The 51,237-nt window shown below is 74.0% G+C and carries 38 protein-coding genes; 27 read left to right on the forward strand and 11 right to left on the reverse strand.

What is annotated here, in order from left to right; translation table 11 throughout:
- The coding region (locus NH342_RS04510) for a tetratricopeptide repeat protein (protein ID WP_253011810.1) at window positions 1-835 on the forward strand (835 nt) is incomplete at its 5' end.
- Window positions 836-845: 10 nt separating this feature from the next.
- Here NH342_RS04510 and NH342_RS04515 read toward each other — a convergent pair.
- The 5 genes from NH342_RS04515 to NH342_RS04535 form a co-directional block, all read right to left on the reverse strand.
- Window positions 846-2,249 carry a neutral zinc metallopeptidase gene (locus NH342_RS04515; RefSeq protein WP_253011813.1) on the reverse strand — a complete coding sequence of 468 codons (1,404 nt, stop codon included), beginning with the start codon at window positions 2,247-2,249 and terminating at the stop codon, window positions 846-848.
- Between the two features lie 127 nt (window positions 2,250-2,376).
- Window positions 2,377-5,040: a 1,4-alpha-glucan branching protein GlgB gene (gene glgB / locus NH342_RS04520; RefSeq protein ID WP_253011816.1), complete on the reverse strand. Its 2,664-nt coding sequence runs from the start codon at window positions 5,038-5,040 to the stop codon at window positions 2,377-2,379.
- Between the two features lie 28 nt (window positions 5,041-5,068).
- Entirely contained in the window at window positions 5,069-6,418 is a 1,350-nt protein-coding gene (locus NH342_RS04525) for a hypothetical protein (RefSeq protein WP_253011820.1), read from the reverse strand.
- Complete coding sequence (gene treS, locus NH342_RS04530) at window positions 6,415-8,253, reverse strand: maltose alpha-D-glucosyltransferase (protein ID WP_253011823.1); 1,839 nt, start codon at window positions 8,251-8,253, stop codon at window positions 6,415-6,417. Before treS ends, NH342_RS04525 begins: the two co-directional genes overlap by 4 nt.
- Window positions 8,254-8,291: 38 nt before the next feature.
- Window positions 8,292-10,295, reverse strand: coding sequence for an alpha-1,4-glucan--maltose-1-phosphate maltosyltransferase (locus NH342_RS04535; protein ID WP_253011826.1), 2,004 nt, complete (start codon window positions 10,293-10,295; stop codon window positions 8,292-8,294).
- Window positions 10,296-10,391: 96 nt separating this feature from the next.
- On the opposite strand from NH342_RS04535, the gene glgP reads away from it, so the two are divergent.
- Together glgP and NH342_RS04545 are read left to right on the forward strand one after the other, a co-directional pair.
- A complete protein-coding gene (gene glgP, locus NH342_RS04540) occupies window positions 10,392-12,941 on the forward strand; it encodes an alpha-glucan family phosphorylase (RefSeq protein WP_253011828.1) in 2,550 nt (849 codons plus the stop codon).
- Window positions 12,942-13,138: 197 nt separating this feature from the next.
- Window positions 13,139-14,125 (forward strand): FHA domain-containing protein, encoded by a 987-nt coding sequence (locus tag NH342_RS04545; protein ID WP_253011831.1) that lies wholly within the window; start codon window positions 13,139-13,141, stop codon window positions 14,123-14,125.
- 132 nt (window positions 14,126-14,257) lie between these two features.
- Here the strand turns inward: NH342_RS04545 and glgX are convergent, their stop codons facing one another.
- Entirely contained in the window at window positions 14,258-16,402 is a 2,145-nt protein-coding gene (gene glgX / locus NH342_RS04550; protein WP_253011834.1) for a glycogen debranching protein GlgX, read from the reverse strand.
- A gap of 68 nt (window positions 16,403-16,470) precedes the next feature.
- Between glgX and NH342_RS04555 the strand changes: the two genes are divergently transcribed.
- From NH342_RS04555 to ligA, 12 genes are all read left to right on the forward strand, one after another.
- On the forward strand, window positions 16,471-17,265 hold the full coding sequence (locus tag NH342_RS04555) for an ABC transporter ATP-binding protein (RefSeq protein ID WP_253011837.1): 795 nt from the start codon (window positions 16,471-16,473) through the stop codon (window positions 17,263-17,265).
- A gap of 112 nt (window positions 17,266-17,377) precedes the next feature.
- Window positions 17,378-18,163 (forward strand): enoyl-CoA hydratase/isomerase family protein, encoded by a 786-nt coding sequence (locus NH342_RS04560; protein WP_253011840.1) that lies wholly within the window; start codon window positions 17,378-17,380, stop codon window positions 18,161-18,163.
- Window positions 18,160-19,272, forward strand: a complete 1,113-nt coding sequence (locus tag NH342_RS04565; RefSeq protein WP_253011843.1) for a PLP-dependent cysteine synthase family protein — start codon at window positions 18,160-18,162, stop codon at window positions 19,270-19,272. The genes NH342_RS04560 and NH342_RS04565 overlap by 4 nt, the downstream gene beginning before the upstream one ends.
- A gap of 86 nt (window positions 19,273-19,358) precedes the next feature.
- Window positions 19,359-20,138, forward strand: coding sequence for an electron transfer flavoprotein subunit beta/FixA family protein (locus tag NH342_RS04570; RefSeq protein ID WP_253011845.1), 780 nt, complete (start codon window positions 19,359-19,361; stop codon window positions 20,136-20,138).
- 27 nt (window positions 20,139-20,165) lie between these two features.
- Entirely contained in the window at window positions 20,166-21,128 is a 963-nt protein-coding gene (locus NH342_RS04575) for an electron transfer flavoprotein subunit alpha/FixB family protein (RefSeq protein ID WP_253011847.1), read from the forward strand.
- 118 nt (window positions 21,129-21,246) lie between these two features.
- Entirely contained in the window at window positions 21,247-22,782 is a 1,536-nt protein-coding gene (locus NH342_RS04580; RefSeq protein WP_253011851.1) for an ATP-dependent DNA ligase, read from the forward strand.
- Complete coding sequence (locus tag NH342_RS04585) at window positions 22,779-24,155, forward strand: MFS transporter (RefSeq protein ID WP_253011854.1); 1,377 nt, start codon at window positions 22,779-22,781, stop codon at window positions 24,153-24,155. The genes NH342_RS04580 and NH342_RS04585 overlap by 4 nt, the downstream gene beginning before the upstream one ends.
- The gene (locus NH342_RS04590) at window positions 24,152-25,348 is read left to right on the forward strand and encodes a cysteine desulfurase family protein (RefSeq protein ID WP_253011856.1); all 1,197 of its coding nucleotides are present in this window, start codon (window positions 24,152-24,154) and stop codon (window positions 25,346-25,348) included. Before NH342_RS04585 ends, NH342_RS04590 begins: the two co-directional genes overlap by 4 nt.
- A complete protein-coding gene (mnmA, locus tag NH342_RS04595) occupies window positions 25,345-26,433 on the forward strand; it encodes a tRNA 2-thiouridine(34) synthase MnmA (RefSeq protein WP_253011859.1) in 1,089 nt (362 codons plus the stop codon). Before NH342_RS04590 ends, mnmA begins: the two co-directional genes overlap by 4 nt.
- Before the next feature lie 345 nt (window positions 26,434-26,778).
- On the forward strand, window positions 26,779-28,986 hold the full coding sequence (locus NH342_RS04600; protein ID WP_253011862.1) for a bifunctional UDP-sugar hydrolase/5'-nucleotidase: 2,208 nt from the start codon (window positions 26,779-26,781) through the stop codon (window positions 28,984-28,986).
- A complete protein-coding gene (locus NH342_RS04605) occupies window positions 28,967-30,010 on the forward strand; it encodes a methionine synthase (protein WP_253011865.1) in 1,044 nt (347 codons plus the stop codon). Before NH342_RS04600 ends, NH342_RS04605 begins: the two co-directional genes overlap by 20 nt.
- A 36-nt stretch (window positions 30,011-30,046) precedes the next feature.
- A complete protein-coding gene (gene ligA, locus NH342_RS04610; RefSeq protein WP_253011868.1) occupies window positions 30,047-32,344 on the forward strand; it encodes an NAD-dependent DNA ligase LigA in 2,298 nt (765 codons plus the stop codon).
- Here the strand turns inward: ligA and NH342_RS04615 are convergent.
- A complete protein-coding gene (locus tag NH342_RS04615; protein ID WP_253011871.1) occupies window positions 32,341-33,000 on the reverse strand; it encodes an ACT domain-containing protein in 660 nt (219 codons plus the stop codon). The two genes, ligA and NH342_RS04615, sit on opposite strands and share 4 nt — an antisense overlap.
- A gap of 194 nt (window positions 33,001-33,194) precedes the next feature.
- Here NH342_RS04615 and gatC point away from each other — a divergent pair, with 194 nt between their 5' ends.
- From gatC to gatB, 4 genes are read left to right on the forward strand one after another with little or no spacing between them, the layout of a single operon-like run.
- A complete protein-coding gene (gene gatC / locus NH342_RS04620) occupies window positions 33,195-33,506 on the forward strand; it encodes an Asp-tRNA(Asn)/Glu-tRNA(Gln) amidotransferase subunit GatC (protein ID WP_253011874.1) in 312 nt (103 codons plus the stop codon).
- Window positions 33,503-35,020 carry an Asp-tRNA(Asn)/Glu-tRNA(Gln) amidotransferase subunit GatA gene (gene gatA / locus NH342_RS04625; RefSeq protein ID WP_253011877.1) on the forward strand — a complete coding sequence of 506 codons (1,518 nt, stop codon included), beginning with the start codon at window positions 33,503-33,505 and terminating at the stop codon, window positions 35,018-35,020. The genes gatC and gatA overlap by 4 nt, the downstream gene beginning before the upstream one ends.
- Window positions 35,017-35,202, forward strand: coding sequence for a hypothetical protein (locus tag NH342_RS04630; protein ID WP_091065842.1), 186 nt, complete (start codon window positions 35,017-35,019; stop codon window positions 35,200-35,202). The genes gatA and NH342_RS04630 overlap by 4 nt, the downstream gene beginning before the upstream one ends.
- Window positions 35,199-36,701, forward strand: a complete 1,503-nt coding sequence (gene gatB / locus NH342_RS04635) for an Asp-tRNA(Asn)/Glu-tRNA(Gln) amidotransferase subunit GatB (RefSeq protein ID WP_253011880.1) — start codon at window positions 35,199-35,201, stop codon at window positions 36,699-36,701. The genes NH342_RS04630 and gatB overlap by 4 nt, the downstream gene beginning before the upstream one ends.
- A 145-nt stretch (window positions 36,702-36,846) precedes the next feature.
- Here gatB and NH342_RS04640 read toward each other — a convergent pair whose 3' ends face one another.
- A complete protein-coding gene (locus NH342_RS04640; RefSeq protein ID WP_253011883.1) occupies window positions 36,847-37,992 on the reverse strand; it encodes a sorbosone dehydrogenase family protein in 1,146 nt (381 codons plus the stop codon).
- 69 nt (window positions 37,993-38,061) lie between these two features.
- Here NH342_RS04640 and NH342_RS04645 point away from each other — a divergent pair, with 69 nt between their 5' ends.
- Window positions 38,062-39,012, forward strand: coding sequence for a 2-hydroxyacid dehydrogenase (locus NH342_RS04645; protein WP_253011886.1), 951 nt, complete (start codon window positions 38,062-38,064; stop codon window positions 39,010-39,012).
- Here the strand turns inward: NH342_RS04645 and NH342_RS04650 are convergent.
- Entirely contained in the window at window positions 39,006-39,368 is a 363-nt protein-coding gene (locus NH342_RS04650) for a PH domain-containing protein (protein ID WP_253011889.1), read from the reverse strand. The two genes, NH342_RS04645 and NH342_RS04650, sit on opposite strands and share 7 nt — an antisense overlap.
- A 76-nt stretch (window positions 39,369-39,444) precedes the next feature.
- On the opposite strand from NH342_RS04650, the gene ilvD reads away from it, so the two are divergent.
- From ilvD to ilvC, 5 genes are all read left to right on the forward strand, one after another.
- The gene (ilvD, locus tag NH342_RS04655; protein ID WP_253011892.1) at window positions 39,445-41,142 is read left to right on the forward strand and encodes a dihydroxy-acid dehydratase; all 1,698 of its coding nucleotides are present in this window, start codon (window positions 39,445-39,447) and stop codon (window positions 41,140-41,142) included.
- A 78-nt stretch (window positions 41,143-41,220) separates the two neighbouring features.
- Window positions 41,221-43,878: an EAL domain-containing protein gene (locus tag NH342_RS24075; protein WP_253011895.1), complete on the forward strand. Its 2,658-nt coding sequence runs from the start codon at window positions 41,221-41,223 to the stop codon at window positions 43,876-43,878.
- A gap of 251 nt (window positions 43,879-44,129) precedes the next feature.
- Window positions 44,130-46,025, forward strand: a complete 1,896-nt coding sequence (locus NH342_RS04665) for an acetolactate synthase large subunit (RefSeq protein ID WP_253011898.1) — start codon at window positions 44,130-44,132, stop codon at window positions 46,023-46,025.
- Window positions 46,025-46,549, forward strand: a complete 525-nt coding sequence (ilvN, locus tag NH342_RS04670) for an acetolactate synthase small subunit (protein WP_253011901.1) — start codon at window positions 46,025-46,027, stop codon at window positions 46,547-46,549. The genes NH342_RS04665 and ilvN overlap by 1 nt, the downstream gene beginning before the upstream one ends.
- Window positions 46,550-46,586: 37 nt before the next feature.
- Window positions 46,587-47,615 (forward strand): ketol-acid reductoisomerase, encoded by a 1,029-nt coding sequence (gene ilvC, locus NH342_RS04675; RefSeq protein WP_253011904.1) that lies wholly within the window; start codon window positions 46,587-46,589, stop codon window positions 47,613-47,615.
- Between the two features lie 57 nt (window positions 47,616-47,672).
- Here the strand turns inward: ilvC and NH342_RS04680 are convergent, their stop codons facing one another.
- Together NH342_RS04680 and NH342_RS04685 are read right to left on the reverse strand one after the other, a co-directional pair.
- Window positions 47,673-48,014, reverse strand: coding sequence for a hypothetical protein (locus NH342_RS04680; RefSeq protein ID WP_253011907.1), 342 nt, complete (start codon window positions 48,012-48,014; stop codon window positions 47,673-47,675).
- A gap of 50 nt (window positions 48,015-48,064) precedes the next feature.
- Window positions 48,065-48,778, reverse strand: coding sequence for a hypothetical protein (locus tag NH342_RS04685; protein ID WP_253011909.1), 714 nt, complete (start codon window positions 48,776-48,778; stop codon window positions 48,065-48,067).
- 122 nt (window positions 48,779-48,900) lie between these two features.
- Here NH342_RS04685 and serA point away from each other — a divergent pair, with 122 nt between their 5' ends.
- Together serA and NH342_RS04695 are read left to right on the forward strand one after the other, a co-directional pair.
- Window positions 48,901-50,502, forward strand: a complete 1,602-nt coding sequence (gene serA, locus NH342_RS04690; protein ID WP_253011912.1) for a phosphoglycerate dehydrogenase — start codon at window positions 48,901-48,903, stop codon at window positions 50,500-50,502.
- A 385-nt stretch (window positions 50,503-50,887) separates the two neighbouring features.
- The coding region (locus NH342_RS04695; protein ID WP_253011915.1) for a hypothetical protein at window positions 50,888-51,237 on the forward strand (350 nt) is incomplete at its 3' end.

The raw sequence follows: 51,237 nt of genomic DNA on the forward strand, positions 1-51,237 counted from the left end.
CGCCGCCCCGCCGCCGGCCGCCGGTGCCCCCGCCGGAGCGCCGGGCTCGGCGGTGGTCGACGTCGACGAGGCGACCTTCCAGACCGAGGTGATCGACCGCTCGTTCCAGGTGCCGGTGGTGCTGGACCTGTGGGCCGAGTGGTGCGGCCCGTGCAAGCAGCTCTCGCCGGTGCTGGAGAAGCTGGCCGCCGAGGGCGGGGGCAGCTGGGTGCTGGCCAAGGTCGACGTCGACGCCAACCCCAACCTGGCCCAGGGCCTGCGCGTGCAGGGCATCCCGGCGGTCAAGGCCGTGTGGCAGGGCCAGCTGGTCGCCGAGTTCAGCGGTGCCATCCCCGAGGAGCAGGCCCGCCAGTTCGTCACCGAGCTGGTCGGGGCGACCACCGGGGGCGCGGTGCCCGGTGCCGCCGAGGAGCCCACCGAGCCCGAGGACCCGCGTCTGGACGCCGCCGAGGCCGCGCTGGACGCCGGGGACCTGGCCGGCGCCGAGGCCGCCTACCGGCAGATCCTCGACGCCGAGCCCGACCACCCGGTGGCCTCGGTCGCGGTCAAGCAGGTCGCGCTGTTCCGCCGCGCCGAGGAGGCCGGGCCGAACGCGCTGGACGCCGCCGACGCCGCCCCCGACGACGTCGCCGCGCAGACCCGGGCCGCGGACTTCTTGCTCGGCACCGGTGACGTCGACGGCGCCTTCGCCCGGTTGCTGGACGTCGTCCGGCGCACCGCGGGCGAGGACCGGGACGCAGCGAGGCTGCACCTGGTCGAGCTGTTCGGCGTGGTGGGCAACGACGACCCGCGGGTCGGCGCCGCCCGCCGTCAGCTGTCCGCCGCCCTCTTCTGAGAGCGGCCGGTCAGGTGTCCAGCCCGCAGGAGGTCAGGCCGTACAGGAACCCCTGCCGGAAGACGTCGACCAGCTGGAAGCCCGAGAGGCTGACGTCGGGGAACACCGTCGGGTCCTTGCCGTAGGTGAGCAGGAAGGTGACGGCCTCGTCGAAGTCGCCCGGGGAGAGCTGGATGGTCGGGACCTCGCCGTAGAGCGCGGCACCGGAGAAGGCGCCGGCCTGGCAGGCCGCGGACCGGATGGCGTCCTCGTCGTCGGTGGACAGCCCCAGCTGGCTGCGGGCGGCCAGCCCGTAGGGGATCGCGACGGCGGTCAGCACCGCGAAGTCGCCGATCTCGTCGTAGGCGGGCTCGGCCAGGTCGGACTCGTCGTAGTAGACCGTGTCGTCGTCGGCGCAGTACCCGGCCTTGCTGTCCGGGGACAGGCAGTCGGGGGCGGCGCCGTCGAAGGACTCGATGGTCGGGTCGGCGAAGTCGGTGCCCAGGTCGTCGGGGAAGGAGTCGGTGTAGTACCCCGGCAGCGCGGTCTGGATGAGCCCGGCCACCTCGTCCGGCGGGGCGTTGCCGTCGTTCGCCAGGTCCTCGTCGTCGAGGAACTCCGTCTGGGTGAAGACCCGGTCGGACTCGTAGTTGTCCCGGCAGGCGGCGGCGCCGCCGTCGTAGCCGTCCTGGATGGCCGACACCCGGTCGAAGTAGGAGCCGTGCGCCTGGTTGTCGTCGGGGCTGGTGCCCGGCGGGTCGCGCACGATGGAGTAACCGGCCAGCAGGCCGTCCAGCTCGGGGGCCCGGATGGTCTCGTGCGCGGCGTTGCCGTCGGCCACCCAGCGGGTCCAGGCGCCGGCGAAGCAGTCGGCCTGGGTCTCGGTGTTGATCGAGGTGTCGTTGGCCGGGTAGCCGACCCGGCCCTGCACGGCGTGGCCGAACTCGTGGGCCATGATCAGCGCGGGCAGGAACCGGCCGTACTCGTCGGCGAGCTCCTGCAGGAACGCCCGGTCGTAGCTGATCGAGTCCTCGTTGGAGGTGCCGACGTCCGGCGGGCAGTAGAAGGCGTTCTGCTCCACCTCCTCGGGGGCCGCGCCGCAGCCGATCTCGCCGCCCGGGTAGGCGGACTCGTCCACGTCGCCGGGGTCGACGGAGAAGTAGCCGCCGGTCAGCTGCGGGAAGTCCTCGCCGTAGACGTCCGGGAACTGCTGGGCCCAGAAGTCGTTCAGGTCGGCCAGCGCGTTGCGCGCTGTGACGTCGGCGGGGGTCTCGGCCGCACCGGTGATCGGGAACTGGTCGGGGGCGACGTCGGTGATCGGCGGCTCGGCGGAGCTCGCCTGCCCCTGCACGAGGGTGGCGCCGCACCCGGAGAGCACGAGGGCCAGGGACACGAGCCCGGCGGCCAGGGCCACCGGGCGGGACGTCGCGGTCATGGGCTCCCGTTCTGCATCGGTCCGGGACCCACCCGGACGGCGGGGACCATCATGGCCGACCCGGCGCCCACCCGCGACGAGGCCGGGCCCCGGACCACCCGCGCGGGTCGTCCGGGGCCCGTCCTGGTCAGCCCTCGTGCAGGAACCAGCAGGTGCCCAGCGGCGGGGCGCTGACCACCGCCGAGAACGGCTGCCCGTGCCAGGGCTCGGGGACGGCGTCCACCCCGCCCAGGTTGCCCACACCCGAGCCGCCGTAGCCCTCGGCGTCGGTGTTGAGCACCTCGCGCCAGCGGCCACCGCGCGGCAGGCCGATCCGGTAGCCCTCGTGCGGGGTGCCGGCGAAGTTGGCCACGCAGGCCAGCGCCGACCCGCCCGAGCCGTAGCGCAGGAAGCTCAGCACGTTGCCCGCGGCGTCGTTGGCGTCGATCCACTGGAAGCCACCGGGGTCGACGTCCTGGCTCCAGAGCGCCTCGATCTCCTTGTACCGGGCGTTCAGGTCGGCCACCAGCGACAGCACGGCGCGGTGCGCCGGGTCGTCGAGGTGCCACCAGTCCAGCGACCGGGAGTCGGCCCACTCGCCGTCCTGGGCGAACTCCTGGCCCATGAACAGCAGCTGCTTGCCGGGGTGGGCCCACATGTAGGCCAGGTAGGCGCGCACGTTGGCCAGCTGCTGCCACCGGTCACCGGGCATCTTCCGCAGCAGCGAGCCCTTGCCGTAGACGACCTCGTCGTGGCTGATGGGCAGCACGTAGTTCTCGCTGTAGGCGTAGACGAGGGAGAACGTGAGCTGGTTGTGGTGGTAGACCCGGTGCACCGGCTGCTTCTCGACGTAGCCGAGCGAGTCGTGCATCCAGCCCATGTTCCACTTGAACCCGAAGCCCAGGCCGCCGAGGTAGGTCGGCCGGGTGACGCCGGGCCAGGCGGTGGACTCCTCGGCGATGGTCATCACGCCGGGGACCTCGCGGTAGACGGTGGCGTTCATCTCCTGCAGGAACGCCACGGCCTCCAGGTTCTCCCGCCCGCCGTGGATGTTCGGGCTCCACTCGCCCTCCTTGCGGGAGTAGTCGAGGTAGAGCATCGAGGCGACGGCGTCCACGCGCAGGCCGTCGACGTGGAATTCCTTGCACCAGTAGAGGGCGTTGGCGACCAGGAAGTTGCGCACCTCGGAGCGGCCGAAGTCGAAGACGAAGGTGCCCCAGTCCATCTGCTCGCCGCGGCGCGGGTCGCCGTGCTCGTAGAGCGCGGTGCCGTCGAAGCGGCCCAGCGACCAGGCGTCCTTGGGGAAGTGCGCCGGCACCCAGTCGATGATCACGCCGAGGCCCGCCTGGTGGGCCTTGTCGACCAGGTACCGGAAGTCGTCGGGCACCCCGAAGCGGGCCGACGGGGCGAAGTAGCCGGTGACCTGGTAGCCCCACGAGCCGCCGAAGGGGTGCTCGGCGACCGGCATGAACTCCAGGTGGGTGAACCCGGCGTAGGTGGCGTACTCGACCAGCTCGTCGGCCAGCTGCCGGTAGGACAGCCCTTGCTTCCAGGAGCCCAGGTGCACCTCGTAGGCGCTGACCGGGCGCTCGTGCCAGTTGCCCTCGGCGCGGTCGGCCAGCCACTCGTCGTCGCCCCACTCGTACTCCGAGTGCGTGATGACGCTGGCGTTCAGCGGCGGGACCTCGGTGGCGAAGGCGAGCGGGTCGCTCTTCTCCCGCCACTGCCCGTCGGCGCCCAGCACGTGGAAGCGGTAGCGCTGGCCCACCTCGGCGGCGGGCACGAACAGCTCCCAGACCCCGGAGGAGCCCAGCGAGCGCATCGGCAGCGCGCGGGCCTGCCACCAGTCGAAGTCGCCGGTCACCTTGACCCCGCGGGCGTTCGGGGCCCAGACGGCGAAGGAGACGCCGGTGACCGCGCCGCCGGGGGTGTCGTAGCTGCGCACGTGCGCGCCGAGCACCTCCCACAGCCGCTCGTGCCGGCCCTCGCGGATGAGGTGCTGGTCCATCTCGCCCAGGGTGGGCAGCCAGCGGTAGGGGTCGTCGACCAGCACGGTGGTGGTGCCGCCCTGCCCGTCGCCGTAGACCACCTCGACGCGGTAGTCGCCGGGCTGCTGCGGGAGCAGCGCCTCGTAGACGCCGGCGCCGTGCAGCTGCGGGGCCTCGTACCGGGTGCCGTCCTGGTCCACCACGGTCACCGCGACGGCGTCCGGGCGCAGCGTGCGCACCGCCCAGCCCTCGCCCACCGGGTGCGCGCCGAGGACGGCGTGCGGGTCGTGCGACCAGCCCTCGACGACGGCCCGGACGGCGTCGGGGTCGACCGGTGCGCCGGCCACGACGGTCGGCTCGACCGGCGGGGTGGACGGCGACGCGGCCCGGGAGCGCCGGGGCGAGGCGACCGCGCTGGTGGGGTGCTCCGGCGCGCGGTCGGCGGCGGGCCCCTGGTCACCCCCCGGTGTGCCGTCCGTCTCGGGGCTGGTGGAGGCGGGGGAGAGGTCGGCGGTCTCCGCGGGGGAGTCACCGCCGGTGCCGGCCTGCTGGCCGTCCTCCCGCGGTTCGGGGTGACCGGGCTCGGCGGGGTCGCCGTCCGGGGGCTCGGGCTGCGGCGCCGAGGGCGCCGAGGGGTTGCCGGGCTCGGCGACCGGGGCGGGGGCGACCACGGGGGTGGCGGTCACGTCCTGGCCGGGCTGGCTCGGGCTGTCGCGCTCGGCCTGCTCGAGATCGGCCTGGAAGGCCTCGGTCTTCTCCTGCACCGTGCGCTGCAGGTCGTCGGGGTCCAGCGGGTCGTGCGGGTGGTCCTGCGGGGTCGTCATCGTGGCTCCGTCCGGGTGGGTGGATCGGTCAGGCGCCGGCCAGGCGGGCCAGGGAGGTCAGCGGGATCATCAGCCAGTGCGGGCGGTTGCGCGCCTCGTAGACGCACTCGTAGACGGCCTTGTCGGCCTCCAGCGCGCGCAGCAGCGGCGAGGTGGCGGGGTCGGTGCCGCCCGCCCCGGCGTAGCCGGCGCAGAACGCGGCGCGGTTGCGCTCGGCCCACTCCTGGGCCCGGTAGGCCAGCTGGGTCTCCCCGGGCTGCTCGACGAGCAGGTGCCGGGCGGCGTAGTCGAAGGAGCGCAGCATGCCGGCGACGTCGCGCAGCGGGGAGTCCAGCTCGCGGCGGGCGGCCAGCGAGCGGGCGGGTTCGCCCTCGAAGTCCAGCACGATCCAGCCGGTGGTGGTGCGCAGCACCTGGCCCAGGTGCAGGTCGCCGTGCACGCGCTGGGCGGTGGTCGGCTCGTCGAGGTCGGCGACCCCGGCGTACAGGGCGCGCAGCCCGTCGGCGTGCTCGGCCAGCTCGGGCACGATGCCCACCGCGGCGTCCAGCCGGGCGGTGAGCTGGGTGGCCAGCTCGGCGTACCAGTCGGCGCCGACCTCCGCGGTGGGCAGGACGGCGGCGAGGTCGCGGTGCACCGCGGCGGTCGCCTCGCCCAGCCGTTCGGCCTCGCCGGCGAAGTCCCCGCCCACCTCGTCGGCGTGCAGGTCGGCCTCGGCGTAGAGGTCGCGCACGCTGGAGGTGGCCAGCCGCCAGCCGTCGCTGGCGTTGGGCACGAAGGACTGCAGGAAGGCCACGGTGGCCGGCTCCGTGCCGGGCTCGCCGTCGATCTCCACGTGGCCCAGCAGCGGGGCGATGTGCGGGTTCTCGGTGGGCCGCAGCGCCTCGTGCACCTCGACGTCGGGGTTGAGCCCGGGTTCCAGCCGCCGGAACAGCTTGAGGATGGCGGTCTCGCCGTAGATCAGCGAGGTGTTGGACTGCTCGCCGCTGATGACGTCGCCGGGCAGGCCCTCGGGGATGTAGGCCACCCCGGCCGGGTGGAAGTGCATCGGCCCGACGGTGGAGGCGGCGACCAGGTGGGTCAGCCACGGCACGGTGGCGTCGCGGTCGCGCATCGCGTCGTAGGCGTGGTTGTCCCCGACCGAGCCGACGTAGGCGTGCGCGACGTCGTCGGACTGCTCGCTGCGCCAGGACAACGGGACCAGGTAGGTCTCCTCGGCGCCGTCGGCGTAGCCGATCCGCACCCGGTGCACCGACAGCACGGGGGAGGCCTCGTCGAGGAAGAAGCCGTCCTCGGTCACCGAGGCCCACTCCCGGCCCTTGCCGCCGAACCAGCGCTGGTGCGGCATCCACTCGGCCAGCAGGTCGGTCAGCGCGCTCACCGGTCGCTCCCCTCGACGCCCAGGCCACCGCTGCCGCCGGGCGGGTCGTCGGAGGACCCGACGATCCCGGCCTCCAGCAGCGACTGCGCGACGCTGGAGGAGGTGGCGGTGTCCCACGCATCCATGTCCGTCTCGTCGTCCGGCTCCGGTGCGGCCGGCTTGGACAACTCGAACCAGTAGAAGCCGTGCCCGGCCAGGGTGAGCATGTAGGGCAGCACCCCGATGGTCGGGAACTCGACCCGGCCGGTGAGCTCGACCGGGATGCAGCCCTCGAAGCGGCGCAGGTCCAGCTCGACCGGCTGCGGGAACCGGGACAGGTTGTTCACGCAGAGCACGACGTCGTCGCCGAACTCGCGGATGAAGGACAGCACGGTGGGGTTGCGCGAGCCGACCTCGGTGAAGGTGCCGACGCCGAAGGTCGGGTGCTCCTTGCGGACGGAGATCATCCGCCGGATCCAGTGCAGCATCGAGGTGGTGTTGCGCATCTGCTGCTCGACGTTGGTGACCTGGTAGCCGTACACCGGGTCGGCGACCAGCGGCAGGTGCATCCGCTGCGGGTCGGCGGTGGAGAACCCGCCGTTGCGGTCGGGGGTCCACTGCATCGGGGTGCGGACGCCGTCGCGGTCACCGAGCCAGATGTTGTCGCCCATGCCGATCTCGTCGCCGTAGTAGAGGACCGGCGACCCGGGCAGGGACAGCAGCAGCGCGGTGAACAGCTCCAGGGTGTTGGTGTCGTTGTCCAGCAGCGGGGCCAGCCGCCGGCGGATGCCGATGTTGGCCTTCATCCGGGGGTCCTTGGCGTACTCGCCCCACATGTAGTCGCGTTCCTCGTCGGTGACCATCTCGAGGGTCAGCTCGTCGTGGTTGCGGAGGAAGACGCCCCACTGGCAGTTCTCGGGGATGGCCGGCGTCTGGGCCATGATCTCCGAGATCGGGAAGCGCTGCTCCCGGCGGACGGCCATGAACAGCCGCGGCATCACCGGAAAGTGGAAGGCCATCTGGCACTCGTCGCCGTCCTCGCCGAAGTACTCGACGACGTCGGCCGGCCACTGGTTGGCCTCGCACAGCAGCACCCGGTCGGGGTACTCGGCGTCCACGACCTTGCGCACGGTCTTGAGCAGCTCGTGGGTCCTGGGCAGGTTCTCGCAGTTGGTCCCCTCCTCCTCGAACAGGTAGGGGACGGCGTCCAGGCGGAACCCGTCGATGCCCAGGTCCAGCCAGAACCGCAGCGCGTCGAGGATGGCCTCCACGACCTTGGGGTTCTCGAAGTTCAGGTCGGGCTGGTGGCTGAAGAACCGGTGCCAGAAGTACTGCTTGCGAACCGGGTCGAAGGTCCAGTTGGAGACCTCGGTGTCGACGAAGATGATCCGCGCGTCGGCGTACTTCGTGTCGTCGTCGCTCCACACGTAGAAGTCGCCGTAGGGACCGTCGGGGTCGTTGCGGCTGGCCTGGAACCAGGGGTGCTGGTCCGAGGTGTGGTTCATGACGAAGTCGATGATGATCCGCATGCCCCGCTCGTGGGCCTTGGCCACCAGCTCCTGGAAGTCCTCGATGTCGCCGAACTCCGGCAGCACCGCGGTGTAGTCGGCGACGTCGTAGCCGCCGTCGCGCAGCGGGGAGGCGAAGAAGGGCGGCAGCCACAGGCAGTCGACGCCGAGCCACTGCAGGTAGTCCAGCTTGCCGATCATGCCGCGCAGGTCGCCGATGCCGTCGGCGTTGGAGTCGGCGAAGCCGCGGACGAGGACCTCGTAGAAGACGGCGCGCTTGTACCACTCCGGGTCGGCACCGGGTGCCGGCAGACCCGGCCGGTCGGCGTGCTGGGCGGGGACGGTCATGGGGGAGCTCGGTCCTCGGTTCTCGGGGTCGGGTGGGCTCAGCCCAGCGGGGCGTGGCGGGTGACGGTGAAGACGTGCGCGGGCTCTCGGTAGGGGTCCAGCTCCACGTAGTTGAACTGGCCCCACTCGTACTGCGCGCCGGTGATCTGGTCGGTGACGGTGAACCGGTCGGACCACTCCATGCCCAGCGCGCCCATGTCCAGCGCCGTCGTCCCGATCTGGGTGTGCTGGCTGGACAGCGAGACCACCACCAGGACGGCGTCGTCGGAGGCGGGGTCGGTCTTGGAGAAGCAGACCAGGTTCTCGTTGTCGATCCCGTGGAAGTGCAGCGTGCGCAGCTGCTGCAGCGCCGGGTGCTGCCGCCGGACCTGGTTCAGCCGGGTCAGGTAGGGCGCCAGCGACCGGCCCTGGGCCAGCGCGCCGTCGTAGTCGCGCGGGCGCAGCTGGAACTTCTCGGTGTCCAGGTACTCCTCGCTGCCGGGCTTGAGCGCGACGTGCTCGTAGAGCTCGTAGCCGGAGTACACGCCCCACGTCGGGCTCATCATCGACGCCAGCACCGCGCGGATCTTGAACATCGGCGGGCCGCCGAACTGCAGCGACGCGTGCAGGATGTCCGGGGTGTTGACGAAGAAGTTCGGCCGCATGTAGTGCGCGGTCCCGGCCAGCTCGCGGCCGTACTGCTCGATCTCCCACTTCTGCGTGCGCCAGGTGAAGTAGGTGTAGCTCTGGGTGAACCCGACCCGGGCCAGCTGGTGCATCATCGCGGGCTTGGTGAAGGCCTCGGCGAGGAACAGCACGTCGGGGTGGCTCTTCTTGACGTCCCAGATCAGCCAGTGCCAGAAGTTGATGGCCTTGGTGTGCGGGTTGTCGACCCGGAACACCTTCACCCCGGCGTCGATCCACACCTGCAGCACGCGGCGGGCCTCGGCGTAGATGCCGGCCGGGTCGTTGTCGAAGTTGATCGGGTAGATGTCCTGGTACTTCTTCGGCGGGTTCTCCGCGTAGGCGATGGTGCCGTCGGGCTTGGTGGTGAAGAACTCCGGGTGCGCGGTCACCCACGGGTGGTCGGGCGCGGCCTGCAGCGCGAAGTCCAGCGCCACCTCCATGCCCAGCTCGCGGGTGCGGGCCACGAAGGCCTCGAAGTCGGCCATCGTGCCGAGCTCGGGGTGGACGGCGTCGTGGCCGCCGTCGGCGCTGCCGATCGCCCACGGCGAGCCGACGTCGCCCTCCACGGTGGTCAGGGTGTTGTTCTTGCCCTTCCGGTTGACCGTGCCGATCGGGTGGATCGGGGGCAGGTAGACGACGTCGAACTCCATCGCCGCGATCGCCGGCAGCCGCTGCGCCGCGTCGGCGAAGGTGCCGTGCGTGGGCCCGCCGTCGACGACCGGGCCCTCCGAGCGGGGGAAGAACTCGTACCAGGACCCGTACAGGGCGCGCTCCCGGTCGACCCACACCTCGTAGCGGGGGGAGCGGGTGACCAGCCGGCGCACCGGGTGGGCGTGCAGCAGGTCGGTCATCGCCGGTGCCAGGGCCGGGGCGAGGCGCGCCGAGAGCTCCAGGGACTCGTCGCGCAGCGCCGTGGCGGCCGCGGCGACGGCGGTGCGGTGCTCCTTGGGGACGGCCTTCCCGACCTCGTCGAGCAGCCGGGCGCCCTCCTCCAGGTCGTTGGCGAGGTCGGCGGCCCCCTGCCCCGCGTCCACCTTGACCTCGACGGCGTGGTGCCAGGTGCCCACGGGGTCGTCCCAGGCCTCGACCTGGTAGGTCCACAGGCCCTCGCGGTCGGGGACGACGGTCGTCGTCCAGCGGTCGGGCTGGTCGGAGTAGCGGTGCATCCGGCGCAGCGGCGGCCGGGTGGCCCGCTTGCCGGGCGTGGCCGGCGGGCTCCAGACGACGTTGGCCGCGACGGCGTCGTGGCCCTCGCGGAAGACGGTGGCGGTGATGGGGACGTGCTCGCCGACGACGGCGCGGGCGGAGAAGGTCCCGCAGGCGACGACGGGGTCGATGTCGGTGATGCCCAGACGGAGATCAGCGCGGCCGGTCACCCCCGTCACGCTATCGGCGCCGGGGACGGCGGGCACCTCGGCCGGGGCCGTCCCGGCCGGCCCGGGGATGTCGTCCCTGGTCGATAGGCTCGTCGCGTGCGAGCACTCCGACGACTCACCGTCCGCGCAGCGCTCCCCGAGGCGCTGCTCCCGCTGGCCCCGTTGGTGATGAACCTGCGCTGGTCCTGGCACCCCGAGACCCGCGACCTGTTCGAGGCCGTCGACCCCGACCTGTGGGTCAGCTGCGGCAACGACCCGGTCCGGGTGCTGGGGGAGGTGTCGGCCGAGCGGCTGGCCGCGCTGGCCAAGGACCGCAAGTTCCTGCGCCGGCTCTCCGACGTCACCGACGACCTGCAGGACTACCTCGACGCCCCGCACTGGTACCAGTCCCTCGGCGCCGAGGCGCCGGCGTCGATCGCCTACTTCTCCGCCGAGTTCGGCATCACCGAGGTGCTGCCGCAGTACTCCGGAGGCCTGGGCATCCTGGCCGGTGACCACCTCAAGGCCGCCTCCGACCTGGGCGTCCCGCTGATCGGCATCGGCCTGCTCTACCGGGCCGGCTACTTCTCGCAGGGGCTGTCCGCCGACGGCTGGCAGCTGGAGCACTACCCGGCGCTGGACCCGCACGGGCTGCCGGTGAAGCTGCTGCGCGACGACGACGGCAACGCCGTGGTCATCACCGTGCCGCTGCCCGAGGGCCGCACGCTGCACGCCCACGTCTGGCGGGCCCAGGTCGGCCGGGTCTCCCTGCTGCTGCTCGACAGCGACATCGAGGAGAACGCGCCCGCCGAGCGGGGGGTCACCGACCGGCTCTACGGCGGCGGCGAGGACCACCGGCTGCGGCAGGAGATGCTGCTGGGCATCGGCGGCGTCCGGGCGGTGCGCGCCTACTGCTCGCTGACCGGCACCCCGCAGCCTGAGGTCTTCCACGCCAACGAGGGCCACGCCGGCTTCCAGGGCATCGAGCGGATCCGCGAGCTCACCGAGTCCCACGGGCTGTCCTTCCCCGAGGCGCTTCAGGCGGTGCGCGGCGGCACCGTGTTCACCACGCACACGCCCGTCCCGGCCGGCATCGACCGGTTCCCCAGGGCGCTCATCGAGCGGTACTTCGCCGGCTTCGGCGTCGCGGTGCACGACCTGCTGCCGCTGGGCGCCGAGGAGGACCCGACCAAGTTCAACATGGCCCACATGGGCCTGCGGCTGGGGCAGCGCGCCAACGGCGTCAGCCAGCTGCACGGCCACGTCAGCCGCGACATGTTCGGTGGGCTGTGGTCGGGCTTCGACGAGGCCGACGTGCCGATCTCCTCCATCACCAACGGCGTGCACGCCGCCACCTGGACCGCCCGGGAGCTGGTCGAACTGGGCACCCAGACCTCCAGCCAGGGCGACCCGGCCGACGTCGAGGGCCCGGTGTGGTTCGACGGCGTGGACCGCATCGACGCCGGCGAGCTGTGGAGCACCCGCCGGCTGCTGCGCGGCCGGCTCGTCGAGGAGGTGCGTCGCCGGGTGCGGGACAGCGCGCTGGCCCGCGGGGCGTCCGAGGCCGAGGTCGGCTGGACCGACTCGGTGTTCGACCCCGACGTGCTGACCATCGGTTTCGCCCGACGGGTGCCCTCCTACAAGCGGCTCACCCTGATGCTGCGCGACCCCGCCCGGCTCAAGGCCCTGCTGACCGACCCCGACCGGCCGGTGCAGCTGGTCATCGCCGGCAAGAGCCACCCGGCCGACGACGGCGGCAAGCAGCTGATCCAGCAGATGGTGAAGTTCGCCGACGACCCCGAGGTCCGGCACCGCATCGCCTTCCTGCCCGGCTACGACATCGGCATGGCCCGCTACCTCTACTGGGGGTGCGACGTCTGGCTGAACAACCCGCTGCGGCCGCTGGAGGCCTGCGGGACGTCGGGCATGAAGTCCGCGCTCAACGGCGGGCTGAACCTGTCCATCAAGGACGGCTGGTGGGACGAGTGGTTCGACGGCCAGAACGGTTGGGCCATCCCCACCGCCGACGGGGTCGAGGACGCCGAGCGGCGCGACGACGTGGAGGCCGGGGCCATCTACGACCTGCTGGACAAGCAGGTGCTGCCCCGCTTCTACGAGACCGACCGGGACGGCGTGCCCACCCGGTGGGTCGAGATGGTCAAGCACACGCTCAAGGACCTCGGTCCCAAGGTGCTGGCCAGCCGGATGGTCGCCGACTACGTGCACCAGCTCTACGTGCCGGCCGCGGGCTCGGCGCGCTCGCTGGCCGGGGGCGGCTACCAGGTGGCGCGCGAGCAGGCCGCGTGGCGCGCGCACCTGCTCAGCAACTGGGGCGGGGTGCGGGTGGCGCACGTGGAGGCCACCGGGGTGGGTGACACCCCCGAGATCGGGTCGACCATCGACCTGCGCGCCGAGGTGGAGCTGCCCGGGCTGGTCACCGGCGACGTCCAGGTGCAGGCCGCCTACGGCCGGGTCGACGACACCGACGGCCTGCACGAGGTGACCGCGGTGGAGATGGCGCACGAGGGCACCGAGGGGTCGCGGCACTGGTTCACCGCCACGATCCCGCTGGAGCGCACCGGCGCCTTCGGCTACACGGTGCGGGTGCTGCCCTCCTCGCCGGCGCTGGCGACCCCGGCCGAGCTCGGCGTCGTCACCAACGCCTGAGGTGGTCACCCGGGGGCCGGATCGTCCACCGGTCGCCGCGGCCCCGGCCGCGGCACCGGACGATCCGCCCCCGGGGTGACCACTCGGTGAGGTCGGTGTGACTCCTGGTGACCGAGGGAGCATGTCGATGGTCACGCTCCGGCGTGGCTGGCTCGCTCGGCGGCGATCACGCACGCGCGATCACTAGTCTGGCCCGCATGCCCGACCGCTGTGAGGTCCTCCCCGGAGACACCGTCGTCGCCCGCCGTGCCGGCGGCCTGCTGTGGGTCGACGCCCCCGGCTCGCCCGCCCTCGTCGCGGCGCTGCACGCCTGCCTGGGCCTGGCCGGCCCCGGCGTCGACCGGGTGCTCACCGCGGTCGCCGACCAGGTCGGGTCGCTCGCCCCGGGCGGGGCCTCCTTCGCCCTCGTGCTCACCGACGCGGCCGACGGCTCGGGCTCGGGCGTCGCGCTGTGGTCGGGCAAGGGCCAGCCCGCGGTGGACGGCGTCCCGGTCTCGGGTCGGCCCACCGGCGGCGGGTGCAGCCTGGCCAGCGGCTTCGACCTGGGCTCCTCCCTCTACGTCGGCCCGGGCTCCGCACCGTCCACGGTGCCGCCGGGAGTGGCCTACGACCTGGTCGAGGGCACCGTCCCCGGCGCCGGCGCCACCCTGCAGCTGGCCGCGGCCACCCCCGCCTCGGTCGCCGTCCCGGCCCCGTCCTCCTCCACCGGCGCCGAGCGGTTCTCGGCCGGCTCGGACTCCGGCTTCAGCTCCCCGGCCGCGGCCGCGGCCCCGGTCTCCGAGCCGCAGCCGGCCGCCCAGGCCGGCGCGGCCACGGCCTTCTGGCAGCCCGACCCGCCCGCGGCCCCCGTGCTGCGCTTCGACGACGGCATGGTCGTCGACGTCGACAGCGACCTGGTGCTCGGCCGCCGACCCGACGGGCACGAGCTGGTCACCTCCGGCACGGCCAAGCCGGTGCCGATCGCCGACACGCAGAACGTGCTGTCCTCCGCGCACGCCGCCATCCAGCGCGCCGGCCGCGAGGTCTCCCTGGTCGACCTGGGCTCGCTCAACGGCACCCACGTCGCCGGCCCCGAGGCCACCGAGTGGACCCAGCTGGAGCCGGGGGTGGCGCACGCGCTGTCCGACGGCGACCGGCTGCTGCTGGGCTGGACCGTGATCACCTTCGAGCAGGCCGCGGAGTAGTCCCTCCCCCCGGACGGTGATCAGGTGACCTGATCACCGTCCGTCCGACCACACGGACGTCGGTGTGGACGGCCGCACGTGGACCAGGTCACCTGATCACCGTCGGGCTGGGGCTGGGGCTGGGGCACGGGCCTAGGGCCGCCGCAGCACCCGCAGCGCCCAGACGGTGCGGGCCGGCATCACCAGCGGGCCGGGTGCGACCACGGCGTGCTGCGGCGGCGCCCCGGTGGGCCACTCGGTGCTGACGGCGAACTGGTAGCCGTCGGCCCACGGCGGCCCAGGCAGGGTCACCCGGGCGTCCTCGGCCCCGGCGTGCAGCCAGACCAGCCACGAGTCGTCGACGACCGGCCGGCCGCGCTCGTCGCGGTGCCGGATGCCGCGGCCGTCCAGGTACATCCCGATGGTCTGCAGCCCGCTGTCGAACCACTGCTCGTTGGTGATCAGCCCACCGCCGGGGGCGAACCAGGCCAGGTCGCGGGTGCCCCCGGAGCCGGGGACCTCGTGGCCGTCGAAGAACGCCTCCTGGCGCAGCGCGGGGGAGGACCGGCGCAGCGCCACCAACCGGGACGTGAAGGTCCACAGGTCGGCGTCGATGTCCCCCCAGTCCAGCCAGGACAGCTCGGAGTCCTGGCAGTAGGCGTTGTTGTTGCCCAGCTGGGTCCGGCCCAGCTCGTCACCGGCGGTCAGCATCGGTACGCCGGTCGACAGCAGCAGCGTGGCCAGCACGTTGCGCACCTGCCGGGCCCGCAGCCCGGTGACCTCCGGGTCGTCGGTGGGGCCCTCGGCGCCGCAGTTCCAGCCCCGGTTGTGGCTCTCGCCGTCCCGGTTGTCCTCGCCGTTGGCCTCGTTGCGCTTGCGCTCGTAGCTGTAGAGGTCGCGCAGGGTGAACCCGTCGTGCGCGGTCACGAAGTTGACCGAGGCGAAGGGACGGCGGCCGTCGGAGCGGTACAGGTCGCTGGACCCGGTCAGCCGGTAGGCCAGGTCGCGGACGCCGACGTGCTGGCCGGACCACACGTCGCGCACGGTGTCGCGGTACTTGCCGTTCCACTCGGTCCACAGCGGCGGGAAGTTGCCGACCTGGTAGCCGCCCTCGCCGATGTCCCACGGCTCGGCGATCAGCTTCACCTGGCTGACCACCGGGTCCTGGTGCACCACGTCGAAGAAGGCCGAGAGCCGGTCGACGTCGTGCATGGATCGGGCGAGCGCGGAGGCCAGGTCGAAGCGGAAGCCGTCGACGTGCATCTCGGTGACCCAGTAGCGCAGCGAGTCCATCAGCAGGGCCAGCACCTGGGGACGGCGGACGTCGAGGGTGTTCCCGCAGCCGGTGTAGTCGGTGTACCGGGCCGGCGCACCGGCGCCGAGGCGGTAGTAGCCGCCGTTGTCGATGCCCTTGAACGACAGGGTCGGGCCGGTGTGGTCGCCCTCGGCGGTGTGGTTGTAGACCACGTCGAGGATGACCTCGATGCCCGCGGCGTGCAGCGCCTTGACCATCGCCTTGAACTCCGTCACCTGACCCCCGCCGGTGCCGGCGGAGGAGTAGGCGGCGTGCGGGGCGAAGTAGCCCAGGGTGTTGTAGCCCCAGTAGTTGGTCAGCCCGCGGCGCAGCAGGTGCGGCTCGGAGACGAAGTGGTGCACCGGCAGCAGCTCGACCGCGGTCACGCCGAGGGAGACCAGGTGCTCGACGAAGGCCGGGTGAGCCAGGCCCGCGTAGGTGCCGCGCAGGGCCGGCGGGACGTCGGGGTGGCGCATGGTCGCGCCCTTGACGTGCACCTCGTAGATGACGGTGTCCGACCAGGGGGTGCGCGGCGCGGCGTCGCCGTCCCAGGGGAAGGAGTCGTGGATGACCACCCCCCGCGGGACGACGGGGGCGGAGTCGAGCTCGTCGGCCACCGCGGAGTCGGGGTGGCCCTCGGGGAACCCGAACAGCGCCGGGTCCAGGGTGAGCTCGCCGTCGACGGCGCGGGCGTAGGGGTCCAGCAGCAGCTTGGCCGGGTTGTACCGGGAGCCCGACGCCGGGTCGTACCCGCCGTGGACCCGGTAGCCGTAGCGCTGGCCTGGCCCGACGCCGGGCAGCCGGCCGTGCCAGACCTGGTGGGTCGTCTCCTGCAGCCGCTGCCGGTGCTCGGTGCCGTCGGGGTCGAACAGGCACAGGTCCACGGCGGTGGCGCCGGCCGACCACAGGGCCACGTTGGTGCCGGTGCCGTCCCAGTGCGCACCCAGCGGGGCCGGGCTGCCCGGCCAGACCTCCACCGACGGACCCGCTGCTCGAAGCGCCACCCGGTCATCGTGCCCGACACCCGGGCCTGCGCGGTGGACCCGGCGGCCCGGGTTGGTTGGATGGTGCCGTGCCGAGCGACGTGGTGGTCCAGCTCTCCGGTGTCGACGTGGTGCGCGGGAGCGCCACGCTGCTGCGCTCGGTCGACTGGACGGTCCGCGAGGACGAGCGGTGGGTGCTGCTCGGGCCCAACGGCGCCGGCAAGACCACGCTCATGCAGCTGGCCTCGGCGCAGATGCACCCCACCCGCGGCACGGTGACGCTGCTGGGGGAGACCCTCGGTGCGGTCGACGTCTTCGAGCTGCGCCCCCGCATCGGGCTGACCAGCGCGGCGCTGGCCCAGCGCATCGGCCCGGCCGAGCGGGTCGGCGACGTCGTGGTCTCCGCCGGGTACGCGGTGATGGGCCGGTGGCGCGAGCGGTACGACGTGCACGACCTGACCCGCGCGGCGCTGCTGATGGACCAGTGGGGCGTGGGCCCCTACGCCAACCGGGCCTTCGGCACCCTGAGCGAGGGCGAGCGCAAGCGCACCCAGATCGCCCGCGCGCTGATGACCGACCCGGAGCTGCTGCTGCTCGACGAGCCCGGCGCGGGCCTGGACCTCGGCGGCCGCGAGGACCTGGTGTCCCGGCTGACCGACCTGGCCCGCGACCCGCTGGCCCCGGCGCAGGTGCTGGTCACCCACCACGTCGAGGAGATCCCGCCGGGCTACACGCACGCGATGCTGCTGCGGTCGGGCTCGGTGGTGGCGGCCGGCCCGGTGGACGACGTCCTCACCGCCGACCTGCTGGGGCAGACCTTCGGCCTGCCGCTGGCGCTGGGCCGGGTGCGCGGGCGCTTCACCGCCCGCCGCGCGACGACCTGACCTGCTCCCGGTATCGGAAGCTCCACCCCCTCGGACGGGGCCGAGCAGGGGGGCATCGCTTCCGATGCCTAGGGTCAGCGGCGAACCCATCGAGGACGCTGGAGGACGACGCATGGCCGAGCCGGAGTTCGTGACGCTGCAGGTCGAGGACGGCGTGGGCACCATCCGCCTGGACCGCCCGAAGATGAACGCGATCGACGAGCAGCTGCACTGGGAGGTCCGCACCGCCGCCCAGGAGGCCGGCAGCCGGGCCGACGTGCGTGCGGTGGTCATCTACGGCGGTGAGCGGGTGTTCGCCGCCGGCGCCGACATCAAGGCGATGTCGCAGCTCACCGGCTCGTCGATGGTCGCCTGGGGCCGGGAGCTGACCAGCTCCTTCCGCGAGGTCGCCCGGGTGCCCAAGCCGGTCATCGCCGCCATCACCGGCTACGCGCTGGGCGGTGGCTACGAGCTGGCGCTGTGCGCGGACTTCCGGGTGATGGGGGAGTCGGCCAAGGTGGGTCAGCCCGAGATCCTGCTCGGCGTCATCCCCGGTGCCGGCGGCACCCAGCGGCTGGCCCGCCTGGTCGGCCCGGCCAAGGCGAAGGACCTGGTGTTCACCGGGCGGCACGTGGGCGCCGAGGAGGCCCTCGAGCTGGGGCTGGTGGACGCCGTCGTCCCCGATGACCAGGTGTACGCGGCCAGCGTCGCGATGGCCCGCAAGTTCGCCGCCGGCCCGCCGCTGGCGCTGGCCGCGGCCAAGCGCGCGATCGACGAGGGGCTGGACGGGACGATCGACCACGGCCTGGCGCTGGAGAGCGAGCTGTTCGCCGGGCTGTTCGACACCGAGGACCAGAAGACCGGCATGGCCTCGTTCCTCTCCGAGGGGCCGGGCAAGGCCACCTTCAGCGGCCGATGAACGACCGGCCCGCCCAGCTGGACCGCTGCGACGAGGCCGGGCGGGCCTGGGTCGAGCGCGCCGTCGCGCTGGTCGAGGCCGACGCCCGGCGCAGCGCCGACACCCACCTGCTGGTCTACCCGCTGCCGCCGGAGTGGGGGGTGCAGCTCTACCTCAAGGACGAGTCGACCCACCCGACCGGCAGCCTCAAGCACCGGCTGGCCCGCTCCCTGTTCCTGCACGCGCTGTGCTCGGGGTGGATCTGCGAGGGCTCGACGGTGGTCGAGGCATCGAGCGGGTCGACCGCGGTCAGCGAGGCCTATTTCGCCCGCATGCTGGGCCTGCCCTTCGTCGCGGTCATGCCGGCCTCGACCAGTCCGGAGAAGATCGCGCTCATCGAGTTCCACGGCGGCCGCTGCCACCTGGTCGCCGACGCCGGCGCCGTCTACGACGAGGCCCGCCGGATCGCCGACGAGACCGGCGGGCACTACCTGGACCAGTTCACCCACGCCGAGCGGGCCACCGACTGGCGGGGCAACAACAACATCGCCGAGTCGGTCTTCGAGCAGCTGGCCGCCGAGGAGCACCCGGTCCCCGAGTGGGTCGTCGTCGGCGCGGGCACCGGGGGCACCAGCGCCACCATCGGCCGGTACCTGCGCTACCGGCGGCTGCCCACCCGGCTGGCCGTCGTCGACCCCGAGGGGTCGGCGTTCTTCCCCGGCTGGCGGGACGGCGACCCCGCAGCCGTGGGCCGGCCCTCCCGCATCGAGGGCATCGGCCGGCCCCGGGTGGAGCCCTCCTTCGTGCCGACGATCGTGGACCGGATGTTCTGCGTGCCCGACGCCGCCTCCATCGCGGCGATGCGGCACCTGGAGACGGTGACCGGCCGCCGGGCCGGCGGGTCGACCGGCACGAACCTCTGGGGCGCCTTCCAGCTGGTCGCCGAGCTCGTGGCGGCCGGACGGCGGGGGAGCGTGGTCACGCTGCTGTGCGACGGCGGCGAACGGTACGCCCGCACCTACTACTCCGACGCCTGGCTGGCCCAGCAGGGACTGGACCTCGCACCGCACCGCGCGACGTTGGAGCGGTTCACGGTCAGCGGTGACTGGTCTCACGCCGCTGCCGTCTGACGCCCCGACGTTACTGGCTAGTAACGTGAATCATCAGTGCGTGTGCGGGCTCACGTCCGCACCCTGAACCCACTCGCGGAGGTGCGATGAACATCGTCGTCCTGGTCAAGCAGGTGCCCGACTCGGGTACCGAGCGCCAGCTGGACAGCTCGGACAACACCGTCGCGCGCGCCAGTGCCGACAACGTCATCAACGAGATGGACGAGTACGCCATCGAGGAGGCGTTGACGGTCAAGGAGGCCCAGGGCGGTGAGGTCACGGTGCTGACCGTCGGCCCCGACGGCGCCACCGACGCCATCCGCAAGGCCCTGTCGATGGGCGCGGACAAGGCCGTGCACGTCAGCGACCCGGCCATCCACGGTTCGTGCGCGGTGCAGACCTCGGCGGTCATCGCCGCGGCGCTGTCGCAGCTGGAGTACGACCTGGTGATCTGCGGTGCGGAGTCCACCGACGGTCGGGTGTCGGTGATGCCGGCGCTGCTGTCCGAGCGGCTGGGCGTCCCGCACCTGTCCGGTGCCCGCAAGCTCACCGTCGACGGCTCGACCTTGAAGGTGGAGCGGCAGACCGATGGCGGCTTCTGGGCCCTGGAGGCGCAGACCCCGGCGATCGTGAGCACCTGGGACACCATCAACGAGCCGCGCTACCCCTCCTTCAAGGGGATCATGGCCGCCAAGAAGAAGCCGGTGGAGACCAAGTCGCTGGCCGACCTCGGCGTCGACGCCTCGCAGGTGGGCCTGGCCACGGCGACCAGCCAGGTGCTGGACTTCGCCGGCCGCCCGCCCAAGGGCGAGGGCGTGAAGGTGACCGACGAGGGCGACGGCGCCGAGAAGCTCGTGGGCTACCTGGCCGAGCAGAAGCTCGTCTGAGCACCGGAACCTGAGGAGATCGCAGTCATGGCTGAAGTACTGGTCCTCGTCGAGACCGCCCCCGACGGCTCCGGCGTCCGCAAGACCACCCTCGAGGCGCTGACCGCCGCCCGCGCGCTGGGCGAGCCCTCGGCCGTCGTCCTCGGTGCCCCCGGCACCGCGGCGCCGGTCAAGGACGCCCTCGCCGAGTACGGCGCCGCCAAGGTGCTGGTCGGTGAGTCCGAGGACATCGACGGCTACCTGGTGGCCCCCAAGGCCGAGGTGCTGGCCCAGCTGGTGGCCGACCGGTCGCCGGCCGCGGTGGTCATCCCCTCCACCCCGGAGGGCAAGGAGATCGCCGGTCGCCTGGCGATCAAGACCGGCTCGGGCTTCCTGACCGACGTCACCGAGATCGCCGCCGACGGCACCGCCACCCAGGTGGCCTTCGCCGGGGCGACCATCGTGCACTCGAAGGTCACCACCGGGACCCCGATCTACACCCTGCGCGGCAACTCCGTCGCCCCCGAGGCCGCCCCGGCCGCGGGGGAGGAGGAGACCATCACCGTCTCCCTCTCCGACGCCGCCAAGCAGACCCGCGTGGTCGACCGGGTGATCGAGCAGAAGTCCGACCGGCCCGAGCTCACCGAGGCCGCGATCGTGGTCTCCGGTGGCCGCGGGGTCGCCTCGGCCGAGAACTTCTCGATCATCGAAGGCCTGGCCGACTCCTTGGGCGCGGCCGTGGGTGCCTCCCGCGCGGCGGTCGACTCCGGCTTCTACCCGCACTCCTTCCAGGTCGGGCAGACCGGCAAGACCGTCTCGCCGCAGCTCTACATCGCCGTCGGCATCTCCGGGGCCATCCAGCACCGGGCCGGCATGCAGACCTCCAAGAGCATCGTCGCGGTCAACAAGGACCCCGAGGCGCCGATCTTCGAGCTCGCCGACTTCGGCGTCGTGGGCGACCTCAACACCGTCGTACCGGCCGCGACGGAGCAGATCACCGCCCGCAAGTAGCCGCGCTCCCGGCCCCGCGATGATCAGGGGCCCTGATCGAAGTCCGTCCTCCCTCACGAACGCTGGTGAGGGAGGGCGGACTTTCGCGTGGGAGGACGCGGCGGGTGACGATGGGGCGGTGCTGCTCGCCGACGTCGTGACCACCTCCGCCGCGGTCGGCGCGACCCGGGCCCGGACGGCGAAGCGCGACGCCGTCGCCGACCTCCTGCGGTCCGCGGCCCCCGACGAGGTCGGGCCGGTCACCGCGTGGCTGTCCGGCGCCCCACGGCAGGGCAAGCTCGGCGCCGGCTGGCGCACCCTCTCCGGCGTCGACGCGCCACCCGCGGCGGAGCCCACGCTCACGGTCGGCGCCGTCGAGGCCGCGCTCGACGAGCTCGCCGCGGTCACGGGCGCCGGCTCCACCGCCCGCCGCGCCCAGCTGCTGGGTGAGCTGTTCGGTGCCGCGACCGCCGAGGAGCAGTCCTTCCTGCTGCGGCTGCTCGGCGGGGAACTGCGGCACGGCGCCCTGGAGGGCGTGGTGCTCGACGCCGTCGCCGCGGCGGCCGACGCGCCCGCCGCCGTCGTCCGCCGGGCCTTCTTCCTGTCCGGGGAGCTGCCGGCGGTGGCCGAGCTCGCGCTGGCCGGGGGAGTGCCGGCGCTGGAGGCGGTGCGGCTGCAGGTGGGCCGGCCGCTGCGGCCGATGCTGGCCTCGCCCGCCGACGACCTGGCGGACGCCCTCGCCGACGGTGACGTCGTGGTCGAGCAGAAGATGGACGGCGCCCGCATCCAGGTGCACAAGGACGGCGACGACGTCCGCATCTGGACCCGCACCCTCAAGGAGGTCACCGCCCGGGTGCCCGAGCTGGTCGACGTCGTCCGCGGGCTGCCCGCGCAGCGGCTGGTGCTCGACGGCGAGACGCTGGCCCTCACCGACGACGGCCGGCCCCGCCCCTTCCAGGAGACCGCGGCCCGGTTCGGCGCCGACACCGGCGAGCTGCTGCTGCGGCCGTTCTTCTTCGACTGCCTGCACGTCGACGGCACCGACCTGGTCGACGAGCCGCTGGCGGTGCGCCGCGGGGCGCTCGAACGGGTCGCGGGGGAGCACCGCATGCCCGGGGTGCAGCAGCCCACCCCCGAGCAGGCCGCGGCCTTCCGGGACGAGGCGCTGGCCGCCGGTCACGAGGGCGTCGTCGTCAAGGTGCTCGCCAGCCCGTACGCCGCCGGACGGCGGGGCAGCGCCTGGCGCAAGGTCAAGCCGGTGCACACCCTGGACCTGGTCGTCATCGGCGCCGAGTGGGGCTACGGCCGGCGGACCGGGTCGTTGTCCAACATCCACCTCGGCGCCCGCGACCCCGACGGCGGTGAGCCGGTCATGGTCGGCAAGACCTTCAAGGGCATGACCGACGAGCTGCTCGCCTGGCAGACGCGGACCTTCCCCGACCTGGTCACCGCCACCGAGCGCGGCGCGGTGACGATGCGCCCCGAGCTGGTGGTGGAGATCGAGCTCGACGGCGTGCAGCGCAGCCCCCGCTACCCCGGCGGCGTCGCGCTGCGGTTCGCCCGGGTGCTGCGCTACCGCCCGGACAAGGGCCCCGCCGAGGCCGACACGGTCGACGCCGTCCGCGCTCTGCTGCCGGGAAGAGGTGCGGCCGCCGGCGGGTTGGCCCACGGGTGAGCGGCATCCTCGACCGCCGGCACCGGCTGACGACCGCCGGGCTGGTCACCCTGGTCACGTTCGTCGCCTTCGAGGCCATGGCGGTGGCCACCGTGCTGCCGACCGCCGTCGCCGAGCTCGACGGCCTGGCCTGGTACGGGTGGCCGTTCACCGCCTTCCTGGTCGCCCAGGTCGTGGGCATGGTGCTGGGCGGTGACCTCGGCGACCGGCGTGGTCCGCGCGTCGCCCTGCTGTGGGGCGTCGGTGTCTTCGCCGCCGGCCTGCTCGCCTCGGGTCTGGCGGTGGACATGCCGCTGTTCGTCCTGGGCCGGGCCGTGCAGGGCCTGGGCGGCGGCTTCATCTCGGTGTCGATCTACGTGGTCGCCGGGGCGGCCTTCGACCCCCGGTTGCGCCCGGCGCTGTTCGGTGCGCTGTCGGCGGCGTGGGTCGTGCCCGCGCTGGTCGGCCCGCTGCTGGCCGGCGTGCTGACCTCGGTCGCCACCTGGCGGCTGGTCTTCCTCGGCATCCTGCCGCTGGTCGCCGCCGGCCTCGCGCTGGTGCTCCCGGCGCTGCGCCGGCTGGCCGTCCCCCCGCCCGGCGCGCGTCCCGACCCGTACCGGCGCTGGTGGGCGCTGCTGTCCGGGGTGGGCGTCGCCGCGCTGCAGTACGCGGGGCAGCGGCTGGACGTCGCCGCCGTCCCGATCGCCCTCGTGGGGCTGGTCGCCCTGGTGCTCGGGCTGGGTCACCTGCTGCCCCGCGGCACCGCACGCGCCGCCCGCGGCCTGCCGACGGTGGTCGCCTCGCGCGGACTGCTGGCCGGTGCGTTCTTCGGCGTGGAGTCCCTCATCCCGCTCTCGCTGTCGCAGCTGCACGGGTTCACCCCCACCGCGGCCGGCGTCCCGCTCACCGCGGGTGCGCTGGGCTGGTCGGTCGCGAGCGCGCTGCAGGGCCGTCGTCCCGACCTGTCCCGGGTCCGACTGCTGCAGGCCGGCTTCGGGTTCGTCCTGGTCGGGGTGGGCGGGACCGCACTGGTCGCGGTCGGCGCGCTGCACGGCTGGCCGGTCTACGCCAGCTGGGCGGTCGCCGGCCTCGGCATGGGGTTGGGCATGTCCAGCGTCGGGGTGCTGCTGCTCGAGCAGTCCCCGGAGCACCGCCGCGGCGCCGACTCCGCCTCCCTGCAGATCGCCGACGTCACCGCAGCCGCGCTGTGCATCGGCGCCGTCGGGGTGCTGCTGGGCGCGGCCACCGCGGGCCTGCTGCCGTTCCCGGCCGCCGTCCTCACCGGGGTGGCCGGGTGCACCGCCGTGGCCGCCCTGGGCGGCGCGGTCGCCGGTCGCGCGCAGGTCCCGGCGACCTCGTCGGTCCCGGACGCGCCTACGCTGGCTCAGTCATGACGTACCTCGACCACGCGGCGACGACGCCGATGCTCCCCGAGGCCGTCGCGGCGATGACCGAGCAGCTGGCCCGGGTCGGCAACGCCTCCTCGCTGCACGCCAGCGGCCGCGAGGCCCGGCGCGTCGCCGAGCAGTCCCGCGAGCAGCTGGCCGCCGCGCTCGGCGCCCGGCCGTCGGAGGTGCTGTTCACCGGCGGCGGCACCGAGAGCGACAACCTCGCCGTCAAGGGCATGTTCTGGGCCCGCCGCGCCGCCGACCCGCGCCGCACCCGCGTCGTGGTCAGCCCGGCCGAGCACCACGCCGTCCTGGACAGCGTCGAGTGGCTGGTCGAGCACGACGGCGCCCAGGTCACCTGGGTCGACGTGGACCCCACCGGGGCGGTCACCTCCGACGCGCTCGCGCAGGCGCTCGGGGACGGCACCGACGTCGCGGTCGCCAGCGTCATGTGGGCCAACAACGAGATCGGGGCGGTCAGCGACCTCACCGCCCTGGCCGCGGTCGCCCACGCGGTCGGCGTGCCGTTGCACACCGACGCCGTGCAGGCCGTCGGCCAGGTCCCGGTGGACGTCGCCGCCAGCGGGGTCGACGCGCTGACCATGACCGGGCACAAGCTGGGCGGGCCGATGGGCGCCGGGGTGCTGGTGCTGCGCCGGGACGCCGAGTGCACCCCGCTGCTGCACGGCGGCGGCCAGGAGCGCGACGTCCGTTCCGGGACCCTCGACGTCGCCGCCATCGTCGGCCTCGCGGTCGCGACCACCGCCAGCACGGGGTCCCGGGTCGAGCGCGCCGCCCGGGTCGCGGCGCTGCGCGACCGGCTGGTCGCCGGCGTGGTCGAGCGCGTGCCCGACGTGCAGCTCAACGGGCCGCCGCTGGACGCCGTCGTGGGCGGGGGTCCGGGCCGGCTGCCCGGGAACGCCCACCTGTCCTTCCCCGGCGCGGAGGGCGACGCGTTGCTCATGCTGCTGGACGCCAACGGCATCGAGTGCTCGACCGGGTCGGCGTGCAGCGCCGGTGTCGCCCGGCCCAGCCACGTGCTGCTGGCTGCCGGTGCCGACCCCGACCGGGCGCGCAGCTCGCTGCGGTTCAGCCTGGGCCACACCTCCACCGCCGCCGACGTGGACGCCGTCCTGGACGTCATCGGGCCGGTCGTCGAGCGGGCACGCCGGGCGGGGCTGGGCCGGCGGTCGGCATGAGGGTGATCGCGGCCATGAGCGGCGGGGTGGACTCCGCCGTCGCCGCTGCGCTCGCCGTCGACGCCGGTCACGACGTCACGGGGGTGCACCTGGCGCTCTCGCAGCACCGGCAGCAGCTGCGCAGCGGGTCCCGGGGGTGCTGCAGCGTCGAGGACGCCGACGACGCCCGCCGGGTCGCCGCCGAGCTCGGCATCCCGTTCTACGTGTGGGACATGGCCGACCGGTTCGCCTCCGGCGTCGTCGACGACTTCGTCGCCGAGTACGCCGCCGGCCGGACGCCGAACCCCTGCCTGCGCTGCAACGAGAAGATCAAGTTCGCCGCCGTCCTGGACCGGGCGCAGGCACTGGGCTTCGACGCGGTCGTCACCGGCCACCACGCCCGGCTGGCCCACGGCGAGCTGCGCCGCTCGGTCGACGCCGCCAAGGACCAGAGCTACGTCCTCGGTGTGCTCACCGCCGGGCAGCTGGCGGGGGCGGTCTTCCCGCTGGGCTCGATGACGAAGGAGCGCGTGCGGGCGATCGCCGCCGAGCGCGGATACGCGGTGGCCACCAAGCCCGACAGCCACGACATCTGCTTCATCCCCGACGGCGACACCCGCGGCTTCCTCGACCACCGGCTGGGCACCGCGCCGGGCCCGGTGGTGGACGCCGGGAGCGGTGCGGTGGTGGGGGAGCACGCCGGCACCCACGGCTTCACGATCGGCCAGCGCAAGGGGCTGGGCGTCGTGGTGGGCGACCAGCGGCCCCGGTACGTGCTGGGGATCGAGCCGGTCAGCCGCACCGTCACCGTCGGGACGGCAGACCTGGCCGGGGTCGACGAGGTCCGCACCGGGGAGCCCACCTGGACCGGGGCGGCGCCGTCCCTGCCGCTGGACGCGGTGGTGCAGCTGCGCGCGCACGGTGCGGCCGTGCCCTGCACGGTCACTGCGCACGACGACGGCGGGCTGCTGCTGGCACTGCACGAGGTGCAGCGCGGGGTGGCGCCGGGTCAGTCGGCGGTGCTGTACGAGCCGGACGCCGAGCGCGGGGACAGGGTGCTGGGCCAGGCCGCGGTCGCCCGCGCCGCCCGTCGTCCACCCGTCTGACCCCGGCGCACTCCCCGCACGGCTGCCCCGCGCCCTCGGACGGGGTTGCGGTCCGGGACGGGCCGCCCTGGCGCGCACCTACCGGGGCCCTGCGCCGCGGCGCCGGTCACGGTGCCGAACAGGCCGCAGGGGAGCGCGGCCAGCGTGGTGGTGCGCCTGCACACCTGCTCCCGGCGGTGCGTTTCCGGCCGGTGAACGATCGGCGTCGGTTCTCAGCGGACCCTTGGTTTCGTCACGGGCCCGGGCTAGGTTCGCCGGGGCGAGAAGGTTCGCCACGCTACTTAGTCATGCTCTGTGACCGTTCCGTCACGCACGGTTCGGCCGGAGCTCATCCATGGAGGACCCTTGCGCCGAACGCGCCTCACCCTTGCCGCTGCCCTGGTGGCCTCGGCTGCCCTCGTCGGGCTCCCGACCATGGCCTCGGCGGCTCCTGCGACACCCCCGCCGGACATCCCGGTCCAGCTGCTGGGCATGAACGACTTCCACGGCCGGATCTCCGACACGACCGGGTCGGACAGCCAGCTGCTCACCGACCCTGGTCCGGACGGCGCCTACGGCACGGCCGACGACGTCACCACCACGGTCGGCGGCTCCGCCAGCGTCGCCACCACCGTGCAGTCGGCCCGAGCCGCGTTCCTCGCGCAGGGCGGTACGCAGGAGGCGTCGCTGTTCGTCGGCGCCGGTGACCTGATCAGCGCGTCCCCCTTCGACTCGAGCGTCTTCCGCGACGAACCCACCATCGAGGTCCTCAACGCGATGGGCCTGGACGTCTCCTCCGTCGGCAACCACGAGTTCGACCGTGGCACCGAGGAACTGCGCCGCATCTCGGCGGCCACCGACGACCAGTACTCCGACGACGTCGAGGCGTGCCCGGCCACCCTGGGCGGTGAACCCTTCCAGGCCGGCGTCGACGGCTGCTTCCCCGACAGCACGGGTGCGGACTTCCACGGCACGGACTACCCGTACCTGGCGGCCAACGTCATCGACACCGCCTCCGGCCAGCCGATGCTCCCGCCCTACGAGGTCTTCGACGTCGGCGGCGGCAAGAAGATGGCTCTCATCGGGGTGGTCACGAAGACCACCCCGACCATCGTCTCGCCGGCGGGCATCACCGACGTCGAGTTCATCGACGAGGCCGAGGCCGTCAACCGGTGGGTGCCGGTGCTGCAGGCCCAGGGCATCGAGGCCATCGGCGTGCTGATCCACGAAGGCGGCGAGAACGAGGGCGGCGACTCGCTCGACGTCAACGGGTGCGACCAGCTCACGGGTCCCATCGTCGACATCAACGCCGACGTCAGCCCCGCCGTCGACCTGATCATCAGCGGCCACAGCCACCAGGCCTACAACTGCATGGTCGCAGACCCGGACGGCAACCCGCGGCTGCTGACCCAGGCCGGCTTCTACGGCCGGCTGATCTCCGACATCCGCCTGGTCGTCGACGGCACCACCGGTGACGTCGACCGGCTCTGCGGCATCTACCAGGCCACCAACGTCCCGGTCACCCGCAACGCGCCCGACCCGGACATCGCGGCCATCGTCGGCTACTGGCAGGAGGCATCGGCCGACGCGGGCGACGTCGTCGAAGGCACCGCCACGGCCGACATCCGCCGCGCCCAGGGCACCGACGCCAACGGCAACCCGGTCGCCGTCCGCGACGGGGAGTCCAGCCTCGGCAACCTCGTGGCGCAAGCCCAGCTGGAGGCCCTGCAGAGCCCGACCTACGGCGACCCGGTCATCGCCTTCATGAACCCGGGTGGACTGCGGACCGACATCGCGGCCGGCGACGTGACCTACGCCGACCTCTTCGCCGTGCAGCCGTTCGGCAACACGGTCAACGCGATCACCCTGACCGGTGCCGACATCCGCGGGATCCTGGAGCAGCAGTTCCAGAACCCCGGTGGGCCGAGGGCCAGCAACCTGCGACTGGGCACGTCGGAGGGCTTCGCCTACTCCTTCGACGTCGCCCAGCCCTACGGCCAGCGGGTCGACCCGACCACCATCACGCTGAACGGCACGGTCATCGACCCCACCGCCACCTACCGGGTCGTCGCCAACTCGTTCCTGATCGCCGGCGGTGACAGCTTCACCGCCTTCACCAACGGCACCGACCCGACGACGGGCCCGGTCGACGTGGACACCGCGGTGGCCTACTTCGAGGACAACTCGCCGGTGGCCCCGCCGGCGGCTGACCACGGCACCCCGGACACCTTCGCGACGGCGCCCGCGCCCGCGCAGGGCCTGGGAGGCAGCACCACCGAGCCCGAGCCCGTGGGCACCGTCGACGCCACCAGCGGCGCCCTCGGCGTCGCCGGGGCCGGGTTCACCTGCCCGGCCGAGCCGGGCGACGGCGGCGGGAACGGCACGCCCGGCACGCCCGGCACGCCTGGCACCCAGCCGGTCGCCAACCCCGGCAACGGGATCGGCACCGGTCAGCTGGCCAACACGGGCGCGGCCACCGGGCAGCTGACCGCGCTCGGCGTCGGCCTGCTGCTGGCCGGCGGGGTCGCCACCGTGGCGGGCTACCGTCGCGGGCGTGGCGTCACCCAGCGGTAGCAGCACCCAGCACGACAGCACCACCAGCACCGACGACCCGAGGCCGGTCCCCGCATGGGGGCCGGCCTCGGGCGTCGGGTCGCTGCCCGGCACGGACCCCGCCGAGGCCGTCCGCCTCGTGGTGGGGGAGCTGCCCGGGTTCGCGCACCTGCCCGAGCTGCCCGCCCGCGGTGCCGGTGCCGACATCACCGGCCGCACCGCCGCCCTCCTCGTCGACCTCGCGGTCGACCTGACGCCCGCCGGCTGGCGGCTCGTGCCGCGCCCGGGCAGGGACCTGCAGCGGGCGCAGGAGTTCCTCGCCCGCGACCTCGACGCCCTGCACGACGTCGCCGGCGACTGGACCGGGCCGTTCAAGGTGCAGGCCGCCGGGCCCTGGACGCTGGCCGCCATGCTGGAGCGCACCCGGGGGGACCGCGCCGTCGTCGACCCCGGCGCCCGCCGCGACCTCGCGCAGTCCCTGGCCGAGGGGCTGCGCGCGCACGTCGCGGAGGTGTCGGCGCGGCTCCCCGGCGCCGCCGTCGTGGTCCAGGTCGACGAGCCGTCCTTGCCGGCCGTGCTGCAGGGCGCCCTCCCCACCGCCAGCGGGTTCGGCAAGCTGCCGGCCGTCGAGGAACCCGTCGCCACCGAGGAGCTCACCCGTTTCCTCGACGTCCTCGACCACCCCGTCGTGGTGCACTGCTGCGCCCGGCAGGTGCCGCTGGCCCTGCTGCGCTCCGCCGGTGCCGACGCCGTCGGGTTCGACCTCGGCCTGGTCACCGACCTCGACGCGGTGGGCTCCGCGGTCGACGAGGGCACGCACCTGTTCCTGGGCGTCGTCCCCGGCACCGACGCCGTCCTCCCCGCGCCGAAGGTGACCGCGACCCGGCTGCAGCAGTGGTGGGGACGGCTCGGGTTCCCCGCCGAGCAGCTGCACGCCGCGGTCACCCTGACCCCGACGTGCGGGCTGGCCGGCGCGAGCCCCGCCCACGCGCGGGCGGCGATGGCGCACGTCCGCGAGGCGGCGAAGTACCTGCTGCCGGACTGACGTTTCCTGTCGTACCCCGCGGCTACCGTGCACCCCGTGATCACGGACGACGCAGCACCCCAGGTCGAGGCCGAGCAGGAGCGGGCCGACGTCACCGAGGTGCCCGACGCCGCCCGCGACCGGCACCGCGAGCTGTCCGAGGAGCTCGACCGGCTGGCCTTCGCCTACTACGTCAAGGACGCCCCGCTGGTCAGCGACGGCCAGTACGACGAACGCCTGGGCGAGCTCAAGGCGCTCGAGGCCGAGCACCCGGCGCTGGTGACCCCCGAGTCACCCAGCCAGAAGGTCAACGGCGGCTTCGGCGCCACCTTCTCCCCGGTCACCCACCTCGAGCGCATGCAGAGCCTGGACAACGCGTTCAGCTCCGACGAGCTGTCGGCCTGGGCCGCCCGCGCGGACCGCGACGGCGCGGCGGGGGCCGGCTACCTCTGCGAGCTGAAGATCGACGGGCTGGCCATCGACCTGGTCTACGAACGCGGCCGGCTGGTCCGGGCGGCCACCCGCGGCGACGGCACGACCGGTGAGGACGTGACGGCCAACGTCGCCACCATGGCCGACGTCCCCCAGCAGCTGACCGGCGACGACGTCCCCGAGCTGGTCGAGGTCCGCGGCGAGGTCTACTTCCCGGTCGCCGCCTTCGCCGAGGTCAACGCCGCCCAGGTCGAGGCGGGCAAGGCCCCGTTCGCCAACCCGCGCAACGCAGCCGCCGGGTCGCTGCGGCAGAAGGACCCGAAGGTCACCGCCGGCCGCCCGCTGCGCCTGCTGGTGCACGGCGTCGGTGCCCGTGAGGGCTTCGAGGTCGACCGGCAGTCGCAGGCCTACGAGAAGCTGAAGGCCCTGGGCCTGCCGACCAGCGAGCGGTACGAGGTGGTGCCCGACCTGGAGGCCGTCTGGGCCTACGTCGAGCGCTACCGGGAGCAGCGGCACTCCGTCGAGCACGAGATCGACGGCGTCGTGGTGAAGATCGACCAGGTCGCCCTGCAGCGCCGGCTCGGCTCCACCAGCCGGGCCCCCCGGTGGGCGATCGCGTTCAAGTACCCGCCCGAGGAGGCGACCACCAAGCTGCTGGACATCCGGGTCAACGTCGGCCGCACCGGCCGGGTCACGCCGTTCGGCTACATGGAGCCGGTCAAGGTGGCCGGGTCCACCGTGCAGCTGGCCACCCTGCACAACGCCGGCGAGGTGGTCCGCAAGGGCGTGCTGATCGGCGACACCGTGGTCATCCGCAAGGCCGGCGACGTCATCCCGGAGATCCTCGGCCCGGTCGTCGACGTGCGCACCGGTGACGAGGTCGAGTTCGTCATGCCCACGCACTGCCCCGAGTGCGGTACGGAGCTGCGGCACGAGAAGGAGGGCGACGCCGACATCCGCTGCCCCAACGCCCGGTCCTGCCCGGCGCAGCTGCGGGAGCGGGTGTTCCACGTCGCCGGCCGCGGCGCCTTCGACATCGAGGTGCTGGGCTACGAGGCCGCCACCTCGCTGCTGGCCAGTGGTCTGCTCAGCGACGAGGGTGACGTGTTCTCCCTGACCGCCGAGCAGCTGGCCACCGCCGACTTCTTCACCAAGAAGGACGGCATGCTGTCGGCCAACGGCCAGCGGCTGCTCACCAACCTGCAGACCCGCAAGGACGTCCCGCTGTGGCGGGTGCTCGTCGCCCTGTCGATCCGGCACGTCGGGCCCACCGCGGCGCAGGCGCTGGCCCGCGAGTTCCGGTCGATGGACCGGCTGATGGCCGCCAGCGAGGAGGAGCTCGCCGCCGCCGACGGCGTCGGCCCGACCATCGCCGCGGCCGTCCGCGACTGGTTCTCCGTCGACTGGCACCTCGGCGTCGTCGAGAAGTGGCGGCGGGACGGCGTCCGGATGGAGGACGAGGCGTCCGACGCCGGCCCCGGCCCGCTCACCGGCGTCACCGTCGTCGTCACCGGCTCGCTGCGCGACCACAGCCGCGACCAGGCCATCGCCGCCATCCAGGAGCGCGGTGGCAAGGTCACCGGCTCTGTGTCGAAGAAGACCGGCTTCGTGGTGGTCGGCGCCGACCCCGGCAGCAAGTACGACAAGGCCGTCCAGGTCAAGGCGCCGATCCTCGACGACGACGGGTTCGCCGTGCTGCTCGAGCAGGGCCCCGACGCCGCCCGCGAGGTCGCCACGATCGGCGACGGCAGCGAGCCCGAGCCGACCCCCGCTGACGACGACGCCACACCTGCGCCGAAGAAGCGGGCCCCGCGCCGGACGAAGGCCGCCGCGGACGACGCCGCGCAGGACGACCCCGCGCAGGACGACCCCGCGCAGGACGACGCCGCGCAGGACGACGCGGGGGAGGAGGGCGGGGACTAGACCGGCGGCAGCGTCGCGACGGTGGCGGCGATCCCGGCCAGGTGGGTGAGCCGCAGCAGCTCCGAGCGGCGGAACGCCGGCCCGCCCGAGCGGCCCAGCAGCACGACCGCGGTGCCGTCGAACGGCGCGGCCATCATCTCCACGGCCATCCCCCGCCAGAGATCGGGCACCCAGTCGTCCTCGCTGGGCAGCAGCACCGGAGCGGTCAACGGCAGCCAGGGCAGCGGGAGCCCGCTGAGGTCCGGGGCGGCCTCGGAGGCGGCGTGCACCAAGACCCCATCCGGGGCCGCGGCCAGGACCACCGCCCACCCGGCGTGCAGCACCCGGGGCAGCTCCCCGGCCAGCAGCGCCGCCGTCCCGCTGCCGGCCCGGCCGAGGGACTCGACGAGCTGCAGCTCGCGGTGGGTGTCCAGCTGACCCGAGAAGGGTCGCAGCGATTCGACCTGCACGCCGGGCACCGTCATGACGGCGGTGATGAGGCCGTCGACGACCCGGTCCTCCGGCAGCTCCACCACGACGTCGTCGACCGCGATGCCGTCGCCGCGCTCCAGCACGTCCACCGAGACGATGTCGATGCCGGCCAGCCCCAGCGCCGTCGCGACGGCGCCGAGGATGCCGGGCCGGTCGGGCACGACCAGCCGGAGCAGGTAGGACACGGGCACCTCCGCAGGACCGCCGGGTGTCGATCTCCGTCGATCGTGGGCGCCGCCAGCCTGCCGCACGGACCCCCGTCGAGGCCAACCCGCCTCGCGGGCCGGGGCCGTGGTCCGCCCCACGTAGACTCCCAGGGTCGGGGGCCGCAGGCCCCCCGCCGTCCACCGAGCAACCAACAGTGGGGTCCCACCAGCGCATGAGCACGGACGCACACAGCCTGTCCCGAGACGACGTCGCGCACCTGGCGCGGCTGTCCCGGCTCGCCGTCACCGACGAGGAGCTCGACCGCTTCGCCGACCAGCTCGGCGTGGTGCTCGGCGCGGTCGCCCGCGTCCAGGACGCGCCGACCGACGACGTCACCCCGACCACGCACGCCGTCCCGCTGACCAACGTGCACCGCCCCGACGTCGTCACCCCCAGCCTGCCCCGCGAGCAGGTGCTCGCCGGCGCCCCCGCCGCCGAGGACGACCGCTTCCGCGTGCCGCGCATCCTGGGGGAGGAGGCGTGAGCACCGAGCTGACCCACCTCGACGTCACCGCGCTGCAGGCCGCCCTCGCCGCCGGCGAGACCAGCGCAGTCGAGGTCACCCGCGCCCACCTGGACGCCATCGAGTCGTACGACGGCGAGCTGAGCTCCTACCTGCACGTCGACGCGGAGACCGCGCTGGCCACCGCCACCGAGGTCGACCGCCGCCGGGCCGCCGGCGAGGAGCTCGGCCGGCTGGCCGGCGTCCCCGTCGCCCTCAAGGACGTCGTCGTCACCGACGGCGTGCCCACGACCAGCGGCTCCCGCATCCTCGAGGGCTGGTTGCCGCCCTACGACGCCACCGTCGCCGAGCGCCTCAAGGCCGCCGGCACCGTGCTGCTGGGCAAGACCAACATGGACGAGTTCGCGATGGGCTCCTCCACCGAGAACTCCGCCTACGGACCCACCCGCAACCCGTGGGACCACGACCGCATCCCCGGCGGGTCCTCGGGTGGCTCGTCGGCCGCGGTCGCCGGGTTCCTCGCTCCCTGGGCCATCGGCACCGACACCGGCGGCTCCATCCGCCAGCCCGCCGCCGTCACCGGCCTGGTCGGGCACAAGCCCACCTACGGCTCGGTGTCGCGCTACGGCCTCATCGCCTTCTCCTCCAGCCTCGACCAGGCCGGGCCGATGGCCCGCACCGTGGCCGACGCCGCCCTCATGCACGAGGTCATCGGCGGGCACGACCCGCGCGACTCGACCTCCATCGACGCACCGGCCGCGCCCTACGTCGCCGCGGCCCAGCAGGGTGCCCAGGGCGACCTGACCGGCACCGTCGTCGGCGTCGTCCGCGAGCTCGGCGGCGAGGGCCACACCGAGGGCTACGAGCCCGGTGTCCTCGAGGCGTTCCGCGCCGGTGTCGAGCAGCTGCGGGCCCTGGGCGCCGAGGTCCGCGAGGTGTCCTGCCCCAGCTTCGACCTGGCGTTGGCCGCCTACTACCTGATCGCGCCGAGCGAGGCGTCGTCCAACCTGTCCCGCTTCGACGGCGTCCGCTACGGCCTGCGGGTCGGCGACGACGGCAGCCGCGACCTCGACGAGGTCATGGCGCTCACCCGCGAGCAGGGCTTCGGGCCCGAGGTCAAGCGCCGCATCATCCTGGGCACCTACGCCCTGTCGGCCGGCTACTACGAGGCCTACTACGGCCAGGCGCAGAAGGTCCGCACGCTCATCGGTCGCGACTTCCTCACCGCCTTCGGCGACGGCGTCGACGTGCTGGTCAGCCCGACCTCGCCGAGCGTGGCCTTCCCGATCGGCCAGCGCGTCGACGACCCGCTGGCCATGTACGCCGCCGACCTGTGCACCCTGCCCGCCAGCCTCGCGGGGCTGCCGGCCATCTCGGTGCCGTGCGGGCTGTCCGAGGGCCTGCCGGTCGGGCTGCAGGTGATGGCCCCGGCCCTCGCCGACGACCGCTGCTACCGGGTGGGCGCGGCGCTGGAGGTCGCGCAGGACGCCGCCCGCGGCGGCACCTTCCTGGGTCAGCTGGCGGCGCGGGCATGAGCACCGCCCTGAAGGCCGCGTGGGGCCTGACCGCCTTCGTCGTCCTCGCCGGCGCCGTGCTGTGGGCGACCACCGGCCGCGCCGTGTTCGCCGTGTTCATCGTCCTCGGGGTCCTCACCGCCGTCGGTGCCGTGGTCACCGGCCGCGCCGAGGCCCGGGAAGCCAAGAAGGAGCAGAAGTGAGCACCGACCGTCTGCTCGAGTTCGACGACGTCGTCGCCCGGTACGAGCCGGTCTTCGGCCTGGAGACCCACGTCGAGCTGGGCACCGCCTCCAAGATGTTCTGCGGCTGCGCCACCACCTTCGGCGCCGAGCCCAACACCCAGACCTGCCCGGTCTGCCTGGCCCTGCCCGGTGCGCTGCCGGTGGCCAACGCCGCGGCCATCGAGGCCACCATCCGGATCGGTCTGGCCCTGGGCTGCCGGATCGCCACCTGGTGCCGGTTCGCGCGGAAGAACTACTTCTACCCCGACATCCCCAAGGGCTTCCAGACCTCGCAGTACGACGAGCCGCTGTGCACCGCGGGGCACCTGGACGTCGAGGTCGACGGCGAGACCTACCGGGTGGAGATCGAGCGGGTACACCTCGAGGAGGACACCGGCAAGAACCTGCACGTCGGCGGGGCCACCGGGCGCATCCACGGGGCCGACCACTCGCTGGTCGACTTCAACCGCGCCGGCATCCCGCTGGTGGAGATCGTCACCCGGCCGGTCCCCGGCGTCGGTGCCAAGGCCCCCGAGGTCGCCCGCGCCTACGTCGCCGAGCTGCGCGAGATCCTCCTGGCGCTGGGCGTGTCCGAGGTCCGCATGGAGCGGGGCAACCTGCGCTGCGACGTCAACACCTCCCTCGCGCCGGTCGGCTCCCTGGAGTGGGGCACCCGCACCGAGACCAAGAACGTCAACTCCCTGCGGTCGGTCGAGCGCTCGGTGCGCTACGAGATGCGCCGGCAGGCCGCGCTGCTCGACGACGGCGAGCGGATCCTGCAGGAGACGCGGCACTTCCACGAGGACACCGGCTCCACCTCGGCCGGGCGGAGCAAGGAGGAGGCCACCGACTACCGGTACTTCCCCGAGCCCGACCTGGTGCCCATGGCCCCCGACGCCGCGTGGGTCGAGCAGCTGCGCGCCGACCTGCCCGAGCTCCCCGCCGCCCGTCGGGCGCGGCTGCGGGAGGAGTGGGGTCTGTCCGACACCGAGATGGCCTGGCTGGTCAACGCCGGTGCGCTCGGCCTGGTCAGCGACACCGTCGCCGCCGGCGCCGACCCCGCCGACGCCCGGAAGTGGTGGCTGGGGGAGCTGTCCCGCCGGGCCAAGGACGCCGGTGTCGAGCTGACCGAGCTCGACGTCACCCCGGCCCAGGTCGCCGAGCTGACCCAGCTCGTCGCCGAGGGCACCGTCAACGACCAGCTGGCCCGCCAGGTGCTCGACGGCGTGCTGGCCGGCGAGGGCTCCCCGCGGCAGGTCGTCGATTCCCGCGGACTCGCGGTGATGGGTGACTCCGACGAGCTCGGCGCCGCCGTCGACGCCGCGATCGCCGGTGCGCCCGACGTGGTGGAGAAGGTCCGCGGCGGCAAGACCGCGGCCCTGGGCGCCCTGGTCGGTGCGGTCATGAAGGAGACCCGCGGCAAGGCCGATGCAGCCACCGTCCGCCGCATGCTCGAGGAGCGGGTGCTCGGCGGGTGATCCCGGTGCGGGCGGTGCCTGCAGCGGGCTGCCACCACGGTGATCAGGTGACCTGATCACCGTTCCGCCGACCACACGAACGTCGGTGCGGTTGGCCGGACAGTGACCAGGTGACCTGATCACTGTCCGGTGCGGGGGCGGGTGCCTACAGCGGGCTGGTGGCGTCCGAGGCGGGCGGCTGGATGCGCAGCACCTTGTCGTCGTCCTCGGCGGGGGAGCCGATCCCGTCGGTGTTGGACGTGGTGATCCACAGCGCGCCCTCGGGATCGACCACCACGGTGCGCAGCCGGCCGTACTCGTCGGCGAGGAACGGCTCGGGCTCCTCCACCGGCGCGCCGTCCGGGCCGAGGGTGGCGAGCACGACCTGCCGGCCCTCCAGCGCGCCGAGGAAGACGAAGCTGCCCGACACCGCACAGCCGGCCAGCCCACCGGTCCCGCCGGGCACGCTGAGCACCGGTGGGTTGCTGCCGGGCAGCGCCCGCGGCGCGCCGTAGTCGCCGCCGGGCACCAGCCGGTTGAACTCGTCGGGACCGGTGGCGGCGTCGTCGGTGGCGTAGACCGAGCCGTCGGGTCCCAGGCACAGCCCCTTCACGTCCGACAGGCCCGAGCTGTAGAGCGGGCCGTCGCCCACCGGCTGGCCGAAGACGTCGTAGGCCAGCACCTTGCCGGCCAGCGACGAGCGGTCCTGGGCGAGGTCGGCGTCGCCGGTGTCCCCGGTGCCCACGTACAGGGTGCCGTCGGGGCCGAAGACCAGCCCGCCGCCGTTGTGGGTCTCGCCGCGCGGGATGCCGGTCACCACCGGGTTGGGGGTGCCGCCGAGGGGGAAGCGGACCACCCGGTTGTCGGTGGCGGTGGACAGGTAGGCGTAGAACAGCCCGTCCTGGTCGTAGGTGGGCGACAACGCCAGCCCCAGCAGCCCGCCGTCCCCGGTGGTGTCCACGCCGGGCACGACCATCAGCTCGCGGGCGGGGGAGCGGTCGGGGAAGACCTGCAGCAACCGACCGGTCTCCCGCTCGCCGACCACCCCGGTGCCGTCGGGCAGCAGCACCAGCCCGGTGGGCACGGCCAGGTCGGTGGCCAGCACGTTCGGGTCGCCCTGCTCCTCCTGCCCGGTGCCCGGCGTCGGGCTGCCCGGGGCCGGCGAGGGCGCGCTGTCGGTCGGCGGGCCGACCTGGGGACCGGGGGCGTCCTGCACCGCGCGGAACGGGCCGGCCGGGGTGTACCCGCCGCCGCAGCCGGCCAGCAGTGCGCACGCGGCCGCGGCCACCAGCGCGCGGGCTCCCCGGGTCACCCCGCCCAGGGTACGCACCGGCGCCCTCCCGGATCGCCGTCGCGAGCCCGCGCGCCTAGCGTCGCGACCGTGCCCGACACCCCCGTGCTCGACCTGCCCGACGACGCCGAGCTGCACGTCCTGGTGCCCTCCCGCGCGCTCGGTGCGCACCTGGAGCAGCTGTCCCCCCGGGTGCGCGCGCACCGGGTCGACCCCGCCGACGGGCCGCCCACCGGGGACGCCGCCCGGGCCCAGGTGTGGGTCCCCGCCGGCGGTTCGGGCATCGCCGACGGCTTCCTCGACGGCCTGCCCGAGCTGCGGCTGGTGCAGTTGATGAGCGCCGGCGCGGAGAAGTTCGTCGGTCGGCTGCCCGAGGGCGTCGTGCTCTGCAACGCCCGCGGCGCGCACACCCCGGCCACGGCCGAGTGGGTGGTCGCCGCGACCCTGGCCGCCCAGCGCGGCCTGCCGCACTTCACCCGCGAGGCCGACGCCGGCCGCTGGTCGCCCCGCACCGACCGCTCGCTGGTCGGCGCGCGGGTGCTGGTCGTCGGCGCCGGCGACATCGGCCGCGCGGTCGGCGCGATGATGGCCGGCTTCGACGTCGAGCTGACCTACGTCGCGCGCACCGCCCGGGAGGGCGTCCGCGCCACGTCCGACCTGCCCGAGCTGCTGCCCCGGGCCGACGTCGTGGTGGTCATCGTCCCGGTCACCGACCAGACGGTGGGCATGGTCGACGCCGGCTTCCTGGCCGCGATGCCCGACGGCGCGCTGCTGGTCAACGCCGCCCGCGGCGTCGTCGTGGACACCGACGCCCTGCTGGCCGAGCTCACCGCCGGCCGGCTGCGGGCGGCGGTGGACGTCACCGAGCCCGAGCCGTTGCCGGCGGGCCACCCGTTGTGGTCGGCGCCGGGGCTGCTGCTCACCCCGCACGTGGCCGGGAACGTGCCCGACACCGGCCGGCGGGCGACCGAGGCCGTCTCCGCGCAGCTGCAGCGGGTGCTGGCGGGTCGGCCGCTGGTGGACGTCGTCGACGACTACTGAGCGGGGGGTGCGGCCTCGGGGTCGGGGATCCGGCCGCCGGAGACCGACGCCAGGCGCGGCAGGTCGCGGGCACGGACCACGGGCAGCCGGACCTCGGTGCCGGTGGTGCGCACCAGCCACAGCGACCGGTCGTCGTCGACCCGGATCCCGGCGACCTCCGACCACGGCACGGTCCGGCCGGCCAGCAGGCTGCGCGGGGTGATGCCGTCGGGGCCGATGTCCAGGCCCACCCGCAGCACCCAGGCCGTGACGAGCGCGGGGACCAGCAGCACCGGGACACCCCACCACGCCGCGGTCGCCACCGGCAGCGTGCAGATCAGCAGCACCACCACGGGCACCAGAGCCACGCGGCTCATCCTCATCCGTGCCGTCGTCGGTACCTGGCCCACGCAGCCGATCGTCCCAGAACGCCCCGGGCTTACCATCCCGGGCGTGACGACCGTGGACGAGAACCGCACCTCCACCATGAAGCCCCGGTCCTTCGAGGTGACCGACGGCATCACCCGCGCCCCGGCCCGCGCCATGCTGCGAGCGGTGGGCATGGGCGACGACGACTGGGACAAGCCCCAGATCGGCGTGGCCTCGTCCTGGAACGAGATCACCCCCTGCAACCTCTCCCTCGACCGGCTGGCCAAGGCCGTGAAGACCGGGGTGCACGAGGGCGGGGGTTTCCCGCTGGAGTTCGGCACCATCTCCGTCTCCGACGGCATCTCCATGGGCCACGAGGGGATGCGGGCGTCGCTGGTCTCCCGCGAGGTCATCGCCGACTCCGTCGAGACCGTGGTGTTCGCCGAGCGGCTGGACGGCTCGGTGCTGCTGGCCGGCTGCGACAAGTCGCTGCCGGGCATGCTCATGGCCGCCGCCCGCCTCGACCTCGCCGCGGTGTTCCTCTACGCCGGGGCCACCATGCCGGGCAAGCTCGGCGACAAGGACCTGACGATCATCGACGTCTTCGAGGGCGTCGGCGCGTGCGCGGCCGGCAGGATCACCCAGGACGAGCTGACGGCCATCGAGAAGGCCACCTGCCCCGGCGAGGGCGCCTGCGGCGGGATGTACACCGCCAACACGATGGCCAGCGTCGCCGAGGCCCTCGGCATGAGCCTCCCCGGCAGCGCCGCCCCGCCCGCCCCCGACCGCCGCCGCGACGGCTACGCCGTGGAGTCCGGCAAGGCCGTCGTCGAGCTGCTGCGCCGCGGCATCACCGCACGCCAGATCATGACCAAGAAGGCCTTCGAGAACGCCATCACCGTGGTCATGGCCCTCGGCGGCTCGACCAACGCCGTGCTGCACCTCATGGCCATCGCGCACGAGGCCGACGTCGACCTCACCCTCGACGACTTCAACCGCATCGGCGACCGCACCCCGCACCTGGCCGACGTGAAGCCCTTCGGCCGGTTCGTGATGACCGACATCGACCGCATCGGCGGCATCCCGGTCGTGATGAAGGCGCTGCTGGACGCGGGGCTGCTGCACGGCGACTGCCTCACCGTCACCGGTCGCACGATGGCCGAGAACCTGGCCGACATCGGCCCCCAGGACCCCGACGGCGCGATCATCCGGGCGATGGACGACCCGATCCACCGCACCGGTGGCCTGACGATCCTGCGGGGGTCCCTCTCACCCGACGGCGCGGTGGTGAAGAGCGCCGGCTTCGACGCCGAGGTCTTCGACGGCACCGCCCGGGTCTTCGACGGCGAGGCCGGCGCGATGCAGGCGGTCACGGAGGGCACGCTCAAGCCCGGCGACGTCGTCGTCATCCGGTACGAGGGCCCGCGCGGCGGCCCGGGGATGCGCGAGATGCTCGCCGTCACCGGCGCCATCAAGGGCGCCGGACTGGGCAAGGACGTGCTCCTGCTCACCGACGGCCGGTTCTCCGGCGGGACGACGGGCCTGTGCGTGGGCCACGTCGCGCCCGAGGCCACCGACGGGGGTCCGATCGCGTTCGTCCGCGACGGCGACCGCATCGTGCTGGACCTCGCCGCCCGCACCCTGGACCTGCACGTCGACGAGGCCGAGCTGTCCCGCCGCCGGGAGGGCTGGGCGCCCCCCGCGCCCCGCTACACCCGCGGGGTGCTGGCCAAGTACGCCAAGCTGGTCGGCTCGTCGGCCGGGGGCGCCGTCTGCGGCTGAGCCGCCCGGGCCCCCCGTGCGGGTGAGCCCCGCCCCGGTCGGCTCGTGCAGCCGCCCGGGGCTGCCGACCTGGCTGAGGTGGAACGCACCCGGCGCCGGACACCCCTCGTGGGTCTGCTGTGCCTCGCGCTGCTCGGTGCCACCTGGCTGCTGCCCGCCGGGGCCCACCGGCTGGCCGCCGACGCGGTGGTCGTCCTCGCCGCGCTGGGCACCGCCGCCGTGCTGGCCCGGGCCGGTCGCGACGTGCCCGCCCGCGGCTGGACCCTCGTCGCTCGCGCCCTCGTGCTGGGTGTCGTGGTGGCCGGGGCCGCCGAGCTGGTCGGTCCCGCGCCCGGTGCGGTCGACCCGCCGCGCACCGCGGCCTCCGTGCTGCCCCACCTGGTCGGCGTGGTCGCCGTCCTCGTCCTGCTCGGCCGGGCCCGGCTGCGCGCCGGCGGTGCCCGGCTGCTGGTCGAGAGCGCCCTGTTCTGGACGGCGGCGTTCGTGCTGGCCCAGCTGCTCGTCGTCGGCCCGGTGGTCCGGCGGCTCCCGCTGGACGCCGTCGCCCGCGCCGGCCTGGAGGCCAGCTGCACCGCCGCCACGCTGCTGCTGGCCGCCGGCCTCACCTTCCTCACCGCGGCGGGTCCGGCCCGCCGCACGACCGCGGGCACCACCCTCGCCGGGCTGGCCGGGGTCACCGTCGCCGACTGCCTGGCCGTGCTGGGCTCCACCGGCGGGTTCGGCCTGCTGGGCCTGGCCAGCCGCGCGGTCCTCGTCGGCGGGCTGGTGCTGCTCGCGCTCGCCGCCGCCCACGACCCCGGGACGGCGGCCGACGACCGCCCCGTCGCCGACGGCCGGCTGGCCACCGGCATCACGCTGGCCGGCCAGCTGCTGCCGCACGCGGTGATGGTCCTGGCCGCCGTCCTGGTCCTCGCCTCGGCGCTGTTCGTGGCCACCCCGACCCCGGCCGCCCTGGTCGCGGTCGCCGCCGGCCTGGCGCTCACCGGCGTGCACCGCGTCGTCGTGGTGGGGGACGAGATGCGCTTCGCCGGCCGGCTGGGCCGCAGCGAGGCCTTCTTCCGCAACCTGGTCCGCGCCAGCAGCGACGCCGTGCTGGTGCTCGACGGCGAGCGGGTCATCACCTGGGCCGCGCCGTCCCTGGCCGACCCCGCCGACGCCGCCGGCCGGCCGCTGGTGGGCGCACCGGTCACCGACCGGGTGCACCCGCAGGACGTCGACACCGTGCGCGCCTGGCTCGCCGACGGCGGGGACGGCGCCGCCCTGACCGGGCTGTGCAGCTTCCGCCTGCCCGCCGCCGACGGCACCTGGCAGGCCTGGGAGGCCAGCGTGACCGACCTGCGCGCCGACGCCGCGGTCGGTGCCCTGGTGCTGCACTGCCGCGACGTCACCGTCCGCCTGCACGCCGAGGACGAGCTGCGGTCGCTGGCCTTCACCGACCCGGTGACCGGCCTGCCCAACCGCGCCGCCCACGTCATCGCCCTGGCCGGGGAGCTGGCCGCCGCCGGCCCCGAGGCCCAGGTCAGCCTGCTGCTGTTCGAGATCGAGGGCCTCGACGACGCCCGGGAGAATGTCGGACGGGACGTCGTCGACGTCGCCGTCGTCGAGGTCGGGCGGCGGCTGCGGGCCACCGTGCGGGCCGACGACCTGGTCGCCCGGGTCGGGGCCGAGGTCTTCGCGGTGCTCGCGCACGGCACCGGCGACGAGCCCGACCGGGTGGCCGCGCGCTGCCTGTCCGTGGTCGAGCAGCCCGTGGTCACCCAGCTGGGCCTGGTCGACCTGTCGGCCGCCGTGGGCCTGGTGCCGCTGGTGGCCGGGCCCGGTGCGGAGACCGTCCTGGACCGGGCCGAGCTCGCCGTGCGCAGCGCTCGGCTGGCCGGCCCGGGGTCGGTGCGCCGCTGGGAGCCCGCGCTGGCCGCGGCCCGCGACCGCCGGGAGCGGCTGCGCGAGGACCTGGTCGGTGCCCGCGCCCGCGGCGAGCTCGCCATCGCCTGGCAGCCGATCGTCTCGCTGACCGAGCAGCGGGTCACCGGCGTCGAGGCCCTCGCCCGCTGGGTGCACCCGGCCTTCGGCGAGCTCGAGCCCGAGGAGTTCATCCCGATCGCCGAGCGCGCCGGGCTGGTCGGGGACCTGCAGCGCTGGGTGCTGCACGAGGCGATGACCCAGGCCGCCGCGCTCCCCGAGCACGGCGAGCCGCTGCGGCTGGGCATCAACGTCTCGCCGGTGCACCTGGCCAGCGGCACCGTGGTCGGCGACGTCGCCGCTGCCCTGGGCGCCACCGGCTTCCCGGCCCAGCGCCTGGTCATCGAGGTCACCGGCTCCACGGGGTTGGTGGACAGCCCCTCGCTGGCCGCCGACTTCGCCGCGCTGCGGCTGATGGGCGTGCACCTGGCGCTGGACGACTTCGGTGCCGGGGCCTCCTCGCTGGACCACCTGACCCGCTGGGCGGTCGACGTGGTCAAGCTCGACCGCGCCTTCCTCGCCCGGGTGGACAAGGACGCCCGGCCCCGCGCACTGACCGCCTCCGTCATCGGCATCGGCAGCGCGCTGGGCATCGACGTGGTGGCCGAGGGCGTGGAGACCCCCAGCCAGCTCACCGTGCTGCGGGCCCTGGGCTGCGGCTACGCCCAGGGCTTCCTGCTGTCCCGGCCGCTGACCCTGCCCGCCCTCGTCGCCCGGCTGGACGCCGGCGCCGGGCACCTGTGGCCGGGCCAGGTCGGCCGGGTCGGGGCCGGCTGACCGCCCCGTCCCACGGAGCGGTCCACCGCGTCCCAGTGGATGGGACGCGGTGGTTGACGCGGGTGCGCCCCCCGGCGCACAGTGACGCCGTGCTGCGCTCTGCCCTCCTCGTAGTCATCGACTAGCGCGACGGTCACCCGACCGTCGCGCCCACCCCTCCGTGCCTGCCGGCACGAGGGGTTTTTTGTTGCCACGGGCCCAGAGCACGAGCTGCCGCGCACCCGCCCACGCCTTCCAGGGAGACCCCCCAGATGAGCACCACCGCCAGTGCCCAGGCCACCCCCGGTGCACCCACCCAGGCCGCCGCGGCGGCCACCGTCGGCGTCGAGTCCACCGACCGTTCGCTGACCGACGCGGCCCGACCGGCGGGCGCCCCCGCGACCGGCATCACCGGCGCGCAGAGCCTCGTCCGCTCGCTGGAGGCCGTCGGCGTCGACCTGGTCTTCGGCCTCCCGGGCGGGGCGATCCTGCCGCTCTACGACCCGCTGTTCGACTCCACGGTGCGGCACGTGCTGGTCCGCCACGAGCAGGGCGCCGGGCACGCGGCCACCGGCTACGCCCAGGCCACCGGCCGAGTCGGGGTCTGCATGGCGACGTCGGGCCCGGGCGCCACCAACCTGGTCACCCCGCTGGCCGACGCCTACATGGACTCGGTGCCGGTCGTGGCCATCACCGGCCAGGTGGCCAGCGGCTTCATCGGGACCGACGCCTTCCAGGAGGCCGACATCCGCGGCATCACGATGCCGATCACCAAGCACAACTTCCTGGTCACCGACCCCGCCGAGATCCCGCAGCGCATCGCCGAGGCCTTCCACCTGGCCTCCACCGGCCGACCCGGCCCCGTGCTGGTCGACGTCCCCAAGGACGTGCTGCAGGCGACCACCGACTTCAGCTGGCCGCCGCGGATGGACCTGCCCGGCTACAAGCCGACCACCCGCCCGCACGGCAAGCAGGTCCGCGAGGCCGCCGCGGTGATCCAGGCGGCGCGCCGGCCGGTGCTCTACGTCGGCGGCGGCGTGCTCAAGGCCGGCGCCAGCGAGGTGCTCCGCGAGCTGGCCGAGATGACCGGGGCCCCCGTCGTCACCACCCTGATGGCCCGGGGCGCGTTCCCCGACAGCCACCCCCAGCACCTGGGCATGCCCGGCATGCACGGCACCGTCACCGCCGTCGCCGCGCTGCAGAAGGCCGACCTGCTCGTGGCCCTCGGCGCGCGCTTCGACGACCGGGTCACCGGCAAGCTGGAGAGCTTCGCGCCCGGCGCCACGATCGTGCACGCCGACATCGACCCGGCCGAGATCGGCAAGAACCGCAAGGCCGACGTCCCGATCGTGGGCGACGCCAAGGAGACCATCACCGAACTGGTCGCCGCGCTCACCGCGCTGCAGGAGAAGGACGGCCCCGCGGACCTGTCCGCCTGGTGGGCGCAGCTGGACCGTTGGCGGGAGACCTACCCGCTGGGCTACGACCTGCCCGAGGACGGCGCGCTCTCCCCGCAGTACGTCATCGAGCGGCTCGGCGCGATCGCCGGCCCGGACGCGGTCTACTGCGCCGGGGTCGGCCAGCACCAGATGTGGGCCGCGCAGTTCGTCAAGTACGAGAAGCCGGGCACCTGGCTCAACAGCGGGGGCCTGGGGACGATGGGCTACGCCGTCCCCGCCGCGATGGGCGCCAAGGCCGGCCGGCCCGAGGCCACCGTGTGGGCGGTCGACGGCGACGGCTGCTTCCAGATGACCAACCAGGAGCTGGCCACCTGCGCCATCGAGGGCATCCCGGTCAAGGTGGCGCTGATCAACAACGGCAACCTGGGCATGGTCCGGCAGTGGCAGACCCTGTTCTACGAGGGCCGCTACTCCAACACCCGGCTGCACAACCGCGGCTCCGGCGGCGGGGAGATCGAGCCGATCCGCATCCCGGACTTCGTGCAGCTGGCCGAGGCGCTGGGCTGCGTGGGGCTGCGCTGCGAGCGGGCCGAGGACGTGGACGAGGTCATCGAGGAGGCCATGGCGATCGACGACCGCCCGGTGGTCATCGACTTCGTGGTGGGCTCGGACGCCCAGGTCTGGCCGATGGTCGCCGCCGGCGCCAGCAACGACGACATCCTGGCCGCGCGGGACGTCCGCCCGGTCTTCACGGAGGGACCGGTCTGATGACGCGCCACACCCTGTCGGTCCTGGTCGAGAACAAGTCCGGTGTGCTGGCCCGCGTCTCCGCGCTGTTCAGCCGCCGCGGCTTCAACATCGAGTCCCTCGCCGTCGGCCCCACCGAGAACCCCGACCTCTCGCGCATGACGATCGTGGTCGACGTGGAGAGCCAGCCGCTGGAGCAGATCACCAAGCAGCTGAACAAGCTGGTCGAGGTGATCAAGATCGTCGAGCTGGACGGCGCCTCGGTGCAGCGCGAGCTGCTGCTGGTCAAGGTCCGCGCGCCGCTGGCCGACCGCGCCCAGGTGCTGCAGACCGTCGAGCTCTTCCGTGCCAAGGTCATCGACGTCAACGCCGACACCGTGACCGTCGAGGCGACCGGCACGACCGAGAAGCTGCAGGCGCTGCTGGCCGTGCTGGCCCCGCTCGGGATCAAGGAGATGGCCCAGTCCGGTGCCGTCGCCCTGGCCCGGGGACCCCGCTCGATGAGCGGCGCCGGTACGTTGCGCCCGGTCGAGCGCACCGCCTGAAGCCGTTCCACCCCACCTACCGAAGGAGCTCCACCGCATGGCCGCCGAGATCTTCTACGACGACGACGCCGACCTCTCGATCATCCAGGGGCGCACCGTCGCCGTCATCGGCTACGGCAGCCAGGGCCACGCGCACTCGCTGTCGCTGCGCGACTCCGGCGTCGACGTCCGCGTCGGCCTGCCCGAGGGCAGCAAGTCCCGCGCCAAGGCCGAGGCCGAGGGCCTGCGGGTCGTCACCCCCGCCGAGGCGGCCGCCGAGGCCGACCTGATCATGGTCCTGGCGCCGGACCACGTGCAGCGGACGCTGTACACCGAGTCGATCGAGCCCAACCTGCAGGACGGCGACGCGCTGTTCTTCGGCCACGGCTTCAACATTCGGTTCGGCTACATCAAGCCCCCGGCCGGCGTCGACGTCGCGATGGTCGCCCCCAAGGGCCCCGGCCACCTGGTGCGCCGCGAGTTCAGCGACGGCAAGGGCGTGCCCTGCCTGATCGCCGTCGAGCAGGACGCCTCCGGCTCCGCGCAGGCGCTGGCGCTGTCCTACGCCAAGGCCATCGGCGGTGCCCGCGCCGGGGTCATCAAGACGACCTTCGCCGAGGAGACCGAGACCGACCTCTTCGGCGAGCAGGCCGTGCTGTGCGGCGGCATGTCCGCGCTGGTGCAGGCCGGGTTCGAGACCCTCACCGAGGCCGGCTACCAGCCCGAGATCGCCTACTTCGAGTGCCTGCACGAGCTGAAGCTGATCGTCGACCTCATGTACGAGGGCGGCATCGCCAAGCAGCGCTGGTCGGTGTCGGACACCGCCGAGTACGGCGACTACACCTCCGGCCCGCGCGTGGTCGACGCCCGGGTCAAGGAGACGATGGGTGAGGTGCTCAAGGACATCCAGGACGGCACCTGGGCCGCGAAGTTCATCGCCGACCAGGACGCCGGCGCCCCGGACTTCACGGCCAAGCGGGCCGCCGCCGAGGCGCACCCGATCGAGGAGACCGGCCGCCAGCTGCGCGGCCTGATGAGCTGGGTCTCCGCGTCCGACGACTACACCGGCACCGCCCAGCGTTCCTGACCCCCGACGCAGGACGGCCCCGCACCGGCAGGTGCGGGGCCGTCCTGCTTCCTCCGTTCAGGCGGCCCAGGCGCGCACCTCGGGCTTGCGGGTGAGCACCACGACCCCGACCGCCAGACCCAGCAGCAGGACCGACAGGACGTCCACCGTGCCGGCCAGCGCGATCGCCAGCACCAGGTTGACCAGCCAGACGGCGACCAGGGCGATGCCGGCGTAGGCCAGCAGCCGACCGTCGATGCCGCGGTACAGCCGCACCGAGCCCAGCACGGTGGCCGCCGACAGCACCAGGTACAGACCGCCGATCACGAAGCCCGCCACGCTCCCGGCGGCCAGGCCGAGGCTCAGGCCGTTCAGGCCGGGCAGCAGGCAGAACACCGCCTGCAACCCGGCCAGGGCCACCGCCGCCACCACCGTGGGCGGAGGACGGCGGGGGCCGGTCCCACCCATGCTCAGCGGCCGCGGCGCGCGCGGTGCGCGGCGAAGAACTGCGCCGACGGGGCCAGGCACAGCAGCACGATGGTGCCGACGGCGGCGCCGAACAACAGGAAGCTGAACACGATCTCACCGGCACCCGGGCGGGCGAACTCGTTGCCGGTGTTGGCAAGGTTGGCGACCAGGCCGAACCCGGTGAAGGCCGTGGAGATGGCGGCGGAGACGATGAGCATGACCCGGCTGCGGCCGGTCAGCGCCCACACCGAGCCCCAGATGGTGATCACGGTCCAGGCCAGGATGAGCAGCCCGGCGACCAGGATGAACCCGGTGACCGCACCGCTGATGGCACCGAAGCCCGGGATCTCGTCGTCCAGCGAGTTGCCCGCCCCGGCCACGGTGGCGCCGCCGATGATCGCCAGCAGCGAGAACAGCACGCCGAAGGCACCGAAGATGAACCCGAAGACCGCGGCGGTGATGACGGCGCCGGGCTTGGACGGTGCGGCGGGGGCGTACCCGTACCCCTGGTCGTAACCCTGCTGGCCGTAGCCCTGCTGCCCGTAGGCCTGGGCGTAGCCCGGCTGCTGGCCGTAGGCCTGCTGCCCGTATCCCTGGGCGCCGTACCCCTGCTGCCCGTACCCCTGCTGCTGGCCGTAGGAGGACTGCCCCCAGGAGGACTGCTGCCCGTACGGGGAGGTCTCCGACCGGCCCTGCTCGTCCTGCTGCTCGCTCACTGCACTCCTCCGCGCGGGACCGGCGCCGCGGACGCTCGCCGGTGCTTGAACGGCCAGGATGGCGGGCGGCCGGGGGAGGGGCAAGCAGGCCCTCACCCCGGCGGGTCCTAGGCTGTCCACCCGTGACCACGCCTGCGCCCGTCGTCCTCATCGCGGAGGAGCTCGCCCCCAGCGCCCTGGAGGTGCTCGGCTCCGGCTTCGAGATCCGGCACGTGGACGGCGCCGACCGGTCCGCGCTGCTGCCGGCCCTGGCCGACGCGTCCGCGGTCATGGTGCGCAGCGCGACCACCATCGACGCCGAGGCCCTGGCCGCGGCGCCGAACCTCAAGGTGGTGGCGCGGGCCGGCATCGGCCTGGACAACGTCGACGTGCCGGCCGCCACCGCGCGCGGGGTCATGGTGGTCAACGCGCCGACCTCCAACATCGTCAGCGCCGCCGAGCACGCGGTCGCCCTGCTGCTGGCCGCCGCTCGGCACATCCCGGCCGCGGACGCCTCGCTGCGCGAGGGCACCTGGAAGCGCTCCACGTTCACCGGTGTCGAGGTCACCGAGAAGACCGTCGGCGTCGTCGGCCTGGGCCGCATCGGCGTCCTGGTCGCGCAGCGGCTGGCCGCCTTCGGCGTCACGCTGATCGCCTACGACCCCTACATCCAGCCCGGCCGCGCCGCCCAGCTCGGCGTCCGGCTGGTCTCGCTGGAGGACCTGCTCCGCGAGTCGGACTTCATCACCATCCACCTGCCCAAGACGCCCGAGACCCTCGGGATGATCGGGGCCGAGCAGCTGGCGATGACCAAGCGCGGCGTGATCATCGTCAACGCCGCCCGCGGCGGGCTGGTCGAGGAGGCCGCGTTGGCCGACGCGCTGCGCTCGGGCCAGGTCGGTGCGGCCGGCATCGACGTCTACGCCAAGGAGCCCTGCACCGACAGCCCGCTGTTCGCGCTGCCCAACGTCGTGGTCACCCCGCACCTGGGTGCCTCGACCACCGAGGCCCAGGACAAGGCCGGGACGGCGGTCGCCCGCAGCGTCCGGCTGGCGCTGCAGGGCGACTTCGTCCCCGACGCGGTCAACGTGCAGGCCGGCGGGATCGTGGCCGAGGACGTCCGGCCGGGGCTGCCGCTGGCGGAGAAGCTGGGCCGGGTCTTCACCGCGGTCGCCGGGGGCCTCGCGCAGTCGGTCGAGGTGCAGGTGCTGGGCAAGATCGCCGAGTTCGACGTCTCCGTCGTCCAGCTGGCCGTGCTGCGCGGGGTGTTCACCGACGTCGTGGAGGAGCAGGTCTCCTACGTCAACGCCCCGCTGCTGGCCGAGGCCCGCGGCCTGGAGGTGTCGCTGGCCTCCGACGTCGAGAGCCCGCACTACCGCAACCTGGTCAGCGTGCGCGGAGCGATGGCCGACGGCGCCGAGGTCACCGTCTCGGGCACCCTCTACGGCAAGAACCAGGTGCCCAAGCTGACCGAGGTCATGGGCTTCGAGATCGACCTGGAGGCGAAGGGCTACCTGCTGTTCTTCACCTACGCCGACCGGCCCGGCGTCGTCGGCACCGTCGGCGCGGCGCTGGGGGCGGCCGGGATCAACATCGCCGGGGCCCAGGTCAGCCGCACCACCCAGGGCGGGGACGCGCTCATGGCGGTCACCGTCGACAGCGAGGTCAGCGGTGAGCTGCTGGCCGACATCGCCGGCCAGATCGGCGCCCGCGAGGCCCGCTCGGCCGACCTGAACCCGACCTGACCCCACCCCCACAGCTCCGCACCGCGGCGCCGGCCCCCGACCCGGGGACCGGCGCCGCGGTGCGTCCGGGCCCAGGTCGCTGCCCACCGACGGCCAGTTCATTGCCAGCTGCGACTGGTTGAGCACTGGTCCACTCGGCACCCGGGGGATCCGCGCTGGGCCGGATGCGCGTCCCGCTGGGCCGACCGTCCGGTCCGTCACGGAATCGTCGCACGACCGTCGGGGAACGCTCACAGACTCGGCGGACGGCCCAGGGAGGCTGGGCCGTTCGGGTCATGGTCGGAAGCCTTGCTCACGACCAGCGTTGGCCGGGTCCGGCGCAGAGCCGCGCCGGGACCATCTCCCAACGCCGACAGGGGTGCACGTGGTTCCCAGGACAACCACCATGCCCGGGGAGGGACGCCACCGCGTCCTCGCCCGGGGCGGGATCGTCGCGATCGCGGCGGCCCTCACCATGACCGGGGGGGCCGGCGCCGCGCTGGCCTCGCCGGCCGACATCGCAGCGCGCGCCGGGCAGGAGCAGATCTCCCTCACCCCGGACCAGCTGCAGCAGGTCCGCGACCAGCTCCAGGCGCGCCAGGCCGGGACCCGGCCCGCGGGCCTGCCCGCCAGCGGCCCGGCCTCGTTCTTCGTCGAGACCAGCACGCCCTCGACCTCGCAGGTCTACACCGACGCCCTGCCGGGTGCGGGCGAGGCCGCCGCGGGTGCGGCCGCCGCCGCGGCCCAGCCGGCCGC

Source organism: Klenkia sp. PcliD-1-E, from assembly GCF_024124375.1.
In the GTDB taxonomy this organism is placed as follows: domain Bacteria; phylum Actinomycetota; class Actinomycetes; order Mycobacteriales; family Geodermatophilaceae; genus Klenkia.

Excerpts from the sequence above, each read along its gene's own strand:
- NH342_RS04560 (WP_253011840.1), top strand. The coding sequence starts at position 17,378 with ATGGCCGAGCCGGAGTTCGTGACGCTGCAGGTCGAGGACGGCGTGGGC.
- NH342_RS04565 (WP_253011843.1), top strand. The coding sequence starts at position 18,160 with ATGAACGACCGGCCCGCCCAGCTGGACCGCTGCGACGAGGCCGGGCGG.
- NH342_RS04590 (WP_253011856.1), top strand. The coding sequence starts at position 24,152 with ATGACGTACCTCGACCACGCGGCGACGACGCCGATGCTCCCCGAGGCC.
- glgB (WP_253011816.1), bottom strand. The coding sequence starts at position 5,040 with ATGACGACCCCGCAGGACCACCCGCACGACCCGCTGGACCCCGACGAC.
- NH342_RS04570 (WP_253011845.1), top strand. The coding sequence starts at position 19,359 with ATGAACATCGTCGTCCTGGTCAAGCAGGTGCCCGACTCGGGTACCGAG.
- NH342_RS04630 (WP_091065842.1), top strand. The coding sequence starts at position 35,017 with ATGAGCACCGCCCTGAAGGCCGCGTGGGGCCTGACCGCCTTCGTCGTC.
- mnmA (WP_253011859.1), top strand. The coding sequence starts at position 25,345 with ATGAGGGTGATCGCGGCCATGAGCGGCGGGGTGGACTCCGCCGTCGCC.
- ilvC (WP_253011904.1), top strand. The coding sequence starts at position 46,587 with ATGGCCGCCGAGATCTTCTACGACGACGACGCCGACCTCTCGATCATC.
- ilvN (WP_253011901.1), top strand. The coding sequence starts at position 46,025 with ATGACGCGCCACACCCTGTCGGTCCTGGTCGAGAACAAGTCCGGTGTG.
- NH342_RS04650 (WP_253011889.1), bottom strand. The coding sequence starts at position 39,368 with ATGAGCCGCGTGGCTCTGGTGCCCGTGGTGGTGCTGCTGATCTGCACG.
- treS (WP_253011823.1), bottom strand. The coding sequence starts at position 8,253 with ATGACCGTCCCCGCCCAGCACGCCGACCGGCCGGGTCTGCCGGCACCC.
- NH342_RS04665 (WP_253011898.1), top strand. The coding sequence starts at position 44,130 with ATGAGCACCACCGCCAGTGCCCAGGCCACCCCCGGTGCACCCACCCAG.
- gatC (WP_253011874.1), top strand. The coding sequence starts at position 33,195 with ATGAGCACGGACGCACACAGCCTGTCCCGAGACGACGTCGCGCACCTG.
- NH342_RS04545 (WP_253011831.1), top strand. The coding sequence starts at position 13,139 with ATGCCCGACCGCTGTGAGGTCCTCCCCGGAGACACCGTCGTCGCCCGC.
- NH342_RS04515 (WP_253011813.1), bottom strand. The coding sequence starts at position 2,249 with ATGACCGCGACGTCCCGCCCGGTGGCCCTGGCCGCCGGGCTCGTGTCC.
- NH342_RS04575 (WP_253011847.1), top strand. The coding sequence starts at position 20,166 with ATGGCTGAAGTACTGGTCCTCGTCGAGACCGCCCCCGACGGCTCCGGC.